Annotated in this window: 52 protein-coding genes (1 of these 52 running past the window's edge); 36 read left to right on the forward strand and 16 right to left on the reverse strand. The window is 57.9% G+C overall.

Going from position 1 to position 57671, the window contains the following annotated elements; all coding sequences use genetic code 11:
- On the reverse strand, positions 1 to 132 hold a 132-nt coding region (locus Q669_RS19175; RefSeq protein WP_200861780.1), incomplete at its 3' end, for a phage integrase N-terminal SAM-like domain-containing protein.
- Between the two features lie 382 nt (positions 133 to 514).
- On the opposite strand from Q669_RS19175, the gene Q669_RS00925 reads away from it, so the two are divergent.
- From Q669_RS00925 to Q669_RS00940, 4 genes are all read left to right on the forward strand, one after another.
- Positions 515 to 700, forward strand: coding sequence for a hypothetical protein (locus tag Q669_RS00925; protein ID WP_022990892.1), 186 nt, complete (start codon positions 515 to 517; stop codon positions 698 to 700).
- 117 nt (positions 701 to 817) lie between these two features.
- Positions 818 to 1138, forward strand: a complete 321-nt coding sequence (locus Q669_RS00930) for a hypothetical protein (RefSeq protein WP_022990893.1) — start codon at positions 818 to 820, stop codon at positions 1136 to 1138.
- 100 nt (positions 1139 to 1238) lie between these two features.
- On the forward strand, positions 1239 to 1553 hold the full coding sequence (locus Q669_RS00935; RefSeq protein WP_022990894.1) for a hypothetical protein: 315 nt from the start codon (positions 1239 to 1241) through the stop codon (positions 1551 to 1553).
- Between the two features lie 137 nt (positions 1554 to 1690).
- Complete coding sequence (locus tag Q669_RS00940) at positions 1691 to 2194, forward strand: hypothetical protein (RefSeq protein ID WP_022990895.1); 504 nt, start codon at positions 1691 to 1693, stop codon at positions 2192 to 2194.
- Between the two features lie 491 nt (positions 2195 to 2685).
- On the opposite strand, the gene Q669_RS00950 is transcribed toward Q669_RS00940, so the two are convergent.
- From Q669_RS00950 to Q669_RS00965, 4 genes are all read right to left on the reverse strand, one after another.
- Complete coding sequence (locus Q669_RS00950) at positions 2686 to 3087, reverse strand: PIN domain nuclease (RefSeq protein WP_011785721.1); 402 nt, start codon at positions 3085 to 3087, stop codon at positions 2686 to 2688.
- Positions 3084 to 3278 (reverse strand): type II toxin-antitoxin system VapB family antitoxin, encoded by a 195-nt coding sequence (locus Q669_RS00955; RefSeq protein ID WP_011785720.1) that lies wholly within the window; start codon positions 3276 to 3278, stop codon positions 3084 to 3086. The genes Q669_RS00950 and Q669_RS00955 overlap by 4 nt, the downstream gene beginning before the upstream one ends.
- A 265-nt stretch (positions 3279 to 3543) precedes the next feature.
- On the reverse strand, positions 3544 to 4395 hold the full coding sequence (gene fghA, locus Q669_RS00960; protein WP_011785719.1) for an S-formylglutathione hydrolase: 852 nt from the start codon (positions 4393 to 4395) through the stop codon (positions 3544 to 3546).
- 51 nt (positions 4396 to 4446) lie between these two features.
- Positions 4447 to 5565, reverse strand: a complete 1119-nt coding sequence (locus tag Q669_RS00965; RefSeq protein WP_227499515.1) for an S-(hydroxymethyl)glutathione dehydrogenase/class III alcohol dehydrogenase — start codon at positions 5563 to 5565, stop codon at positions 4447 to 4449.
- A 159-nt stretch (positions 5566 to 5724) separates the two neighbouring features.
- On the opposite strand from Q669_RS00965, the gene Q669_RS00970 reads away from it, so the two are divergent.
- From Q669_RS00970 to pdxJ, 9 genes are all read left to right on the forward strand, one after another.
- Positions 5725 to 6633: a LysR substrate-binding domain-containing protein gene (locus Q669_RS00970; RefSeq protein WP_022990898.1), complete on the forward strand. Its 909-nt coding sequence runs from the start codon at positions 5725 to 5727 to the stop codon at positions 6631 to 6633.
- A gap of 225 nt (positions 6634 to 6858) precedes the next feature.
- Positions 6859 to 9585 (forward strand): EAL domain-containing protein, encoded by a 2727-nt coding sequence (locus Q669_RS00975; protein ID WP_011785716.1) that lies wholly within the window; start codon positions 6859 to 6861, stop codon positions 9583 to 9585.
- Between the two features lie 104 nt (positions 9586 to 9689).
- Positions 9690 to 11492, forward strand: a complete 1803-nt coding sequence (lepA, locus tag Q669_RS00980; RefSeq protein ID WP_011785715.1) for a translation elongation factor 4 — start codon at positions 9690 to 9692, stop codon at positions 11490 to 11492.
- A 12-nt stretch (positions 11493 to 11504) separates the two neighbouring features.
- On the forward strand, positions 11505 to 12296 hold the full coding sequence (gene lepB, locus Q669_RS00985; protein WP_022990899.1) for a signal peptidase I: 792 nt from the start codon (positions 11505 to 11507) through the stop codon (positions 12294 to 12296).
- A 26-nt stretch (positions 12297 to 12322) separates the two neighbouring features.
- Positions 12323 to 12709: a DUF4845 domain-containing protein gene (locus tag Q669_RS00990; RefSeq protein WP_011785713.1), complete on the forward strand. Its 387-nt coding sequence runs from the start codon at positions 12323 to 12325 to the stop codon at positions 12707 to 12709.
- Positions 12706 to 13395 (forward strand): ribonuclease III, encoded by a 690-nt coding sequence (gene rnc, locus Q669_RS00995; protein ID WP_011785712.1) that lies wholly within the window; start codon positions 12706 to 12708, stop codon positions 13393 to 13395. Before Q669_RS00990 ends, rnc begins: the two co-directional genes overlap by 4 nt.
- The gene (era, locus tag Q669_RS01000) at positions 13395 to 14312 is read left to right on the forward strand and encodes a GTPase Era (protein WP_011785711.1); all 918 of its coding nucleotides are present in this window, start codon (positions 13395 to 13397) and stop codon (positions 14310 to 14312) included. The genes rnc and era overlap by 1 nt, the downstream gene beginning before the upstream one ends.
- A 7-nt stretch (positions 14313 to 14319) precedes the next feature.
- Positions 14320 to 15060, forward strand: coding sequence for a DNA repair protein RecO (recO, locus tag Q669_RS01005; RefSeq protein ID WP_014420774.1), 741 nt, complete (start codon positions 14320 to 14322; stop codon positions 15058 to 15060).
- Positions 15057 to 15791 carry a pyridoxine 5'-phosphate synthase gene (gene pdxJ / locus Q669_RS01010; protein ID WP_014420775.1) on the forward strand — a complete coding sequence of 245 codons (735 nt, stop codon included), beginning with the start codon at positions 15057 to 15059 and terminating at the stop codon, positions 15789 to 15791. Before recO ends, pdxJ begins: the two co-directional genes overlap by 4 nt.
- A 7-nt stretch (positions 15792 to 15798) precedes the next feature.
- On the opposite strand, the gene Q669_RS01015 is transcribed toward pdxJ, so the two are convergent.
- A complete protein-coding gene (locus Q669_RS01015; protein ID WP_022990900.1) occupies positions 15799 to 18669 on the reverse strand; it encodes an ATP-binding protein in 2871 nt (956 codons plus the stop codon).
- Between the two features lie 219 nt (positions 18670 to 18888).
- Here Q669_RS01015 and cysM point away from each other — a divergent pair, with 219 nt between their 5' ends.
- The 5 genes from cysM to Q669_RS01040 all read left to right on the forward strand — a co-directional run bounded on the left by cysM (position 18889) and on the right by Q669_RS01040 (position 24803).
- Positions 18889 to 19782, forward strand: coding sequence for a cysteine synthase CysM (gene cysM, locus Q669_RS01020; protein ID WP_022990901.1), 894 nt, complete (start codon positions 18889 to 18891; stop codon positions 19780 to 19782).
- Between the two features lie 26 nt (positions 19783 to 19808).
- Positions 19809 to 21158 carry a 23S rRNA (uracil(1939)-C(5))-methyltransferase RlmD gene (rlmD, locus tag Q669_RS01025; RefSeq protein ID WP_014420778.1) on the forward strand — a complete coding sequence of 450 codons (1350 nt, stop codon included), beginning with the start codon at positions 19809 to 19811 and terminating at the stop codon, positions 21156 to 21158.
- Positions 21159 to 21236: 78 nt separating this feature from the next.
- Complete coding sequence (relA, locus tag Q669_RS01030; protein ID WP_022990902.1) at positions 21237 to 23474, forward strand: GTP diphosphokinase; 2238 nt, start codon at positions 21237 to 21239, stop codon at positions 23472 to 23474.
- Entirely contained in the window at positions 23471 to 24310 is an 840-nt protein-coding gene (gene mazG / locus Q669_RS01035) for a nucleoside triphosphate pyrophosphohydrolase (protein WP_022990903.1), read from the forward strand. The genes relA and mazG overlap by 4 nt, the downstream gene beginning before the upstream one ends.
- Before the next feature lie 148 nt (positions 24311 to 24458).
- Entirely contained in the window at positions 24459 to 24803 is a 345-nt protein-coding gene (locus tag Q669_RS01040; RefSeq protein ID WP_011785703.1) for a hypothetical protein, read from the forward strand.
- Between the two features lie 69 nt (positions 24804 to 24872).
- Here the strand turns inward: Q669_RS01040 and Q669_RS01045 are convergent, their stop codons facing one another.
- A complete protein-coding gene (locus Q669_RS01045; RefSeq protein WP_011785702.1) occupies positions 24873 to 25109 on the reverse strand; it encodes a hypothetical protein in 237 nt (78 codons plus the stop codon).
- Positions 25110 to 25211: 102 nt separating this feature from the next.
- Between Q669_RS01045 and ppc the strand changes: the two genes are divergently transcribed.
- The 6 genes from ppc to Q669_RS01075 all read left to right on the forward strand — a co-directional run bounded on the left by ppc (position 25212) and on the right by Q669_RS01075 (position 32217).
- The gene (ppc, locus tag Q669_RS01050) at positions 25212 to 27857 is read left to right on the forward strand and encodes a phosphoenolpyruvate carboxylase (RefSeq protein ID WP_022990904.1); all 2646 of its coding nucleotides are present in this window, start codon (positions 25212 to 25214) and stop codon (positions 27855 to 27857) included.
- 61 nt (positions 27858 to 27918) lie between these two features.
- Complete coding sequence (locus Q669_RS01055; RefSeq protein WP_022990905.1) at positions 27919 to 29289, forward strand: HDOD domain-containing protein; 1371 nt, start codon at positions 27919 to 27921, stop codon at positions 29287 to 29289.
- Positions 29290 to 29515: 226 nt separating this feature from the next.
- Positions 29516 to 30169 carry an adenylate kinase gene (gene adk / locus Q669_RS01060; RefSeq protein WP_011785699.1) on the forward strand — a complete coding sequence of 218 codons (654 nt, stop codon included), beginning with the start codon at positions 29516 to 29518 and terminating at the stop codon, positions 30167 to 30169.
- A gap of 33 nt (positions 30170 to 30202) precedes the next feature.
- Complete coding sequence (gene tsaB / locus Q669_RS01065) at positions 30203 to 30904, forward strand: tRNA (adenosine(37)-N6)-threonylcarbamoyltransferase complex dimerization subunit type 1 TsaB (protein ID WP_022990906.1); 702 nt, start codon at positions 30203 to 30205, stop codon at positions 30902 to 30904.
- Between the two features lie 87 nt (positions 30905 to 30991).
- Entirely contained in the window at positions 30992 to 31381 is a 390-nt protein-coding gene (locus Q669_RS01070) for a hypothetical protein (protein WP_022990907.1), read from the forward strand.
- Positions 31381 to 32217, forward strand: coding sequence for a class I SAM-dependent methyltransferase (locus Q669_RS01075; protein WP_022990908.1), 837 nt, complete (start codon positions 31381 to 31383; stop codon positions 32215 to 32217). The genes Q669_RS01070 and Q669_RS01075 overlap by 1 nt, the downstream gene beginning before the upstream one ends.
- An 18-nt stretch (positions 32218 to 32235) precedes the next feature.
- Here Q669_RS01075 and plsB read toward each other — a convergent pair whose 3' ends face one another.
- Positions 32236 to 34707 carry a glycerol-3-phosphate 1-O-acyltransferase PlsB gene (plsB, locus tag Q669_RS01080; RefSeq protein ID WP_022990909.1) on the reverse strand — a complete coding sequence of 824 codons (2472 nt, stop codon included), beginning with the start codon at positions 34705 to 34707 and terminating at the stop codon, positions 32236 to 32238.
- Between the two features lie 140 nt (positions 34708 to 34847).
- On the opposite strand from plsB, the gene nudC reads away from it, so the two are divergent.
- Complete coding sequence (gene nudC, locus Q669_RS01085; RefSeq protein ID WP_022990910.1) at positions 34848 to 35684, forward strand: NAD(+) diphosphatase; 837 nt, start codon at positions 34848 to 34850, stop codon at positions 35682 to 35684.
- Complete coding sequence (gene murI / locus Q669_RS01090) at positions 35677 to 36522, forward strand: glutamate racemase (RefSeq protein WP_036148212.1); 846 nt, start codon at positions 35677 to 35679, stop codon at positions 36520 to 36522. The genes nudC and murI overlap by 8 nt, the downstream gene beginning before the upstream one ends.
- Here murI and Q669_RS01095 read toward each other — a convergent pair.
- From Q669_RS01095 to Q669_RS01110, 4 genes are all read right to left on the reverse strand, one after another.
- A complete protein-coding gene (locus tag Q669_RS01095) occupies positions 36500 to 37507 on the reverse strand; it encodes a DUF2156 domain-containing protein (RefSeq protein ID WP_014420787.1) in 1008 nt (335 codons plus the stop codon). The two genes, murI and Q669_RS01095, sit on opposite strands and share 23 nt — an antisense overlap.
- Before the next feature lie 44 nt (positions 37508 to 37551).
- Complete coding sequence (locus tag Q669_RS01100; protein WP_011785691.1) at positions 37552 to 38205, reverse strand: class I SAM-dependent methyltransferase; 654 nt, start codon at positions 38203 to 38205, stop codon at positions 37552 to 37554.
- A 235-nt stretch (positions 38206 to 38440) separates the two neighbouring features.
- Positions 38441 to 40618, reverse strand: a complete 2178-nt coding sequence (locus tag Q669_RS01105) for a putative bifunctional diguanylate cyclase/phosphodiesterase (RefSeq protein ID WP_014420788.1) — start codon at positions 40616 to 40618, stop codon at positions 38441 to 38443.
- Between the two features lie 24 nt (positions 40619 to 40642).
- Positions 40643 to 42610, reverse strand: coding sequence for an HDOD domain-containing protein (locus tag Q669_RS01110; RefSeq protein WP_022990912.1), 1968 nt, complete (start codon positions 42608 to 42610; stop codon positions 40643 to 40645).
- A 248-nt stretch (positions 42611 to 42858) separates the two neighbouring features.
- Between Q669_RS01110 and Q669_RS01115 the strand changes: the two genes are divergently transcribed.
- The 5 genes from Q669_RS01115 (at position 42859) to Q669_RS01135 (ending at position 50426) form a co-directional block, all read left to right on the forward strand.
- Positions 42859 to 44184 carry a MinD/ParA family protein gene (locus tag Q669_RS01115; RefSeq protein WP_022990913.1) on the forward strand — a complete coding sequence of 442 codons (1326 nt, stop codon included), beginning with the start codon at positions 42859 to 42861 and terminating at the stop codon, positions 44182 to 44184.
- A gap of 269 nt (positions 44185 to 44453) precedes the next feature.
- Positions 44454 to 45995: a fatty acyl-CoA reductase gene (locus Q669_RS01120; RefSeq protein ID WP_022990914.1), complete on the forward strand. Its 1542-nt coding sequence runs from the start codon at positions 44454 to 44456 to the stop codon at positions 45993 to 45995.
- A 298-nt stretch (positions 45996 to 46293) separates the two neighbouring features.
- The gene (acs, locus tag Q669_RS01125; RefSeq protein ID WP_022990915.1) at positions 46294 to 48243 is read left to right on the forward strand and encodes an acetate--CoA ligase; all 1950 of its coding nucleotides are present in this window, start codon (positions 46294 to 46296) and stop codon (positions 48241 to 48243) included.
- A 39-nt stretch (positions 48244 to 48282) separates the two neighbouring features.
- Entirely contained in the window at positions 48283 to 48948 is a 666-nt protein-coding gene (locus Q669_RS01130) for a response regulator (RefSeq protein WP_011785685.1), read from the forward strand.
- A 401-nt stretch (positions 48949 to 49349) separates the two neighbouring features.
- Positions 49350 to 50426: a fatty acid desaturase family protein gene (locus Q669_RS01135; RefSeq protein ID WP_227501035.1), complete on the forward strand. Its 1077-nt coding sequence runs from the start codon at positions 49350 to 49352 to the stop codon at positions 50424 to 50426.
- Here Q669_RS01135 and Q669_RS01140 read toward each other — a convergent pair.
- Positions 50423 to 51403 (reverse strand): D-2-hydroxyacid dehydrogenase, encoded by a 981-nt coding sequence (locus Q669_RS01140; RefSeq protein WP_022990917.1) that lies wholly within the window; start codon positions 51401 to 51403, stop codon positions 50423 to 50425. The genes Q669_RS01135 and Q669_RS01140 overlap by 4 nt on opposite strands.
- Positions 51404 to 51603: 200 nt before the next feature.
- On the opposite strand from Q669_RS01140, the gene Q669_RS01145 reads away from it, so the two are divergent.
- The 3 genes from Q669_RS01145 to Q669_RS01155 all read left to right on the forward strand — a co-directional run bounded on the left by Q669_RS01145 (position 51604) and on the right by Q669_RS01155 (position 53686).
- Positions 51604 to 52830 carry a pyridoxal phosphate-dependent aminotransferase gene (locus tag Q669_RS01145; RefSeq protein ID WP_011785682.1) on the forward strand — a complete coding sequence of 409 codons (1227 nt, stop codon included), beginning with the start codon at positions 51604 to 51606 and terminating at the stop codon, positions 52828 to 52830.
- Between the two features lie 8 nt (positions 52831 to 52838).
- The gene (locus Q669_RS01150) at positions 52839 to 53030 is read left to right on the forward strand and encodes a CPXCG motif-containing cysteine-rich protein (protein WP_022990918.1); all 192 of its coding nucleotides are present in this window, start codon (positions 52839 to 52841) and stop codon (positions 53028 to 53030) included.
- Between the two features lie 89 nt (positions 53031 to 53119).
- A complete protein-coding gene (locus Q669_RS01155) occupies positions 53120 to 53686 on the forward strand; it encodes a DUF1439 domain-containing protein (RefSeq protein ID WP_022990919.1) in 567 nt (188 codons plus the stop codon).
- A 93-nt stretch (positions 53687 to 53779) separates the two neighbouring features.
- On the opposite strand, the gene Q669_RS01160 is transcribed toward Q669_RS01155, so the two are convergent.
- Both Q669_RS01160 and Q669_RS01165 read right to left on the reverse strand, forming a co-directional pair.
- Positions 53780 to 55039 carry an aspartate aminotransferase family protein gene (locus Q669_RS01160; RefSeq protein ID WP_011785679.1) on the reverse strand — a complete coding sequence of 420 codons (1260 nt, stop codon included), beginning with the start codon at positions 55037 to 55039 and terminating at the stop codon, positions 53780 to 53782.
- A 43-nt stretch (positions 55040 to 55082) separates the two neighbouring features.
- Positions 55083 to 56237: an isocitrate/isopropylmalate dehydrogenase family protein gene (locus Q669_RS01165; protein ID WP_014420795.1), complete on the reverse strand. Its 1155-nt coding sequence runs from the start codon at positions 56235 to 56237 to the stop codon at positions 55083 to 55085.
- Positions 56238 to 56441: 204 nt separating this feature from the next.
- On the opposite strand from Q669_RS01165, the gene Q669_RS01170 reads away from it, so the two are divergent.
- Together Q669_RS01170 and Q669_RS01175 are read left to right on the forward strand one after the other, a co-directional pair.
- Entirely contained in the window at positions 56442 to 57206 is a 765-nt protein-coding gene (locus tag Q669_RS01170; protein WP_022990920.1) for an EAL domain-containing protein, read from the forward strand.
- A 23-nt stretch (positions 57207 to 57229) separates the two neighbouring features.
- Positions 57230 to 57586, forward strand: a complete 357-nt coding sequence (locus Q669_RS01175; protein ID WP_022990921.1) for a hypothetical protein — start codon at positions 57230 to 57232, stop codon at positions 57584 to 57586.
- Here Q669_RS01175 and Q669_RS01180 read toward each other — a convergent pair.
- On the reverse strand, positions 57580 to 57671 hold the end of the coding sequence (locus Q669_RS01180; RefSeq protein WP_022990922.1) for a LysR family transcriptional regulator. It continues 811 nt past the right edge of the window; 92 of the gene's 903 nt are visible here — the last part of the coding sequence; its start codon lies off the right edge, out of view; its stop codon occupies positions 57580 to 57582. The two genes, Q669_RS01175 and Q669_RS01180, sit on opposite strands and share 7 nt — an antisense overlap.

Consider the following 57671-nt stretch of genomic DNA (forward strand, 5'->3'; position numbering starts at 1 on the left):
CAGATTCACTATGCCACTACAGAACAGAATGAACTGGCGGACCCAGTAGAGATAGGTTTTCTCTGTTCGATAGCTGTACTGCTTCGTCCTGATTTCTGTGCGAACCGATTGCAGAAACGGTGATTTTGACACAGTCGCCCCTCCGTGGCTGAGTGCTGTATATGTATACAGTTATAATGAAAAAGCCTCGGGAATGCCAAAAATTCTGCGGTTTGATTTGCATAAGACCGCACACTTTTCACAGAGCACCCTAGTAGCCCATTGATTTAGAGACGGAAATTTTTGGCCTTTTGGATTTCACTTGCAGAAACGTGCAACAATAACTTGCTTGCAAACTTTTCACAGAAGCAAGACAGGAAAAGCGCTTGGGAGCCGGATGGTAAGGGTTTGAAAAGTCGAGATTATCCGGGCCGTGACTCAGTTTTGGACGGGGTGGTGGCGTTGCGGTTTAATAAGAATTCAAACCAATAAGCTGTTATACGGCGGTGTAAATGCAAGACACAAAGGATGCATCATGAGGTTGCAAGACGTTCAGGTCGGTATGGAAGTAATTATCGACAAGCCGAGCAGTCCTAACGATGGTATGAGTGCCGTGGTACTTTCGATTTATTCCGAGGTATCCAACACCGTAAATATCCGACTCCGCGTCGAGGAAACAGCTGACGTGATTACTCGCTTTCAGCCAGATGAGCTTCAGTAGCTCAACTCAGAGATACGCATAACGAAGCGCTGCAGCTGACCGCCCAAAGCGCTGCTGCGCTTCGGGTTCCCTACGCGGACTTCATCCGCTCCGGCGGCAACTGAGCTTGGGCGTTAAATGGCAAACATGAATTTCGACACTATCAAACAAACTCTGAAGTTTTGGCTAGATGAGGGCTTCCTCGAAGGTGAACTCTCAGTAGAACCAGAGTGGTATGTCTTGTGGCGTCCAGAAGAACTGGAAGAGTTCAATCGTGATTATCAGCTCGCAGAGTATGCTCCTGGCTTCTTAACCTTCGGTGGCAATGGTGGCGGTGAGCTTCTGGTTGTAAATGAATCATGCGAAGTGTTCTACATGCCGTGTATAGGCATGGCGCCAGATGCAGCAATTAAAATTGCAAACAGCCTTCAAGAATTCAAAGGCTACATGCAGCAATGAACAAGCCATGTAACAAGGCCAAGCAGCATCGCGCACTACATGCGCTGGACCTCGCTACACTCGGCCGCTGTTGGCGGCGTTAAAAGGCAAAGGAGTTCGCATGGCTTATTGGGTTAACCATCTGATGGGAAACGCAGAGCAGAATTTCCCACTTGATTCATTGCCAAATCTGTATGACGAGCTTGCCACAGCGGATGGCGAGCATACCGATGTGTCTCTTACCCATGAATCCGAATGGTGCCTGTCAGCTCTTTCTTCGGGGTTGGTCGTGTGGGAGAACGTGGCAGGAGATGGTGAGCCAAAGCACATGGCTGGAGTCTCAAAAGAGAAAGTCATAGCTCTCTGGAGCCTTTTGGCGCGCGGGAATTTATCTGAAATAGATCAAGAGCGCTGGATTCCAGGCTATGGCGCCTAGAGCTTTTAACCAGGCGGTCAACCGGACCGCTTTTCCGCTGGCGCTCCAAAGCGGCCGGTTACCTTCGCGTTAAATTCACAAACCTCATGCCCGAACCGCATGGGGAGTTGGCTTTAAAACCATAAAAAGGGAGAAAAATGAAAGGATTATTTCGGATCGCGCTGTTCTCATTCGCGCTTTTTCTTTACGGGTGTGATAGTTCCGGTAGTGGTTCTGGCCAACAGGCTATTCCAGATGAGGTGTTTTCGGAACAGTCACCGCTAGCGTTCGCGCAAGCTTACGTGAAGTACGTTCAAGATGGCGCGAGCAAGGACATTTATGGTCAGTTTTTGCATTCGGATGCGCGCGAGAAACTGGATTCCGGCTCTGCAATGATGGACTTCATGTATCAAAGCGCGCCAAGAGAAAATGCGGAAATCGCCGAGCGGGGCGTATTGAACGAGGGGGCCGAAATCTCGGAGCGCGAAGGCGGCGAGGAAGTTTTTATACGGTTTTATTTTGACGAAGAAATTGATTTCGCATCCGTATATCCGCACTCGCCCTTTGCGGACGAGGGGTATGTCATTAAGAGTGGTCAAATCAACATGCGAAGGGATGGTGATCGATGGGGAGTTATTGGCCATTCTCTTGACGGAGAGTAGTGGATTGAGACTAAGCCCATGTTCGGAAAAGAATTTAACCAGTGCAGGCACGGCGACGCCCATTACATTGCGCCTTCGGCTCCATTTCATGGGCGCGCATGCTGCAAGCGTTATGTGTTCAAGGATGATTCTAGATGGTGAAGTTTTGTCCGGACTGTGGAAAAGAACTCAGAGAAGTTAAAGTGCCCAGCTACGCTTGGGTGCGGTGTTTCGAGTGCGCCGCAGAGTGCGGTACGGTCTATATTCAAGTTGTTGATGTTCGGAATACATATCCACTGGTCGCTACTTTTCCAAAAATCCCGCAGCTTTTAAATGAGTTGCCCATGGAAAAGATTGAGAAAGCGGCAAGTCTAATAAATCGGATCGATTACAAAACTGTGTCAGTCGTCGAATTTGAGAATGAGCTGCTCAGCACATAACTAACGCAGGCACGGCGACGCCTACTACATTGCGCCTTCGGCTCCATTCCGTAGGCACGCATGCTGCAAGCGTTATGTTTCTCTCAGAGCAGGCTCAAGTCCAAGGTGATCGACAAAAGGGATAAAGTCGCGATCTAGAAACAGCAGTGGTAGCTCTTTCTCTATGCAGAAGGTCGCGATGATGACGTCGGCAGTTTTTCGGATTGTGATGCCCTTTTTGCGGAGTGCCCGATAATTGTCCGCGCAAACAAGTGCCATGTCTTTGCCAAACATTTCATACTGTTCCAGCGAGAGCAGGCTCTGTTTGGTCTGACGATAGTGTTTGTCGTTGCGGATGCCTTGCAGGATTTCCAGAAATATGAGGTCGCCGATAGCGACGGATCCTTGGACTATTGAGGCATCCAACAGGTCAGTCTGCGGGTTCTTGACTCCGTTGAAATAGTCGATCCAGACGCTGGTATCCACCAGTATCATCCGGCGCTCCGCATTTCATCCAGGTCGCCTTCCCACTTAATTTTGCCACGCAGCTTTCGAATTTCCTGCTGCTTGCTAAGCTGGACCAGAAGTTTCAGGCCTTGCTCAACGGCCTCTTTTTTGGTTTCGTAGCCGGAAGCTTTGAGGGCTTCGGCCATCAGTTGGTCGTCAATGACGATGTTCGTTCTCATATGGCACCTATGTGTATAAATATCTAGCTCTATACACAATCTAGCACTTTGGGGAAAACATAACAATCGGCTGCACAGCGACCGATTTTCCGCCGCTACACGGCTCCAAACCGGCGCGTGAGCCGGGCGTTACCCCTAGTCTGAATATTCGCTTCGCGAACGTCCACATCCCCGGCAAGACTCAACAAAAGCGAACACTCCCCCCGCTGCAATATGAGCCAATTTCCCACTGCTCTGAAAAACCTACGCCCAGTCTGTCTCGATATCAATAATTTGAGCCACACCCCAGATGTCGGCCATGAAATCGCAGATGCTGCTCGATAAAGCTCGAGATAAAGAAGTAGCTGTGGTCGTAGCCCTCCCGGAAATTGAGCTCCAGCGGGTAATTGCTGGTGCTGGCTGCGGCCGCAAGCGCCTCTGGCCGAAGTTGATCAGTCAGAAAGTTATCCGCGTCCCCCTGGTCGACCAGTGCCGGTACGAACTGTGTTGCATCCCGCATCAGCAGGCTGGCGTCGTATTCGGCCCAACGCGAGCTGTCTTTGCCCAGGTAGGCAGTAAAGGCCTTTTTGCCCCATGGGCAGTTTACCGGGTTGCTGATCGGGCTGAAGGCCGACACGGACTGGTACCGCGCCGGGTTGCGCAGAGCCAGAACCAGGGCGCCATGACCACCCATTGAATGGCCCGCAATCGAGCGTTGATTCGTTACCGGGAAAACAGATTCGATCAGTGCAGGCAGCTCATTGAGAGCATAGTCGTACATGCGGTAGTGGGGATGCCATGGGCTTTCGGTCGCGTTTACATAGAAGCCCGCCCCCTGGCCAAGATCGTAGCTTTCATCGTCGGCAACGTGATCGCCCCGGGGGCTGGTATCCGGTGCCACGATGGCCATGCCCAGTTCTGCAGCCGCGCGATGGGCGCCGGCTTTCTGCATGAAGTTTTCGTCTGTGCAGGTGAGGCCGGAAAGCCAGTAAAGCACCGGCACTTTCTGTCCGTTGGCAACCTGCGGTGGCAGGTAGATGGCGAAGCGCATAGCGCAGCCAAGGCTTTCGGACGGATGGCTGTACTGTTTGTGCCAGCCACCAAAACTTTTGTTACTGCTCAGGTTTTCAAGGGTCATTGGACACTCCGTTGCGGGGCGGCCCGCCGAAGTGGCGGGCCGCCCTCACCATCACTTGTCGAAATGGATAACGCTGCGAATGCTCTTGCCTTCGTGCATCAACTCAAAGGCTTCGTTGATGTCATCGAGGCCCATGGTGTGGGTGATGAAATCATTCAGCTTGAACTCCCCTTGCATGTAGCGTTCAACAATGCCGGGTAGCTCGGAACGGCCTTTGACCCCGCCGAAGGCGGATCCTCTCCAGACGCGACCGGTAACGAGCTGGAACGGGCGGGTGGAAATTTCCTGGCCTGCCCCGGCAACGCCAATAATGACCGACTCGCCCCATCCCTTGTGGCAACATTCCAGTGCGGACCGCATGACATCCACGTTGCCGATGCATTCGAAGGAATAATCCACGCCACCGTCAGTCAGTTCAACGATCACTTCCTGAATCGGCTTGTCATAGTCTTTGGGATTGATGCAGTCGGTTGCGCCAAGCTGTTGTGCCAGGTCGAATTTGCTGTCATTGATATCGATGGCAATGATTCGGCTCGCCTTGGCCATGGTCGCGCCAATAATCGCGGAGAGGCCGATGCCGCCGAGCCCGAAGATGGCCACTGTAGCGCCTTCTTCCACTTTGGCGGTGTTCATGACCGCGCCCATGCCGGTGGTTACGCCGCAGCCCAGCAGGCACACTTCTTCCAGCGGGGCTTCCTTGTTGACCTTTGCCAGCGAAATCTCCGGCAGAACGGTGTACTCGGAGAAGGTCGAGCAGCCCATGTAGTGATAGATGGGCTGGCCGTCCTTGTAGAAGCGGCTGGTGCCATCGGGCATCAGCCCCTTGCCCTGGGTTTCGCGGATTTTCCCGCACAGGTTGGTTTTGCCGGACAGGCAGAATTTGCACTCGCCACATTCGGGGGTATACAGGGGAATAACGTGATCGCCGACGGCAACGCTGGTAACGCCTTCACCAATCGCCTCTACAATGCCGCCGCCTTCATGGCCAAGGATGGCTGGAAAGTTGCCCTCGGGATCCTCACCCGAGAGGGTAAACGCATCGGTGTGGCATACACCGGTTGCGATCACTTTTATCCTTACTTCCCCTGCTTTCGGGGGCATCACGTCCACCTCTTCAACCGACAGTGGCTGACCGGGGCCCCAGGCAATTGCTGCTTTTGATTTGATCATCTCAGCCATAATGTTCTCCATTGGTCATTCAGGAAGGGCGGGACGCCCAAACGAAGGCCATATTGTATTTGTGGCCCTCTGATTGATAATCGCTGTTTTTATCAAATCACCTTTACGTGTGTGCAATAATCGGGTGGTGCAAAGCAAAAAGGGAAAACCATGTATCGCTGGGAAGGGGTAAACGAGTTTGTGGCGGTTGCTGAAACCGAGAGTTTCACGCGTGCCGCGAAGCGACTGGACGTGTCGACGGCACAGGTCAGCCGCCAGGTCAGTGCCCTGGAGGCCCGTTTAGCCACCCGGTTGTTCTACCGCACCACACGCCGGGTGTCGGTAACCGAGGCCGGACAGATCTTTTACCAGCACTGCCGGCAGGTACTAGACGCCCTGGAGCAGGCGGAACGCTCTATTACCAACATGCAGCTGGTCCCGCGAGGAAGACTAAGGCTGACTGCCCCGGTGACCTATGGAGAGAAATCCATTGCGCCGCTGGTCAATGACTTCGTTTTGCGATACCCCGAACTCGACGTGGACATGAAGCTTACCAACCAGACACTGGATCTGGTCGCTGAGGGGTACGATCTTGCCGTGCGCATGGGAAAGCTGCAGGATTCGACCTTGATGGCCCGGCGTCTCGCATCCCGAACCCTATACGTGTGTGCCTCGCCGGATTATCTCGCCACGCATGGCACGCCCCACTCGTTGTCCGAACTGGCGAACCACAACTGCCTGCTGGGAAACCTGGATTACTGGCGCTTCCAGGAATTGGGCCAGCCGCGCAACGTGCGGGTAACGGGGAACATCCGTTGCGACAGTGGCAGGGCCCTGCTTGATGCCGCCCTCAAGGGGATTGGCATTGTTCAGCTACCGGATTACTACGTTCAGAGCGCACTGGATTCCAGGCTGTTGATTCCGGTGCTGACTCATTACCAGGAAGACGATGACGGTATCTGGGCGGTGTATCCCCATAACCGTCATCTGTCGCCGAAGATAAGGCTGCTGCTGGATTTTCTTTCGGAATCCCTGAAACCTGGCGGTTCTCCGCTAGACGCAGCAAACGTGGATTATTAGGCAATGAACCGATGGGGTTGTGTATTGAAAGAACGGCGCTTTGCGACCGTAGCTCCCGTCTGAACCTCCGCAAGCCAGCCTGAATTGCCAAGGGTGTCAGTAGCACCGACCAAGCTGTAGGCCACACCTCAGCGCCAACGGTCGGCCAAACTGTGGGTTCAAGAACACTTTTGTTATACTCGCCGGATTCGACAATAAACCGGGTCATGGAATGGGCCGAACACGATGATGACCAAAAAGGATCTTCCCCTCCGTCAGTTGCTGAAGCTGCGCAATTCCTGGATAGCCTGGGTGGTATTCCTGGTGTCTGTGGTTGCGACGGTATTGCTTTGGCAGGTCTCCATCCGGCTGGTTGAAGATCGCACCGAGGCCCGATTCCGCACTCAGTCCCTGCAGCTTAAAACCGCGATTGAAGAACGCTTGCTCAATTACGAACAGGTTCTTGCCGGCAGTGCCGGTCTGTTTGCTGTCACCGGTAAAGTCACACGCGATCAGTGGAAAGAGTACGTCGACAACGTCGATATCAATCGTTATTACCCTGGCATTGAGGGTATCGGCTACGTGGAGCGTATTGGTGTCCGCGAAATGGCCGATCACATTGCCTCGGTTCGGGCGGAGGGGCTTTACAATTATCTGGTCAAGCCGCTGGGTACCGGGCCCTACTACTATCCCATGGTTTATCTGGAGCCGGGCACCGAGCGTAATCGCAAGGCGCTGGGTTATGACGCTTTCAGTGACCCCATCCACCGCACCGCCATGGAGCAGGCCCGGGATGACGCTATCCCGACGGTCACCGGCAAGGTTGTGCTGGTGCAGGAGTCGGTTGCCGAGGACCAGGCCGGTTTTCTGATGTACTACCCGGTGTTCCAGGGCGGCGAGATTCCGGAGATCCGGGCCGAGCGCCGCATGATGCTGGCCGGGTACGTGTTCAGTGCCTTCCGGATGAACAACCTGATCGACGGTATTGTTGGCCTGATATCGCCATTTCTGGATGTGCGCATTTACGACAGCGGGGTGGTGGCACGAGATACCCTGATGTATGGCTCCAATCTCGGTTCGCTGGACAACGAATTCAGCTTTGAAATGAGCCAGACCATCAGACACGGTGGCCGGGAATGGCTGCTGCAGACCCGTTCCACGCCGGCGTTTGATTATCTCGCCGCCGATCCACGGCCTCCTATTGTTCTCGGCTCTGGCCTGGCCATCAGTTTGCTGCTCTGGCTGTTCGTGCTGGCCCTGATTCGTTCCCGGCTGATTGCCCAGGTCAGCGCTGGCCGTTATCGCGCCATCACTGAGGGTGCAGCCAACGTCACCCTGGTCATGGATCGTCGTGGGCGCCCGCTCTATGCCAGCCCTTCCAGTCGTGACATCCTGGGATTCGATCCGGACAAGGTGGAAGCCCTGGAATTCGAGAAGCTGGTGCACATGGATGACTGGTCGCACCTGCAAAGAGGCTTTGAAGAGTCCATGGCCTCCCCGGGCAAACAGATGCCAGTGGTGCGTGCCCGGGTGCGCGATGCCGATGGCCAATGGCGTGATATGGAAGGCACCTTCACCGCGATGCTCTCGGTGCCTGGCGTCAACGGTGTGGTTCTGAGCCTTCGCGATCTTACCCAGCTCAAGGCGGCTCAGTCCGAACTGCACCGGCTGGCGTTCTACGATCCACTGACCGGGCTCGCCAACCGGCAGCTGTTCCGGGATCGGTTGAATCACGTGGTTCGTCGCAGTCGCCGAAGTGGCGAGGCGGCAGCCCTGATGTTCCTTGATCTGGACGGTTTCAAGCGCATCAACGATACCCTGGGGCACGATGCCGGTGACGAACTTCTGCGTCAGGTCGCGCAATGGCTGGAAGGCTGTGTCCGTGAGGAAGATTCTGTGGCCCGGCTCGGTGGCGACGAATTTGTGGTGTTGTTGTCCCGGATCAGCGGCTCTGAAGCCGCCGGCAAAGTGGCGGAAAACATTTTGCGGCGCCTGTGCCAGCGCATTCGACTGAACGACCATGAGGTAGGTGTGACCGTCAGCATCGGTATCACCATGATCCCTCACGATAGCGAAGATGCCGGGGCGTTGATGAAATATGCCGACCTGGCTATGTACCGCGCCAAGGAACTGGGGCGCAACACGTATCAGTTCTTCACGCCGGCCATGAACATCCAGGCCGCCCGTCGCTTGCTGCAGCAGGAAGAGCTGGCCACGGCACTCGATGGCGACCGGTTTGTTCTGCACTACCAGCCAAAAGTGGATCTGGCCACTCAGCGGGTGATCGGTGTGGAGGCTTTCCTGCGCTGGCATCATCCGGAAAAAGGCCTGGTCTCGGCCCAGCAGTTCATCACTCTGGCGGAAGAAACCGGGTTGATTATCCGCCTGGGCGAGCTGGCGCTGCGGCAAGCCTGTATCCAGGTCCAGGCACTTGAACGGGCCGGGTTCGAGTCGCTGAAGATGGCGGTGAACTTCTCGGTGCGGCAGCTGACGGACTCCGGCTTCCTGGACATGATCCGGCGGGTGATTACCGAGACGGGCGTTTCTCCCGAGCGGCTGGAGCTGGAAATGCCGGCGGAGTTGCTCAATGAAGATCCGAGAATGCTGCGGGAACTGCTGGTGTCGCTGAACGACCTGGGCGTGTGCCTGATTCTGGATGATTTCGGTACCGGCTCCTGCTCACTGGTGGCGCTGCAGCAGTTGCCGCTGGATGTGATCAAGATAGATCATCGCTTCATTCGCGACATTCCCTACAACGTCAGTGCCACCGATGTGGCGTCGGCGGTGATCGCCCTGGCTCACAAGCTGCACCTGACGGTGGTGGCGGAAGGGGTGGAAACGCTACAGCAGCTGACGTTCCTGAAATCCGCCGGTTGCGCCCAGTGCCAGGGCAATCTGTTCAGCTATCCGCTGGACGAAGATGCCCTGATCGGATTCCTGATCCGGCAGTACGAGAAGCCGCTTATTTCCTGATCATGGCAATGGCGGCCTGTAACCGGTAAAATCACGCCGTTCCCGGATCCCGGTAGCGGCCCCTCCGGGCTCAATCCTACGTCTTATATGAGTAATCATTGTCTGTGACTGAACTGAGCCGAATCCGTAACTTTTCCATTATTGCCCACATCGACCACGGTAAATCCACGCTGGCGGATCGTTTTATCCAGATCTGCGGTGGCCTGACAGACCGTGAAATGGCCGAACAGGTCCTGGACTCCATGGATCTGGAGCGGGAACGCGGGATCACCATCAAGGCCCAGAGCGTCACGCTCAACTACAAGGCAAAGGATGGGGAAACCTACAAACTGAATTTCATCGATACCCCGGGCCACGTGGATTTCTCCTACGAGGTGTCCCGCTCACTGTACGCCTGTGAAGGGGCGCTGCTGGTAGTGGATGCCGGTCAGGGTGTGGAAGCCCAGTCGGTGGCCAACTGCTACACCGCTATCGAACAAGGCCTTGAAGTGGTGCCGGTCCTGAACAAGATGGATTTGCCCCAGGCCGAGCCCGAGCGGGTTGCGGCGGAGATTGAAGACATTATCGGCATTGACGCTTCCGATGCCGTGCGCTGCAGTGCAAAAAGCGGACTGGGTGTTGAGGATGTACTCGAGGATCTGATCAAAAAGATTCCGCCCCCCAAGGGTGATCGCAGCGCGCCGTTGCAGGCACTGATTATTGATTCCTGGTTTGATAACTACCTGGGCGTGGTGTCACTGGTTCGGGTGACCGAAGGTGTACTGCGTAAAGGCGACAAGATCGTTATCAAGTCCACCAAGAAAGCCTGGAACGCCGACAAGGTCGGTGTCTTCAATCCCAAGCCCACCGACACTGATGTGCTTGAAGCGGGTGACGTCGGTTTCGTCGTTGCGGGAATCAAGGATATCCACGGTGCGCCGGTGGGTGACACCATCGTGCACCAGAAGTTTGCGGAAGAAACCCCGATGCTGCCGGGGTTCAAGAAAGTCAAACCCCAGGTATACGCCGGTCTGTTCCCGGTCAGCGCCGACGATTATGACGATTTCCGGGATGCCCTGGAAAAGCTCACCCTCAACGACGCCTCGCTGTTCTTTGAGCCCGAGAACTCGGATGCTCTGGGCTTCGGTTTCCGCTGTGGTTTCCTGGGCATGCTGCACATGGAGATCATTCAGGAGCGGCTGGAACGAGAGTACGACCTGGATCTGATTACCACGGCGCCGACGGTAATCTATGAAGTGGTCACCAAGCAGGGTGAGACTCTGTCGGTGGACAACCCATCACGGCTTCCGGATATTGGTTCCATCGAAGAAATGCGTGAGCCCATTGTCGAGGCCAACATCCTGGTACCCCAGGAGCACCTCGGTAATGTCATTGCCCTGTGTGAAGAAAAGCGCGGTGTGCAGAAGAACATGCACTTCATGTCCACACAGGTACAGCTCACCTACGAGCTGCCGATGGCGGAAGTGGTGATGGACTTCTTTGACCGGATCAAATCGGCCAGCCGTGGCTTTGCGTCACTGGATTACCACTTTGTCCGTTTCCAGAGTGCCAACCTGGTTCGCCTGGATGTGCTGATCAACGGGGATCGTGTCGATGCCCTGGCGCTGATTGTGCACCGGGATCTGTCCCACCGCAAAGGGCGCCAGTTGATTGAGAAGATGAAAGAGCTGATCCCGCGTCAGATGTTTGATATTGCCATTCAGGCTGCCATTGGTACCCAGGTGGTCTCCCGGGTAACGGTCAAGGCCCTGCGCAAGAACGTAACGGCGAAGTGTTACGGTGGCGACGTCAGCCGTAAAAAGAAACTGCTTCAGAAGCAGAAGGAAGGTAAAAAACGCATGAAGCAGCTGGGTAATGTCGAGGTGCCTCAGGAAGCGTTTCTTGCTGTATTGAAAGTGGATAACTAAAAAGGCACCTGGATGGACATTGATTTTCCACTGGTACTGGTGGTTCTGACTTTCGTGACCGGAGCGGTCTGGCTGGCGGACATCGCGTTCCTGAGAAAGCGTCGGCTTGCCGGCGCAGAGCAGGGTGGCCAGGTAGACGAATCAGCCGATGAGTTCGAGGACCGGGAACCCTGGCTGGTGGATATCAGCCGCTCATTTTTCCCCGTGCTGGTGGTAGTCCTGGTGCTTCGGTCGTTCCTGATCGAGCCGTTCCAGATCCCCTCAGGCTCCATGTTGCCGACCCTCGAAGTGGGGGATTTTATCCTGGTCAACAAGTACGCCTATGGCCTGCGCCTGCCGGTGGCCGGTACCAAGATTGTTGAGATCGGCGATCCGGAGCGGGGTGATGTCATGGTGTTCCGCTATCCTGAGGATGGCACCACCAATTACATCAAGCGGGTTGTCGGCCTGCCGGGCGATCATATTCGTTACCGCAACAAGCAACTGTTCATCAATGATGAGCCGGTTCCCCGGGATTTCGTTGCGCGCTTGCCCCCCATGGAACGCTGGCGGGAACAGTTGGGTGAGGTTGAACATGATCTGTACCTGACCATGGGGCGGGTGAGCGGTTCCGGTGAGGGAGAATGGGTTGTTCCTGAAGGCCATTACTTTGTCATGGGCGATAACCGCGACAACAGTAACGACAGCCGTTTCTGGGGCACGGTGCCGGATGAGATGGTGGTGGGCAAGGCCTTTGCCATCTGGATGCACTGGAAATCACTGACAAGTCTGCCATCTTTTGATCGGGTGGGTGGCATCCAATAATTCTGATGGTTCCGGAGTATAAGACGATGAGAAGACACTATCCCGCAGGCCTGACCACTCAGCAGGGCGGCGCTTTGACGATGATGATCATGGCTCTGTTCTTTGGTGGCCTGCTGACTCTGGCGATCAAGATCGGGCCGGCCTACCTGGATGACTTTACCATCCAGGAGGCTCTGGAAAGCCTGGATGGTACCGACGGCCTGTCACAGATGGGGCCTGCACAGGTGCGCAGCCTGATTAACAAGCGCCTGAGTGTGAATAATGTTGACGGTTTTGATCCAAAGAACATCTCCGTTGAAAAAAATGGTGAACTGGTCGTGATCAAGGTGGATTACGAGGTTCGCAATAACATCTTCCGGAACGTGGACACCGTTGTGCACTTCCAGCACGAGTATGAGTTTCAGGGCCAGTGAGTTCACAACCAGACCTAGACCAACTTCAGCGCCGCATTGGCTACCAGTTCAAGGAACCGGAGCGGCTTCTGCTGGCGCTGACCCATCGCAGTTTTGGCAACCAGAATAACGAACGTCTTGAGTTTCTGGGCGATTCTATCGTGAACATGGTGATCGCCGAATATCTGTATCTTCATTTCGAGAAGGCCCGGGAAGGGCAGTTGAGCCGGCTTCGGGCCCGTATGGTCAAGGGGGTTACCCTCGCCGAGATCGGTCGTGAATTTCAGTTGGGCCAGTATCTGAGGCTCGGTTCGGGAGAGCTGAAAAGTGGTGGTTTCCGCCGTGAGTCCATACTCGCCGATGCCGTGGAATCCATTATCGGGGCCATTTATCTGGACAGCGACTTTCATACCTGTCGGGCTCAGGTGTTACGCTGGTTTGAACAGCGCTTGGCAAACCTGGATATTCAGGACACCCAGAAAGATCCGAAAACCCGGTTGCAGGAGTACCTGCAGTCCAGGCAATTTCCGTTGCCGCGCTATGAAGTAATTTCTGTTGACGGCGAGGCCCACAACCAGACTTTCCATGTGTCCTGCGCCTTGCCCTCGCTGGACCGTAAAACCACCGGCACTGGCAGTAGTCGACGTGTTGCTGAACAGCAGGCCGCCCGAAATGCACTCAAGCAACTGGGTGTGGAGAATTCCTGATGACTGATATTACCCGCCCGGAAAACCCGGAAAGCCGCTGTGGTTTCGTCGCCATTGTCGGCCGGCCGAATGTGGGCAAGTCCACACTGCTCAATCACATCCTTGGCCAGAAGCTGAGCATCACCTCACGGAAGCCTCAGACCACCAGGCATCAGGTTCTGGGCATCAAGACCGAGGGCCCGGTACAGGCCATTTATGTCGATACACCGGGCATGCATGAGGATGAGCCCCGGGCCCTGAACCGCTATATGAACAAGGCGGCGGCGTCCGCCCTGATCGACGTGGATGTGGTGGTCTTCGTGGTGGATCAGCTGGCGTGGACCAGTGCCGATGAGATGGTGCTGGAGAAGCTCAAGCGGGTAAAGTGCCCGGTTATCCTGGCGGTCAACAAAGTCGACAAGCTGGAGAAACGGGAGCTGTTGTTGCCCCATCTGGAGGCTCTGTCTAAAAAGCGGGACTTTGCCGAGATCATTCCTCTTTCGGCACTGAAAGAGACCAATCTGGAGCCGCTGGAATCGGCTGTTGGCCGTTTCCTGCCCGAAAGTGTCCACTTCTACCCCGATGATCAGATCACAGACCGCAGTGAACGCTTTATGGCGGCCGAAATGGTCCGGGAGAAAATCACTCGCCAACTGGGCGCTGAACTGCCGTATTCCGTGGCAGTGGAGATTGAAGAGTTCAAGCACCAGGGAAATACCCTGCATGTTTCGGCACTGATTCTGGTCGAACGGGAAGGCCAGAAGAAAATCATCATTGGCGATAAGGGTGAGCGCCTGCGCAGTATCGGTCAGGAAGCCCGGGTTGATATGGAGCGGATGTTCGGGTCCAAGGTGATGCTCCGGCTCTGGGTCAAGGTCAAGCGAGGCTGGGCTGACAGCGACAGGGCTCTGAAAAGCCTGGGCATGAGCGATTTCTGAGGCCGCCATGAAGGGCGCGGTGCAGCAAGAGCCCGCTTATGTGGTCCATCGGCGACCCTGGCGCGAAACCGCCTTGCTGGTGGATCTGTTTACTCTGAATCACGGCCGCATGAGTGTGGTTGCCCGCGGCGCCAACAGCACCAGAAGCCCGCTCAAGGCCCAATTGCAGCCGTTCCAGCCGTTATTAGTGGACTGGACCGGCAAGAGCGAGCTGAAAACCCTGGTGCAGCTGGAAGTTCGCAGCGCGCCAGCGGTCAGCCAACCCCGTGCACTGTACAGTGGTTTCTACATTAATGAACTGGTTCAGCGGGTGTTACCGGTGGCCGATCCCTCCCCCGCGTTGTTTGCCAGCTATATTGAAACCCTGCAGGCCCTGGCGGATCTGTCTTCACAGGACGATGTCGAGCCTTTACTGAGGCGTTTTGAGCGGGCGTTCGCCGCCTCGCTGGGCTACGATTTTGCCTGGGACGAAACCACGGATACCGGTATGTCTGTACAGGCGGGGGAGCTCTATGGCTACGACCCGGGCCAGGGGATCGTTTCCAATCTCGCGCCCGAGCTGCCATTGCGCCAATTGCCGGGTGAGGCATTGCTGGCACTGGCGGCCGGCGATTTCATAAGTGAAGCGCCCCGTAAAACCGCCAAGCGCGTCATGCGGGTGCTGGTGGATTACCTTTTGCAGGGCAGGCCGCTGCACAGCCGATCCCTGTTCAGTCATTCGAATCCGTCATCTGGGAGAGAATCATGAATACCCGAGTCCTGCTAGGAGTGAATATTGATCATGTGGCCACCTTGCGTCAGGCCCGGGGTACCCGTTACCCGGACCCTGTGCAGGCGGCGTTGGTGGCGGAAGAAGCCGGTGCCGATGGTATCACCATTCACCCCCGTGAGGATCGCCGGCATATCCAGGACCGGGATGTGCTGCTGTTGCGGGAAGTACTGCAGACCAAAATGAATCTGGAAATGGCGGTGACCGACGCCATGCTGGCGTTCGCCGAGCAGGTGCGCCCGGAATGTGTTTGCCTGGTGCCGGAGAAACGCGAGGAACTCACCACCGAAGGTGGACTGGATGTGGATGGCCAGGAAGAGCGGGTGGCCAAGGCCTGTGATCGTCTGGCAAAAATCGGCGCCGAGGTTTCGTTGTTTATCGATCCGGACCCGGTACAGATCGACGCGGCGGTGCGCTGCGGAGCGCCGGTGGTGGAGTTGCATACCGGTGAATACGCCGAGGCAGGGGAGCCCGAAGCGGTGGAAGCCTCATTCAAAGTGCTTGCCGATGCCGTGGCCTATGCCCGCAAGAAGGGGCTGATTGTGAATGCCGGCCATGGTCTGCATTACCACAACACCGAGCGGGTGGCCGCTATCCCGGGTATCAATGAACTGAACATCGGCCATGCGATCATCGCCCGTGCCGTCTTTACCGGCCTGAAAGATGCGGTCCGGGACATGAAGGCGATTCTTGACCGGGCCAGGGCCTGATCAACAGTCAGGTGGTTTCCGGCTGGCGCTGCTGTTCCCGGAACAGTTGCTGCCAGTCGGTCTGCTCACTCCAGATCTGCAGCCGCTCCATGGCCGAAATCAGTTGATCTTTTAACAGCTCTCGATCCGGAGCCTCGCACTTCAGGGCGGTCTCGAACCGGTTGGCGGCTGTGCGCAGTTCGGGAACGCCGCAGTAGCGGGTGGCCCCGTGAAGCTTATGCACGCACTCAAGCAGGGGCTCGTTGCCACCGGTCTGCCAAAGCGCCTGAATCCGGTCGATATCGGTGTGTAACTGCTCCAGCAACATACTGAACAGCTCCTCCGCCAGATCGGCCTTGCCCGCCGCCAGTTGAATGCTCTCCTCTACACTGACGCAGTCCTGCTGCATCCGGCGATTTGACGGCCGCAGTGTCCGGCGGGTATCCCGTACTTCGGAAATCCGGAAGCGGTCGGCGCTATTGGTGCAGTCGTAGCCGGTGTATTCGCGAATCAGTTCCACCAGTTGGCTGCTGCTGATCGGCTTGGGCATATAGCCGTCGAAGCCTTGTTGCGCCAGCCGTTCCTGTTCGTCCGCCAGAGCGTGGGCGGTCAGGGCAATAATGGGGGTGTGGTGTGAGCCGCTGTCCAGATCACGGATGCGGGCCGTGGTTTCCACGCCGTCCATCCCCGGCATCTGCAGGTCCATGAACACCAGGTCAAAAGCCTTCTGACGCACCTTGGTCAATGCCTCGAATCCGCTGGAGGCGCCTTCGGCTTCCAGGCGGCAGTCATTGAGCAAGGTCATCACCAGTTTCAGGTTGGCTTCGTTATCGTCCACCGCCAGAATGCGGGGCGTGCCTGAGCCGCTGTTCTGCCTCAACGGTAGCGCGGCTTCCGGCGCGCTTCGGTTGCCCGACTGAATGCCATGGATCAGCAACAGCAGTTCGTCGTAGAGGGCGTCCCGGCAGACCGGTTTGGTCAGGTGGCCGCTGGCCAGGCCCGACAGCGGCGTGTCATGGGTTTCCAGAGTGGGCGTCAGCAACAGGGTGCGGCAGTCGCGTTCCACTTCCAGGGAACGCACCAGGTTGCAGTACTGGCTGGAGTTGAGCAGGTGGCGGGTAATGCCGATGATGGCGCCGGCGTAGCCTTCCTGCCGCCGTTGCGCCTCTTCTATCTGTTCCTGCAGCGCCCCGGGTGAGGCAACCCGTTCAACGGCCACGCCCCAGTCCCTTAACAGGTGTTCCACCGCCAGCCCGGTGGTCTTCTGGTGTTCGAGATAGATGATCTTCTCGCCCCGGAGCGCCTCTTTGGGGCTGGAGCTGTCGCCGGTTGAGGACAGTTCCGGCGTCAGGGTAAACCAGAACGTGGAACCTTTGCCCAGCTCGCTTTCCAGGCCGATCTTGCCGCCCATTTCTTCCACCAGCCGTTTGGAGATGGCCAGCCCCAGACCGGTACCGCCATACTGCCGGGCAGTGGAGGCATCGGCCTGGCTGAAGGCGTTAAACAGTGACTGCTGCTGGGCACGTGACAGACCAACGCCGGAATCGGTTATGCTCAGGCGCAGTGTGACCCGGTTATGCTCGGTATCTTCGTCTTCCAGACTCGCCCGTAATACCACTTCGCCGGTCTGGGTGAACTTGATGGCATTGTTCACCAGGTTGGTGATCACCTGCTTGACCCGCAGCGGATCCCCCATGATGTTGTCCGGTACATCGTTGTAGACCAGTGGCACCAGGTCCAGGTTTTTAGCGTGGGCCGCCGGTGCCAGCATGACCATCACTTCCTCAACGATATCCCGGAGCTGGAACGGCACGTGGTCCAGGATCAGTTTGCCGGCTTCGATCTTGGAGAAATCCAGAATGTCGTTAATGATGGTCAGCAGGATTTCCGAGGATTTGCGGATGGTGTTCAGGTGGTCGCGCTGCTGGCGGGGCAGTGGGCTTTTCAGCAACAGTTCGGTGAAGCCGATGATGCCGTTCAGCGGCGTCCGGATTTCATGTGACATGTTGGCCAGGAACTCGGATTTGATCCGGCTCGCTTCCAGTGCTTCCTTGCGGGCAAAGTCCAGTTCGATATTCTGGATTTCAATGGTCTCCAGGGTCTCCCGCAGGTCTTCGGTGGCCTGGTCAATGTTCTGTTGCATTTCGGCCTGGGCCTTGCTCAATTCCGAGGCCATATCGTTGAGCCCCGATTCCAGCTGTTCGAACTCCGGGCCGGCACTGGTGTAAACCCGGGTGTCGAGCTTGCCTTCCTTGAGTTTGGCTACGGCTTCGTTGAGCTGGAACACCGGATCGGTAAAGGCACGGCTCAGCCGCAGCGCGATGGCAAGACTGAGCAGGACACCACCGATCACCAGCAGCAGCGAGATCAGCAGCGCCTTGTAGGTTTCCTTTTCCGTGCGGACGTGGGACATCTCTACGGCAACCCAGCCCAGCGGGGCGTGGCGCTTCGCCGCAGACTGGCGGGCGTCCGGGTCCAGCATGGTCTCGATCATCAGATCCTGAAGGTGAACCGGCGTGACAAAACGAGTGCTGCTGTCGTGGGTCACCCGGACCGGCTGGTTGGGTTCCAGCGGTGCCATCGCCACGGTTTCAGCGCTGCCCGGGCCGGTATGAAGCATGCGCTGGCCATCGCTGCCATAGAAGGTGATGGAGCGAACATCCTGTTCTTCAAGAAGTGCGTTGGAGAGGCTGCTCAGCAGGCTGCGATTGGCCGTGAACAGGCCGTATTCAGAGCCTGCGGCAAGCTGTCGGGACAGGGACTCTCCGCGATCCTTCAGCAGGTTCTCAATGTTGTTCACCCAGCTGTAGGTAAAGAATAGTCCTAACAACAGCGTGGTGAGCAGGGTGGGAACCAGAGTTACCACCAGTACTTTCTTGCGAATGCCCCAACGTCGCATACCGTGTTCCTGTAAAATTACCTTGTCCGCCGACAGGACACGCCTGCTGGTGGATACTTCCATGTCAGCATAGCTGAACGGCAATGATATAACCGTGGCCGTTATCCCGGAAACAGACAGTTATAGCCGCAGGTCATGGATATAGCGACAAGCTGTATTGGGACAAGGCGGCCATAACGCGTATGATTCGAATCCGAAAGTGTATCACAGGGTATCAATATGATTTTCCCCACCATTGAAGATTATGTCGGCCATACACCCCTGGTGCGTCTGCAGCGTCTGCCGGGAGACACCAGTAACGTCATCCTGGCAAAACTGGAGGGGAACAACCCGGCAGGTTCGGTGAAAGACCGGCCGGCTTTGAGCATGATCCAGGAGGCTGAACGCCGGGGCGAGATCAATCCCGGGGACACCCTGATTGAAGCCACCTCCGGCAATACCGGTATCGCGCTGGCCATGGCTGCGGCCATCAAGGGCTACCGAATGGTGCTGATCATGCCTGATAACCTGAGTGAGGAGCGCCGGGCCTCCATGCGTGCATACGGCGCCCAGGTGGTGAACGTTTCCCGTGAGCAGGGCATGGAAGGCGCCCGGGATCTGGCCATTCGAATGGAGGCCGAGGGCAAGGGCAAGGTTCTGGACCAGTTCAGCAATGCCGATAACCCTTCGGCCCACTATCACACCACGGGCCCGGAAATCTGGGAGCAGACCGCCGGGCGGGTTACGCACTTTGTCAGCTCCATGGGCACCACCGGCACCATCATGGGCGTGTCCCGTTACCTGAAAGAGCGCAATCCCGATATCCGTATTATCGGCCTGCAGCCAGAGGATGGGGCGTCAATTCCGGGTATTCGCCGCTGGCCGGAGGCTTACCTGCCGAAAATCTACGATGCCAGCCGGGTCGACCAGGTTCTGGATATTGGCCAGCAGGAAGCCGAGGACACCATGCGGGCACTGGCCGAGCGAGAGGGCATTTTCTGTGGTGTGTCCTCCGGCGGTGCCATTGCAGCGGCCCTGAAATTGTCCCGTGAGGTTGAAAACGCCGTGATCGTGGCCATTATCTGTGACCGCGGAGACCGTTACCTCTCCACCGGTGTGTTTCCCGGCGCCTGAGTGGCCCCTAATCAAGAGAATTCTATATGAGTAAGCGTCGCCGCAAGGTTCTGCCCAAGGAGCCTGTGCGTTGTGAAATCGAGACCCTGAGCCACGATGGCCGGGGCATTGCCCGCGCTGATGGCAAAACCCAGTTTGTTGACGGAGCCCTGCCGGGCGAAACCGTGATGGCCAAAATGGTCAGCACCCGCAGCCGGTTTGATGAACTGCGCACAACCGAAGTGCTGGAAGCAGCGCCTGACCGCCAGCAGCCGCCCTGTGAGTTTGCCGATCTTTGCGGTGGTTGCAGTCTTCAGCACATGAGCGCCGATGCCCAGATCCGGTTCAAGGAAAATACCCTGCGCGAGCATTTTGCCCACTTTGGGGGCATTGAACCGGAGCAGTGGGTGGCTCCGATGCGTTCTCCGGATAGCCTCGGCTACCGTCGCAAGGCGCGGCTGGGCGTACGTTATGTGAAGGCCCGGGAGTCGGTGCTGGTTGGTTTCCGGGAGAAACGCAACAGCTTTCTGACCGATATTGACCGCTGCGTGGTGCTGGATCCCCGGATCGGTGAGCGAATCGAGCCCCTTCGGGAGTTGCTGCATGGCATGGCGGCATTTGACCGGATTGCCCAGGTAGAAGTGGCCTGTGGCGATGATACGGCTGCCATGGTGTTCCGTAACATGGATGACCTGGTGCCGGACGACCGGGAAAAGCTGATCGCCTTTGGTCAGGCCCATGACTTGCATATCTATCTGCAGCCCAAGGGCCCGGACACCGTGCACCGGATCTGGCCGGAATCCGGCGGGCGGGACGATGAGCGTCTGACCTATCGTATGGATGAGTTTGACCTCACCATGGCCTTTCATCCTATGGACTTCACCCAGGTGAACGCCGGTATCAACCGCAATATGGTGCACCGTGCGGTCGAGTGGCTGGACGTCCAGCCGGGTGAGCGGGTGCTGGATCTGTTCTGTGGTCTGGGCAATTTTACGCTGCCACTGGCCCGCAAGGGCGGTCAGGTTGTGGGTGTGGAAGGTGACGATGCCATGGTGGTTCGTGGCCGTGAAAATGCCCGCTTGAACGATCTCTCCAATGTGGAATTCCATGGTGCCGATCTGCACGGGGATTTCACCGGGCAATCCTGGGCAAAAGAGGGTTTTGACAAGATTCTGATTGATCCGCCTCGTTCAGGCGCGGAGGAGATCTGTAAGTATCTGACCGCTTTCGGTGCCAACCGCATCGTTTACGTGTCCTGCAACCCCGCTACCCTGGCGCGGGATGCCGGGGTGATGGTGCGCAACGGTTATCGGCTGGTACAGGCCGGTGTGATGGATATGTTCCCCCATACCACCCACGTTGAGTCCATTGCGTTGTTTGAGCGTAGCGCAGACTGACCGGGTTTCGGGGGTATGCAACGGAACGGCCAGGATGGCCGTGAGAATAACCGAAAAACAAACGGGTAAAGCTCTGCCATGGTAAAAGTTCGGGAAGACTATTCGATCAGCGGTGACGGCGAGGTCGATATAGACCGCTGCGTGCACCACATCGCTGAACAGACTCATCTCGAGGATCCGGATCAGCTTCGGCGGGCTTGTGAGAAAGCCGCCCAGATCGCCGTTCAGGCGTTCCGGGAAGACCGCTTGTGGGCGCCCGGTGCCAGCAGTTTTCGGACCGGTCTGGAAATGGCGCAGGTTTTGGCAGAGCTGCATCTTGATCAGGCCAGCCTGGTTGCCGCCGTGCTCTATCGGGCGGTGCGTGAAGAACGGGTGCCGCTTGAAGAGGTTCGCAAGGAATTCGGCGATGAAGTGGCGGGGCTGATTAACGGCGTGCAGCAGATGGCTGCGATTTCGTCCATCCATCATCCGCTCAAGGGCAATGTCCTGGGGCAGAGCGAAGGCCAGTTGGACAATGTCCGCAAGATGCTGGTCACCATGATTGATGACGTTCGGGTGGCGCTCATCAAATTGGCAGAGCGCACCTGCGCTATCCGCGCAGTGAAAGATGCACCGGAAGAAAAACGCATGCGCGTGGCCAGGGAAGTCTTCGACATCTATGCCCCGTTGGCGCACAGGCTCGGTATCGGCCACATCAAATGGGAGCTGGAAGACCTCTCGTTCCGCTACCTGCATGGCTCCGCGTACAAGAAAATCGCCAAGTTGCTGGATGAGAAACGGCTGGACCGTGAAAGCTACATCCGCCGGGTGATTGATACCCTGCAAACCGAGCTCAAGGCTTCCGGTATCAAGGCCGAACTCAGCGGGCGGGCCAAGCACATCTACAGTATCTGGCGGAAGATGCGTCGTAAGGGAATCGATTTTTCCCAGGTATACGATGTCCGTGCCGTACGCATTCTGGTGCCGGAAGTGCGTGATTGCTATGGCGCGCTGGGGATTGTTCACACCCTGTGGCGCCACATTCCCAACGAGTTTGATGACTACATTGCCAACCCCAAGGAGAACGGTTACCAGTCGCTGCACACGGCTGTGATCGGCCCGGAAGGCAAGGTCATGGAGGTGCAGATTCGTACCCATGCCATGCATGAAGAAGCGGAGCTGGGTGTGTGTGCCCACTGGCTGTACAAGGGCACCGATACCAGGAACAAATCCACCGGCTACGACGCCAAGATCAACTGGTTGCGCCAGGTTCTGGAATGGCAGGAGGAACTGGGTGACATTTCCGGACTGGCGGATCACCTGAAATCCGACGTGGCCTCAGACCGGGTGTATGTGTTTACGCCGGAAGGCCATGTGGTAGACCTGCCCCAGGGCGCCACGCCGGTGGATTTTGCCTACCGGGTGCATACCGAAATTGGTCATGCCTGCCGAGGTGCCAGGGTGAACAGCCGCATCGTTCCGCTGACCTACCCGCTCAAGACCGGGGATCAGGTATTTATTCTGACTTCCAATAATCCGGCTCCCAGCAGGGACTGGCTCAACCCGAGCCTGGGCTATATTCAGACGTCCAGGGCCCGAGCGAAGGTTACACACTGGTTCAAACAGCAGAACCGTGACCGCAATGTCATTGACGGCCGCGCTATTCTGGAAGATGAGTTCAAGCGCCTGTCGCTGTTTGATGTGGAGCTGGAACAACTGGCGGCCAAGGTCAACTACCACAGCATTGATGATATGTTTGCCGCCATCGGGGCGGGAGACCTGCGGCCTACTCATGTGGCCAATGTGGCTCAGCAACTGTTGGAGCCCCGGTCCGAACAGCTGGATCTTAAGCTGACCCCGAACCGGAAAAAGCCCTACGACACTGAATCCGATATCCAGATACTTGGTGTTGGCAAGCTGAAAACCCAGGTGGCCAAGTGCTGCAAACCGCTGCCCGGCGACCCGATCGGAGGCTATATCACCGTGGGCCGCGGCGTGACCGTGCATCGCCAGGACTGCCTCACGTTCCTGAACCTGCGGGAATTTGAACCGAACCGCATCATTGAAGTGAACTGGGGCGGGCAGCCTGCGGCGGTCTATCCGGTGGATATCGAAATCGAGGCCTATGATCGATCCGGTCTGCTGCGAGACATCACCCAGGTGCTGTCTTCGTCCCGCAGTGATGTGTTGTCTCTCAATACCGTGACCAACAAAGACGAAAACACGGCCACTATGCGGGTGACGGTGGAAATCTCCAGCCTGGAGCAATTGGCGCGGCTGCTGGCCCAGATTCGGAACCTGCCGAACATCATCGACGTAAGGCGGAAACGCGGATGAGTTACAGCATCGAAGATCTGAAACACCTGATGGCCCGGCTTCGGGACCCGGAAACCGGCTGCCCCTGGGACACCAAACAGACCTTTGCCAGCATCGTGCCCCACACGATTGAAGAAGCTTACGAAGTCGCTGATGCCATCGAGCAGGAGGATTTCCCACATCTGAAAGACGAATTGGGAGATCTTCTTTTCCAGGTCATCTTCTATGCCCGCATGGGAGAAGAAACCGGACACTTTGAGTTTGATGGCATTGTTGACCACTTGGTTCGCAAGCTGGTTCGGCGCCATCCCCACGTGTTTCCGGGGGGCACATTGGAGAGCCGTATCGATCCGGACAATCGACCCGATGAAGCCTGGATCAAGGAAAGCTGGGAGCGCATCAAGGCCGAGGAGCGTGCTGAGAAGCCGGTGGCGGATACTCCGGCCAGCCGTCTGGACGGTATTGCCCGCACTCTGCCGGCCATGGCCCGGGCGGAAAAACTGCAACGGCGTGCGGCCCGGCATGGCTTCGACTGGCCGGATATCGGCCCGGTGTTCGACAAACTTCATGAAGAGATCGACGAGCTCAAGGAAGCCTGGCAAATGGCCGAGGCCGGTACCGGAGATCTGGATGCGGTTGAGGACGAGCTGGGTGACCTGCTGTTTGTTTGCGTGAATCTGGCACGTTTCCTGAAGGTAAATCCCGAGCAGGCCCTGAAGCGAACCAATCACAAGTTTGATGCCCGGTTCCGTGCCATTGAGCGGGTGCTGGAAAAAGAAGGTCGTAATCTGGATGAAGAAACCCTGGAAGCGCTGGATGCCGTGTGGCAGAGCGTGAAAGGAGTGGAAAAGGAGTAGGGAAGCGGAACTGGAAACCGTCACCGATAGGTACAATCCGTTACCAATTTTCCGTCACCGGCCTGTCATTCTTCGTCTACACTTTCGGGAACAGTCGCACTGAAAAAGTGCGTTGTGCCATCAAACAAGATGCAGGAGTGAAGGCACCATGAAGATCAAAGATCTGGTCAAGCACTGGGATAAACACGGCCGTGGAAGACTGACCCGGGACGCCGCCTATCTGTCTTTGGCTGACCAGCATCATGACCGCTTGCAGAAGCTTGCGGCACTGTATCCGATGAAGTCTACTCAGGATCTGATGCGGGATCTGATCTCCGCCGCTCTCGACGAGCTGGAAACCAGTTTCCCCTACGTTCAGGGTGAGAAGGTTGTGGCTTACGACGAGGATGGCTTTGAAATCTATGAGGACAAAGGCCTGACACCGCAATTCGTTGCCCTGAGCCAGAAACACATCAAGCGCCTCAAGGCCCGCCAGTTGGAGTCGGTTGCCTGACGGTTGCCAACACCCATTGCCATATTCTGTAACAACAACGCCGGGCTCAGCCCGGCGTTGTTGTTTGTATTACGACTTCTTCTGTTCTGCCAATCGGTCTTTCAGCGGACCCTGGCTGATCAGGTCGTCCAGAGCGGCGGCAATCATGTCGTTCAGGATCTCACTTTCGCTTCGGTCCGGGTAGAGTTCCGCCAGGGCCGCAATCCGTGCGGCATCTTCCAGAGGCAGGCGCAAGTTGTATTCATGGCTGCGCTCCTGGGCCTGTTTTTCCTTTTCCCAATGCTGGGGCAGTTCGGTCACTTTCATGTCAGCTCCTGAGCGAAGTGGTTGAATCGTCAATAGACTTTCTGCGTTGCTCCCTAGTATCGTAAGTTTAGATTGTTTCCGTCAATTCAGAAGGAACCTGCCGTGACCGAACTGCACCCGGATCTTCGAGAAAACGTACGTTTGCTGGGCGATCTGCTTGGCCAGAGCATACTCCGATTCCCCGGACAGGACTGCTACGACCGCATTGAAGAAATCCGCGCCGCCGCCAAGGCTGACCGGCGCCAGGAAAGCGGTTCCGGACAACGCCTGGTGAAGCTCCTGGGCCAGCTCAGCGATGATGAGCTGTTACCGGTGACCCGAGCCTTTAACCAGTTTCTCAACCTTGCCAACCTCGCTGAGCAGTACCACGGAATTCGTCGCAAGCAGGGGCATCCGTCAGATCTGATGGTGGAATCCCTGGGGGAGGTGTTTGATCGGCTGAAGTCCGGGGGGATAGACCCGCAAGAGTTGCATCGGAAGGTTGCAGATTTACGCATAGAGTTTGTGCTCACCGCGCACCCCACCGAAGTGGCCCGGCGTACATTGATCCTCAAGTACGATGAAATGTCCGATTGCCTGTCGAGGCTGGATCATGACGACCTGATGCCCGGTGAACGGGAGGAAATTGTTGACCGGTTGTCGCTGTTGATTGCCGAGGCCTGGCATACCGACGAGATTCGGCATGAAAGGCCGACCGCCGTGGACGAGGCCAAGTGGGGCTTCGCCGTTATCGAGAACAGTCTCTGGCAGGCGCTGCCGAAATTTCTCCGTAGCCTGGACACCTCGCTGTCGGAGGCGACCGGTCAGGGGCTTCCGTTGCAGGTGTCGCCGATCCGAATTGCCTCGTGGATGGGGGGAGACCGTGATGGCAACCCCAATGTCACCCACGAAGTGACCCGGGAAGTGTTTCTGCTTGGTCGCTGGATGGCCGCAGATCTCTATCTGCGCGATATCCAGGCGCTGAGAGCGGAGCTCTCCATGTGGCAGGCAAGCGATGAATTGCGGGCCGAGGTGGGAGATTCCCGGGAGCCGTATCGCCAGGTGCTGGCCCAGTTGAGGGAACGCCTGATCAAGACCCGGGACTGGGCCGAGGCCAGCGTCAAGGGCGAGCCGGCGGACGATTCGGGCATTCTGTTTGAGAACGAGGATCTGACCGGGCCTTTGGAATTGTGCTATCGCTCCCTGATGGAGTGCGGGCTGGAGACCATTGCCAATGGTCCGCTGCTGGATACCATTCGCCGGGCTCACACCTTCGGCCTGCCACTGATCCGACTGGATATCCGCCAGGAGGCCTCACGCCACGCCGAGGCGGTGGCAGAGATGGTGAACTACCTGGGGTTGGGTGACTATCTGTCCTGGTCGGAACAGGAGCGCCAGGCGTTTCTGGTCAAGGAACTGAAAGGGCGGCGCCCCCTGGTGCCCCGGAATTGGCAACCCTCCGAGCCGGTGCGGGAGGTGCTGGCAACCTGCGAGGTGGTCGCAGGCCAGACACCGGAAGCCCTGGGTTCCTACGTCATTTCCATGGCCAGCAAGCCCTCGGACGTTTTAAACGTGATTTTGCTGCTGCGGGAAGCGGGGATGGCTTTCCCCATGCGCGTTGTGCCGCTGTTCGAAACGTTGGATGATCTCAAGGGGGCTCCCGACAGTATGGCGGCCCTGTACGAGGTGGACTGGTATCGGGAATACTGCAGCGGACGCCAGGAAGTCATGATCGGCTATTCAGACTCCTCCAAAGATGCCGGCCAGTTGATGGCGGCCTGGGCCCAGTACCAGGCCCAGGAGAAGTTGACCGAAGTGGCCAATCGATATGGAGTGCATCTGACTCTGTTTCATGGTCGCGGCGGCACCGTGGGCCGGGGCGGTGGTCCGGCGAATCGGGCGATTCTGTCCCAGCCGCCGGGCTCGGTGAACGGCAGCTTCCGGATTACCGAGCAGGGCGAGATGATCCGCTTTAAATTTGGTCTGCCGAGGCTGGCGGTGCAGAGTCTGACCTTGTACACCACCGCGGTGATTGAGGCGACCCTGGCGCCACCACCTGTGCCAAAGGGTGAGTGGCGCGAGGTGATGGACTGGCTGACCGAGCGTTCGCTGCGGTCCTACCGTGAGGTGGTCCGTGAGAATCCGGATTTTGTGCCTTACTTCCGCCAGGTCACACCGGAAACGGCTCTGGGTAAACTTGCCCTTGGCAGCCGGCCGGCCCGGCGCAAGGCCACAGGGGGCGTTGAAAGCCTGAGAGCCATTCCGTGGATTTTTGCCTGGACCCAGATGCGGTTGATGCTGCCAAGCTGGCTGGGCAGTGATGTTGCCCTCGAAGAGGCGGCCCAGGCGGACCGCCTGCCCGAACTGCGGGAGATGATGCAGGGCTGGCCGTTCTTCCGCACCTACGTGGATATGCTGGAAATGGTCCTCGCCAAGGCAGATTTGCGTATTGCCAGCTATTACGAGCAGACCCTGGTTGAGGACGAGCACTTGCTGGCGCTTGGCCAGAGCCTGAGGCAGCGTTTGCAGGGCTGCATTGAGCGTCTGCTGGAGCTTAAACAGCAACAGACTCTGCTGGAGCAGGAGCCGGTGTTTGCCCATTCAATGAAAGTCCGGAATCCCTACACTGATCCGCTGCACTATCTGCAGGCAGAATTACTCAGGCGTGACCGGGAAAGCGAGGGGGCTGGAAAGGTGCCGGAATTGGTCGAGAGGGCGCTGAAGGTGACCATGGCCGGAATTTCTGCCGGTATGCGAAATACCGGTTAAGGTGCATAATAAGGCCGGGGCCGGACAGCCCCGGCCCATTTGCTTTAAGGAGTTACCCCCGTTGGCATTGTCGGAGAGGCTTTCGCGTTTTCTGGCCCGCAAGGGCATTACCTACCAGCCACTGGAAACGGAGCCCGTTGCCAATCTGGACGCGGCGGTGCTTGCTTCGGGTAAACCCCAGCATGACTTTGTCAAGGCGACCCTGCTGATTGATATCAATGGGGTGGTTATGGTGGTACACCGTTTTGACAGCACGCTTGATATGGATGCCGTGCACCAGTTCACCGGTCGGCGCCTGCAGCCGCTGACGGCGCGCCAGACTTCCCGGTTGTTCGGGGACTGTGACGCCGGATTTGTACCTCCGATCGGAGCCGCCTGGGAGCTGCCGGTTCTGGTGGATGAAGATGTAGTGACAGCCAAAAGTGTGATCTTCTCCGGCGGCACGGACCACAGCCTCGTTGAAATGGACGGCCGGGCCTTCCGCCTGGTTCAGGCTGGCGCCCGGCAGGGGCATCTGGTTATTCGTGGTCAGGGCGTGGAAGATCGCGAAGCCCTGACTCTGGAAGACGTGGCAGACAAACTGCAAAAGCTTTATCGGCTGCCGCCAATGCCGGCCCTGGCATTGCGAATCCTGCGGCTGACCGCCAACACAGAAGCGACGGCCAAAGAGCTGGCCGAGTTGATTGAATTTGACCCCAGTATGACCGCGCAGATCATGCGCTATGCCCGATCAGCGCTGTTCAACTACCCCGGCCAGATAAACTCTGTACAGGAAGCGGTCACCCGGGTCCTCGGCTTTGACCGGGTTGCCCACATTGCCCTGGGTATTGCCTCGGTGCGAGCGTTTGATGTGCCCCGCGGAGGCATGCTCGGCATGGACAATTTCTGGCGCCACTCGCTTTATTGCGCGTTCCTGTGCCAGAACCTCGCAGCCTATTCCGGCCGCGACAAGGGGCTCGCCTATCTGTGCGGATTGCTGCACAACTTCGGCTTGCTACTGGTGGGCCATCTGTTTCCATCGGAGTTTGAAGAGCTTAATGCTCTGCGGGAAATCAACCCGGAGGCAAGCATGCACTCGCTCGAGCAGGAAGTGTTTGGCCACAGTGAGCGCCAGGATATTCTGGCTGTTGGTCATGGTGCCATTGGCGGTATTCTTCACCGGCTGTGGCAGTTGCCGGAAGCCGTAATCAAAGCGGCCGGCATGCACCAGCACATCGGATACCATGGCGAGCACGAGGAATATGTCCAGATGGTGCAGCTGGCCAATGCCATGCTCAAGGAGCGTGGTATCGGTGACGAACTCAATCCTGACGACCTGCCGGCACTGGTTGAGAGCCTTGGGCTCCGGGCGGATGTGCTGGAACGGGTTCAGAGCGACATGGACCAGGTGGCTTCCGATCTGGACGTGCTGGCGTCTTCCCTCGCTTCCTGATTATCCCCAGCCTTGCACCGGCCGTTGAGGCAGCTGACAGCCAGGCTTTCGGACAATGATACGGAGGTCGACTTTCTCTGCCGGGTGTGAGTTCGTATAATGCTGCCTCGTTTTTGTGCGTGTGCGCCGGATACACGGTCCGGAGCCGTCGAGAGGTTGTCGCAAAGGCAGAGGTCTTTGCCATAACTTTTCAAACGATAATATAAAGCAATGGGAGCACAACGTTATGCGAATCATTATGTTAGGCGCGCCAGGCGCAGGTAAGGGCACCCAGGCCCAGTTTATTACCGAGCGTTTCGAGATCCCCCAGATCTCCACGGGTGATATGCTCCGCGCTGCGGTCAAAGCCGAATCCGAGCTGGGCCTGCAGGTTAAAGAGGTTATGGCGTCTGGTGGCCTGGTGTCTGATGACATCATCATTGCCCTGATTGAAGAGCGTATCCAGCAGCCAGATTGCAAGAACGGCTTCCTGCTGGATGGCTTCCCGCGCACCATTCCCCAGGCTGAGGCCCTGAAAGACCAGGGTATCGCCATCGACTACGTGGTCGAAATCTCGGTTGAAGACGAAGAAATCGTCAGCCGCCTGTCTGGCCGTCGTGTACACGAGGGCAGTGGCCGCATCTACCACGTTAAATACGATCCGCCCAAGGTAGAAGGCAAAGACGATGAGACCGGCGAAGCGCTGATCCAGCGTGAAGACGACAAGGAAGAGACCGTTCGCAAACGCCTCAAAATCTATCATGAGCAGACCGCGCCGCTGGTGGGCTTCTACCAGAGCTGGGCAGAGAAAGCCCCGGCCGATGCGCCCAGGTATGTGCGCGTTGAAGGCGTTGGCAGCCTCGACAGCATTCGCGATCAGATTCTGTCCCAACTGAAGTAATCGAAACCGGCTCAGCCCCGGAGGCGTGATTCTGTGAAACTTCTGGCACTGGATACCTCATCCGAGGGCTGTTCCGCGGCACTCTGGCTGGATGGCCGGGTGATCGAGCGATTCGAGGTGGCCCCACGGGGCCACACTCGCCTGTTAATGCCCATGGTTCGCGAATTGTGCGCGGAGCAGGGCCTGTCCCCAATCGATCTCGATGCGCTGGCGTTCGCCCGGGGCCCAGGCTCTTTCACCGGTCTGCGGATTGCAACCGGTGTAGTCCAGGGATTGGCCTGGGGGCTGGATATCCCCGTGGTTCCAGTGTCGTCCCTGGCGGCGGTGGCGCTCGCGGCGATCGAAACGCACGCCCTGCAGGAGGGCGACTGCATTGCTGTGGCCTTTGACGCCCGCATGGGGGAGGTTTACTGGGGCGTGTTCCGCTGTGAGGCGGGGCTTCCAGTGTTGCTGAGCGAGGAGCGGGTCTGCCCGCCTGATGCGGTGACTCTGCCAACGGATGCCGGTGGCAACTGGTACGGCGCCGGTCAGGGCTGGACCCTGAAAGAGCAGATGCCCGGTGAGCTCGTTGAACGCCTCTCAGCCATTGACGATACGTTGTTGCCGGCAGCGGCCCAGGTGGCGAAACTGGCCGAACAGGGAATGTCGAACGGGCAGGCGGTGCCAGCAGAGCAGGCACAACCGGTGTATATCCGGGACGAAGTGGCCTGGAAGAAGTTGCCCGGTCGGGAGTGAACCCCGCTCCAACCGCCGTCTTTGCATTCTGCACCAGATCCTCCATAATGCGATGACGACTCTGAATCCTCACCCCGGTGGTGCGTTATGATTGGCGGCATCAATCCCTCAAATCCTTCGTTGTACCAGGCGGGTAATAACGCCCCGGCCCGGGAGCGCACGGATGTCTCCCGCACCCCGGCGGCGGACCCCCAGGCGCTTGCCACGGGTGATGTTCGCAACCAGCTCAATACCGCCCGGCAGGATCAGGACACCGCCCCAGGCAATCCGGCACAACCCGGTGGTACCGGGCCGGAACTGGACAGCCGGCGTGTCGAAGCCCGGCGCGCGGCAGAAGATGCCCGGCTTGAACGCTTCCGCGCAGACGAAGTACCGCTTCCTGCCGCCCGCGCGCTGTCGGCTTTTGCCGGCGTTGCCGCTGCCGGGCAGGAATTTGAGAGCGGCAGCGTGCTGAGCGGAATTGATATCCTGGTCTGATGGCGTCGCCTTCCTCTAACACCGAGCTTCCGGATTTCTCCTCTCTCCGTCACATCCTGGCCGTTGCCCACAGCCCGTTGGCTGAACCGGGGGCGGCCCGTGCGCTGGCCACCGAGCTGGGTCTTGACTGGCTGGGCGTGGTTACCCCCAAGCAGGTTCGGGACTACGGCCTGCTTTTGTTCATGGATGAGAATGGTCTGGCGTTGCAGCAAACCGGTAAGGGGGCACCCGGGCCAGTCAGAGCGGAATTCGTCAGTGGCAAGATGGGTTACCGGCGGGAGCACGGTGGTGGCGCCGGCCAACTGGTGGCGCGTGCCGTAGGGTTGCAGAAAACCCGGGCTCCGCTGCAGGTACTGGATGCGACTGCCGGTCTTGGTCAGGACGCTTTCGTGCTGGCCTCCCTGGGGTGTCAGATGACACTGTTTGAGCGTAATCCGGTCATCCATGCGCTGCTGGCGGATGGCCTGTATCGGGCCGCCCTGAATGAGACTTGTGCGCCAATCGCGGCGCGAATGACGCTGCACGCAGGCAGTTCTCTGGACTGGATGAACCAGGCAGGACCCGAGGCGGTCGATGTGGTCTATCTGGACCCGATGTTTCCGCATCGGGACAAGTCTGCGCTGGTCAAGAAGGAAATGCAGGTGTTCCGGCAGGTGGTGGGTGATGACGACGATGCCAGCCAGTTGCTGGAAGCCGCGCTCGCCTGTGCCCGTTATCGGGTGGTGGTCAAACGCCCCCGCAAGGCACCAGCGATCGCCGGACCGGAGCCGGCTGCGCGGGTTGAGGGTAAAAGCAGTCGCTACGACATCTACCCGATCCGGGCGTTGCCGGCCTGACCGTGCCGCAGCGATCTGTCAGGCGTCGAGCATGGTGACCTGCTGGATAGCCTGTCGTTTCTCCACGCTCAGAACCAGTCGGGCGTCTTCAGCCACTTCATCCAGACCCTCGCCATAGCACAGCCGACCGTCTTCATCGGTTGTGAGAACGCCGTTTTTCTGCATATTGGCTATGAAGTTCCGGAACAGGGTCTTGTCGAAGAACTCCGGTGCATTCAGGCCGAACAGGATCGACATCCTTTCCGCCAGCAAGGTGCTCTGTTCTTCCAGCTCCGCCGCCGTCAGGTTGCCGGAGCCATATTTTCTGAGTATGCCCAGGGTGATGTGATAGCGTTCCAGGGTCTGGATGATGAAGCGGGACAGAATCCGCGACCGCAGCATCGCTTCGGTACCTTCTTCGGGCCGTCCCAGCCGCTCATCCTCAAGCCTGATCAGCAGGCCCTGGTCCACCAGCACATCAATCCACTGGTTGATCACCGCGTCTACCTGTTCCTGATCATACTGCAGGAACAGCTCTGACTGCAGGTAGGGATAGGCGACGCTGGTAAGGAAAACGATCTTTTCCCGGCTCAGGCTGGCCTTGTTCTCGAACAGGCTGGCAATGAGCGCTGGTAGAGCAAACAGATGCTGGATGTTGTTGCGGTAGTAAGTCATCAGGATGGCGTTCGAGCCTTCCAGGGCAATAATGTCGCCCAGTTTCTGGGGCTGACGGGTAATCAGTCCCATGTTCTCGCAATAGGCAATCCAGTCCCGGCCGGTACCTTCCGGTAGGGTAATGGTTTCGGCATAGGGATAGGCGCGCAGCAGGTCGGCATACTTGTCCAGCAGGCGGATCAGCTGGCCCTCGTCCATCGCCAGCCGCTCGGTACCCAGCAGAACGGTGGCCGTCATGCCAATCGGGTTCACGGCCACTGAGGCGTTGATGTTGCTGGCCACACGCTGGGACAGATTATCAACGGCCTGGTTCAGCCAGGACGGGCGATACTCGGCGTCATAGGCTTCGTGGCGCCAGCTTTCGTGAACATCGTCCAGCACCTTGTCCAGGTGGATCGGATCACCGAAGTTGACGGCAACGCGGCCAAACGAGTTGGTCAGTTTGCGAGCGGTCTTGGCGAGACCGAAAATGCTTTCTTTCTGTTTCTTTTTCCCGCGCAGCTCGCCGAGGTAGGAGCGCCCTTCCATGACCTTCTCGTAGCCGATGTACACCGGTACAAAAACGATGGGCTTGCGGTGATCCCGCAGGAAGCTGCGCACGGTCATCGACAGCATGCCCGGGCGTGGCGGCAGCATGCGGCCGGTCCGGGAGCGGCCGCCCTCGACGAAATACTCCACCGAGTAGCCCCGGGTGAACATCACATGCATGTACTCGTTGAACACGGTGGCGTAAAGCGGGTTGTCCTTGAAGCTGCGGCGCATGAAAAACGCGCCGCCACGGCGCAGGATTGGCCCCACGATGGGCATGTTCAGGTTGATGCCTGCCGCGATGTGGGGCGGCATCAGGCCGTTTTTGTAGAGCACATAGGACAGCAGCAGGTAATCGATGTGGGATCGGTGGCAGGGTACGTAGACCACAGCGTTGTCCTGTGCCGCTTCCTTGGCTACCCCAATGTTGTGGATGGCAATGCCGTTGTAGATCCGGTTCCAGAGCCAGGCCAATACCAGCTCCAGGAAGCGAATAGTCACAATCGACATGCTCGCGGCGATCTCGTCGGCGTATTTGTATGCCTTGGCGCGGACCTTCTCCGGCGGGATGTCGTCCTTCGCTGCAGTCTCACGGATGGCTTCCTTGACCGCCTGGGTGCGTACCAGCCCCTCCACCAGGGTGCGTCGATGCGACAAATCCGGCCCCAGCACCGCCTGGCGTACACGACGGAAGTGGGTTCGCAGAATTCGCGCCAGCTTGCGGTTGGCCTTCTGTTCGTTGTCGCGATACTCGTCCACCACCTGCCTGAGTGACAGCGGCTGGTTGAACTGCACGTAGGTGTTGCGGCCATGCACAAGAATAATCAGAAATTTCTGCAGGCGCCCCGCGACCGACCAGGTGTCTGAGAGCAGCAGCTTGACCAGGGACTTTTCCTTGTCGGGTGAGCGACCCCAGAACAGCGAGACGGGCACAATCTGGACGTCCTGATCCGGATGTTCCAGCCCGAAGTGGACCAGATCAGTAAATTCCCGGGTAGGCACCGGCTTGTGTCGGCCGCCCCGAAACAGGCCGCCAATGCGTTTGTAAAGGAAGAAAAACGAATGCGAGGGCCCGTTTTTGACCGGCAAGGTATCTGTGGCTCCCGGCAACCGGGCCCGGATGACTTCCTGCTCCAGCACCAGACGGCTCGACAGTGAGCTGTATTGGAGCACGTAACAGACGGGCTTGTCCGGGTCCAGCCCGAGGGCTTCCAGGGTATTGCCACTGACATCAGTCCTGACCCATAAAAACAGGATCTTTCGGAAAAGAGACAGGATCAGGCTGCGAATGCCCTGATAAAGTCGCATAAACGGTTACTCCGGTCCTGGAAACAGGCGCCAAGTTTAACGGGTTGGGACGGTAGCGGAAAGTCGTGCACCAATTCTTGGTGATGAATGTGATGTGGTACATTTCGGGACTGGTATTCAGGCAGCAGGAAAGACAGGGCATGGCAGACGACAAGGCACAGTGGGTACCCGGGTGGAATGAGGCCTCGCCGGAGCAGGGTGATCTGCTGCTGGCGTTCACGGGCAACAGTATTCTGAAGCCAGCGGATAGCTGGTTCCTTCGCTGGGGTGGCCCGGAAATGGGTGGAAGCCGGCCGGAGGCGCTGTCACTGGGCGCCTGGGAGGGGCGCCCTCTGTATGTCACCATGCTGCCGGACACCGGTGTGCCGGGCATGCAAACCCTGTCCCTGCGTGAGGCCATGCTGCTCACGCCCGAGGCGCCGGTGGATCTGCTCAGCACCGGTTATCAGGTCTGGCAGTGGTGGCAGGACCATCGTTACTGCGGCCGCTGTGGAGAGAAAACCGGACCCCATCCGCGCGAACGGGCACGCTGGTGCAACCGGTGCGGCATCCCCTGGTACCCGCGCATTGCCCCTTGCATCATTACCGTCATTCGCCGGGGCGACCGCTTCCTGCTGGCAAAATCCGCGCGGGTCACCCGCAACTTCTACAGTCTGATCGCTGGTTTTGTGGAGCCTGGCGAAAATCTGGAGCAGGCGGTGGCCAGGGAGGTGATGGAGGAAACCGGCTTGGCGGTGACCAACATTCGCTATCAGGGGTCGCAGCCCTGGCCATTTCCTCACCAGTTGATGCTGGGCTTCTTTGCCGACTATGAAAGTGGCGAATTGCGGTTGCAGGAAGATGAACTGGCGGATGCTGGTTGGTTTACGGTGGATGAGCATCCTCCGGTTCCGCCGGAGACTACCATAGCAGGGCGATTGATCAACGCGATGAAAGCAGAGATGACTGCCGGAAATGGTGGTAACCACCATGACTGACCGTCGCCCGAGGGTGCTGGTGTTTGATTCCGGGGTCGGTGGCCTGAGTGTCGCCGCCTGTATTCACCAGACGTTACCCGGTGCGGAGCTGGTTTACCTGGCAGATAATGCCGGCTTTCCCTATGGCGACAAGCCCGAACAGGTGGTGATCGAGCGCTGTTGCACGCTTATACGGCAATGCCTGGCCCAGTTTCCGTGCGATGTGGTGGTGGTGGCCTGTAATACCGCCAGTACCGTTGTCTTGCCCGAGCTCAGGGCCAACATTGCTGTGCCGGTGGTCGGGGTGGTGCCGGCGGTCAAACCGGCGGCAGCCTGTTCCGTCAATCGCCGCATTGGCCTGTTGGCGACACCGGCGACGGTCAAGCGCGCCTATCTGGATGATCTGATTCAGAAGTTTGCGCGAGATTGTGAGGTAGTCCGCCTTGGTCATCCCGCCCTGGTGCGCTGGGCTGAGGAGCTGGTTGGCGGCTCTGCGCCGGATCAGGTGGAGGTGGATGGCGCCATGGTGCCGCTGCGCGAAGCCGGTGTCGACACGGTGGTTCTGGGCTGCACTCATTACCCGCTATTGATGCCCTGGTTACGCAAGGCGTTACCGGAGGTGATGCACTGGGTGGAGTCTGGCGAGGCGATTGCCCGCCGCGTGGCCTGGTGGCTCGATCAGGCGGGGCAGTTGGCCGGTGCGCAGACGCCACCGGACCACTCCTGGCCGGTGGTGATCAGTGCCTGCTTTTCCGGTGATGCGCCGGAAGACCTGGGCCCGTTCATGTCGGAAATGGGCATCCCGGTGGGGCTGGTGGCCAGCCACTGGCCCGACGTTACAGTAACCGGGTCAGTTTGAACATGGCGAGGAATTCCAGAGCCGGGATCGCCCGCTTGTGGCAGCAGTAGGTCTTGAAGCCATCGCCGCGGAAACGTGATTTGGTGAACTCCAGCCCCTTGAAGTTGTACAGGAAGTTTCCTTTCTCATAGATGCCGTGGAGCATCTTCTTGAGCAGTCGGCTTTCCTGGTGTTCCGTGGCCTTGTCCAGGGACAGGGGAATCAGGCCCAGGTCCAGAAATGGCACACCCTCGGCCTTGAACACGTCCATGGCGTGGGCCATCAGGGTATAGAAAATGCCCTGCCGGAAATCCGCGTTGGCCCGGGATATGTTGGGCACATAACTGATGATTTCGTTGTTGCGATAGATCGGGTCGAAGTAGATAAAGCCGACGGCTTTGCCATCCTGATAGGCGTAGAAATGGCGTTCGTTTTCCCGATAATCCATTTCCATCGGGCGAATCAGAAAACGGATTTCGTTGCTCTTGCATTTTCGGGTGCGAATCCAGGCTTCCGAGATTTCCCGGGTGTGATCATCACTAAAGCGCTCTTTCACCGTGATCCCGTTCTTTTCGGCCTGGTTCAGGGCGGTTCTCAGAATCTGCTTTTTCTTGCCGCTGAGGGACCATTTGCGCAGGTCGATGCGGGATTCGCTGCCAAACTGGGTGCCGTAGAGCCCGAAGCGTAGATGCAGGAAATCCACCACCGGTTTGGAGACCTGGATGTAGCAGGCATTCGGGAACTTCTGGTGAAAACGTTCCAGAATCACCGGGAAGTTCTCGGGTGCGCAAACCGGGTCTGACAGCACAAAGGTGCCGCCCCATTTGCGCATGTAGGCCACGTAGCCCATCCCCTCAACATCAAAGTACTGCATGCCCGGCTGCAGAGTCGAGAAGGATTGTGAGTGCACGCCGAACTGCTTGAGATAGTTCACCCGCTCTGAAAACGTAAACTGTCCGTCGGTGAGTCCCTGGGTACGGTCCAGTGCAAGAATCTGGTCTGACATGATGACGCTCCCGATAACCTGTTGTTATTTTTGGTGTCAGGGGTTCAGGCCTGTTTTCGGCCGAGGATGGACCAGTAGCAGTCCATGTTCAGAAGCTTGAAGTGCTTCTTCTCGGTTACCTGCAGGCCCAGGCGCTGCATGTGCTCGGGGTAGTTGTAGATCTTGTGGAAGGCGTTGTTGGCAAACAGCCAGAAAATGAACACCGCCATGTACCAGTAGAGTTTCTTGAACATGCGGGACAGGATGTTGCCCGTCGGGTAGCAGAAGTCTCCGACAACCACTCTGGCATCGGCCTTGCCCAGGCGAATCAGGTGCTCCAGCACCTTGACCATCATGTCTTCGTCAAACACGTTGAGGAAGAAGTTGGCGACCACCATGTCGTACTGCTCGAACTCATCCACCTTCATGATGTCGCTGTGGATGCGGCGAATGGTCAGATGAGGCGCTTCCTTATGCTGGGCATCGGCGAATTTGCGCAGCATGGTTTCGGACAGATCGACCACGGTTACCTCGGCGCCCAGCTCTGCGGCCCGGATAGCGTCCCGGCCGTGGCCGACACCGGCAAAGAGAATGCGGTCGCCGGGTTTTACCGTTTCCACATCCAGCATGGCGGTCTTGCAGCGATGGATGTTCTTGCCGCTGTAGAGGTTGCTGAGAAAGTCGTAGACGGGGCCAATATACTTGTACTTGTCGCGCATGATGACTGCTGCCTTCTTCTTGTTCCCTGGTTGTCCGCCACCGTTATTGTGATTGTTGCTCCGACAGCCTGTCGGACATTCCGGTGATCGGTTACTGATAAACCGAGCTTAGAGAAGGGGTAGGTTGAAAGATGTGCAGTACTGCGCATTTCCAGATACACAAAATAACGTAAGGATACACTTTGCAAACCGGGTCAATGTTTTGGCTCTGAGTGTCAGACAATCGATAATCGTTTTAACCGGTATGTGCGAAGGCCAGCCCATCTTTGGCCAGCAACCGTGTAATGTCGGCGGCGGGTCGGGCGGGGCCGTAGAAGAAGCCCTGAACCTGGTGACAGCCGAGGCTTTTCAGGTAGGCAAGTTGGTCGTCGGTTTCCACACCTTCGGCCACAATCTCGAGTTTGAGGCCGTGAGCCATGGCGATAATGGCGTTGACGATGCAGGCTCCGTCTTCGCCACTGCGTATGGCTTTAACAAAGGACTGGTCCACCTTCAGAGTGTGAATCGGTAGACGGTGCAGGTAATTGAGCGAGGAATAGCCGGTACCGAAATCGTCGATGGCGATGCGCACGCCGGTGGCGGCCAGCTCCTTGAGCTTGCGGCTGATCTGTTCAAGATCATTCATGATCACGTTTTCTGTGATCTCGATTTCCAGGTTATCGGCCGGGAAGTTGTGGGCGGCCACACGGTTCATCAGGGTTTCGACGAATCTGGGATGCTCCACCTGGCTGGGGGAGAGGTTCACCGCCAGGCGCAGGTCGGAATGCCCGCTACTGATCCAGCGGCCCACGTCGCGGCAGGCCTGATCGATAACCTGTTCACTGAGTTTGCCAACCAGCCGGGTTTCTTCTGCCAGGGGCAGGAAATCCCCGGGGTAGAGCAGTCCCCGTTCCGGGTGCTGCCAGCGCACCAGGGCCTCCAGGCCCACCACCCGGTTGGAACGGGAGCATACCTGAGGCTGGTAAAACACCCGGAGCTCGTTGCGTTCCAGTGCCAGGCGAAGATCCCGTTCCAGGCTCAGCCGGTTGGCGGTGTTGATGCTCATGCTGTCGGAATAGAAGCGATAGCCATCTTTACCCCGCGCTTTCACGTGGTACATGGCAATATCGGCGTTCTGTATCAGCAGATCCATGGTCTCGCCGGCTTCGGGGAATACTGAAATCCCGATACTGACCCCCACAAAGACCTCGTGGTCTCCCAGCTGGAACGGCGCTTTCAGAGCGTTGATCAGTTTACGGGCAATGTTCCTTGCGTCGTCGTTGCCGTGAATGCTCGGCAATAACAGGGTGAATTCATCGCCCCCGAAGCGGGACAGGGTGTCTCCCCGGCGCAGGCACTTTTCCAGTCGATGCGTGACCGCCTGCAACAGGCGATCTCCCATGGCGTGTCCGAGCGTGTCGTTAACCACCTTGAAGCGGTCCAGATCCAGAAACATCACGGCAAGTTTCTGCTGGCTGCGTCGTGCATGGGTGATGGCCAGTTCCAGCCGGTCTTTGAACAGAGCCCGATTCGGCAGCCGGGTCAGCAGGTCGTGGTAAGCCTGGAAATTGATGAAGGCCTCGGCCTCCTTGCGCTCGGTGACATCGCGGGCGATGCCATAATAACGCGCTGGCTGGCCGGTGCAGCCGCCCTGGGTCTTGCCGGTCTGGGGCCAGGTTTGTGGGTCTACCGGGAAGGCGGTGATCTCGAAATGACGGGTGGCCTTGCGGCTGCCCCGGGTTTTCAGGCGGACCTCCAGCACCCGGGGATTATCCGCAGAGATGTTGGGGCCCTGCAGAGCATAGGTGCCACGGGCCACGTCCCGGTCATCCAGTATGTGGCGGAAATGCTGCCCGCAGAGCTCTGAGGGCTGATAGCCGAGCAGGCTTTCGACCTTGTTGTTGATGAAGCAGATATGCCCGGTTTCATCGAGCATGAACACGATGTCCGGCGAGCTGTTGACGATATAGCGGTGCAGAGCCTCGGATTTCTCCAGCCGGGACTGAACCATCTCATGGGCGCGAATAAGCGACTGCTTGCCCAGAACCCCTTCCACAGTTGCCAGCAATTCTTCCGGGTCAAAGGGTTTACGGATGTAATCCAGTGCGCCCCGGCGCAGGGCCCGACTGACGGTGCTGAAAGACGACTCTCCGCTGACCACAATGACGCCGCAATCCGGCTGCAGCCGGCCGGTTTCCGCCATTACCTGGAAACCGTCCAGCTCTGGCATGTTCAGATCCAGCAGGGCCAGATCAAAGGCTTGCCGGTGAAGCTGTTCACAGGCCTGTCGCCCACCGTGGGCTTCTGACACCTCAAAACCCCGGCTCCGGAGGAGGTCGGCCAGGGTTTTGAGCAGGCGTGGCTCGTCGTCTGCCACCAGGATACTGGGGCGTCGTGAAAGGCTGGAGGACTCTGTGGTCTGTTCGCTTGCCATGGCTGTGTGTCCGTGGTTTCGTCGTCAGTCGGCGTCGTTATCGTTATGACTTGCCGCCGGCAGCAGTATCCGGAAGGCCGTGCCCTCCTGTCCGGTGTGGCAAGCAATGATGCCCTCCATGTCATCAATCAGTTGTTTAACAATGCTCAGCCCCAGGCCGCTATGGCCATCTCCCTTGGTGCTGTTGACCGGTTCAAACAGTCGGCGTTGCAATGGCTCCGGAATGCCGGGACCGTTATCGGTGACCTGCAACTCAACCCAGCGTCGCCGGTTCTGAAACAGGGGTGCCGTGGTTTTCAGAGTGACGGTTCCGGGCCGCTCTCCAAAACCCTCAACTGCGTTTCTGACCAGATTAAGGACGATCTGGCGGACCGCAGAGGGGGCTGCCTGTACTTGAGTGTCCGCTTTGCAGAGGTGCAGGTGAAGCTCCCGGTGATCGTCATGGAACAGGCTATCCCGAAGGATTCTGCCCAGACCGGTCAGTTCTTCGTTCAGATCGGTGTCGGAGCCTGTTGCTTCGGCTGCGTGCTGGCTGATCTGCAACAACAGGTTGCCGGCACGCTCGAGTTCTTCCTGAATGATGTTCAGCTCATCCTGAACATCTGGATCCTGGAGCCGGCTGCGCAGCTGGAACAGGTACTGGCGGATAATGGTGAGCGGGTTACTGACCTCGTGTACCTGTCGGCGCAGACGATCGTTCACCATTTGCTGGTCCGAGCCAAGGCGATCGGCAGATGACAGCTCAAGAACCGCTGAGAGTTCCCGGGTGAACAACTCTCCGAGGTTGCGCGCACCCGCCACTGTCTGGTCGTCGATGCCAATCACGAACACACTGTCCCCGGTTGCAACCGGGAGCGCCAGTAGTGAGGGTGCGGCCAGCAAGGAGCACAGCTGTTGATCAAGCACGGTGGGTTCGGTCTGATCCATGGTTGTGGTGGTGCCGGTTCTCAGAGCAGTGGTTAGCGCGCTGTCGCCGTAGGCTGGATTAACGGACATCTCCGGCAGTTGCCGGCAGGTGCCTGAACGTAGCGTAAGATCCTCACCCTCCCGGCTGAAGCAGAGCACGGGCAGACCGGTGATCAGTGCCAGGCTGCTGGCGGCTTCCGACACCAGTGTGGAGAGGTTTTCCGGGCCAGAGGCTGGCAACGCCAGCGCGGTTCGCACCATGGTGTGTTCCAGCAGCCGCTGGTTCAGCTGACGTCTGGCCTCGCGGGCATCGTAATCAGTATCCAGAGGGATACCGAGGGAGGCAGCCACGCTGGCAACCTCTTCGCCGATCTTCTTGTTGATCTCACGGGTAAGATCTTCCTGCAACCCGAAGATGGTGGCCGCTGCCCCTACGCCTACGGCATCAGACAGAGCTAGCCGGGTAGAGAGACTGACCACCTTGACCAGGTGCCCGGCATCCCTCAGTTGTCCTGGCAGGGCCTGTTGATAGCGCATGGCATCGACAGCCATTGTGCCCAGCCCCCAGGAGGACACCAGCCCGGCGGCGATGTCGTTCTGCTGGTTCAGTATCTGTTGCTTGCGTTCGGGGCAGGGTGTTTTGATCGCAATGAGCTCGCCAATGTTATGCATCATCCCCAGAAGAAAGGCCTCTTCCGGTTCCGGGTAGCGGGTCAGCGTAGCCAGCGTCTTGGCCGTCAGTGCGGTGGTCAGGGAGTGCCGCCAGAAGTCCCTCAGTTGTTGCCACTCATCGCCTCCAAGTTCAAACATCAGCTGTCGCAGGGCGGACGTCAGTAGCAACGTCTGGAATTTTCGGGTCCCCAGTCTCAACAGGGCCTGTTCAACAGAATGGCTGGGAGCTCCCCGATGGTATAGCGCGGAACTGGTGAGGGCGAGTAACCGGGTAACGAGGGCGGTGTCGGCAGAAACGATACGACTGATTTCACGATAGCTTTGACCGGAATGGCAGGCGTCCAGAGCGCGCAGGATAACCTCCGGAAGGCTCGGCAGCTGTAGATCTGACGCAATATCCGTCGCTGTAGTCATGGCACGCCCCTTTGGTCCTGCGCGGTCCGCTAATGGCCGTGCGCAAGCTTCCCTGTTCTGTATTGAAATAATATGACAGGGTGTTCATTCTTCTTGTTGGTCCCTGAGCTTAGACAATAATCCGTCACTATTAAATACTTATTGGTGCTTTTTTAAGCAATCTATCATCCGGTCTGTGATATGTGTACCCTTTTTACAGGTTAAAATGTCGCTTATAGTGACAAGTTTAAGCGTCCAGGCTGTTTTTCATGGAAGTCCCCAAGCAGACACAAAGCCAGAACCCAGCGCAAAAATCGCGCCAGACCCGAACCATTGCCATTACGGGCGGAAAGGGCGGTGTTGGCAAGACCACGGTGGCGCTGAACCTGGCCATTGCTCTGTCCGAGCAGGGCCAGAAGGTGCTTCTGCTGGATGGTGATACCGACCTTGCCAACGTCAGCATTATGGTAGGTGCCTACCCTCAGCGCACGCTTGCCGATGTGGTGGCGGGGCGATGCGCCATGCAGGATATTATCATGACCACCTACGCCGGGCTGGATCTGATCCCAGGTGCATCCGGTGTGCAGAGCTGTATGGAGATGTCGGAGCAGGGCGGTCTGGCTGTTCTGCGGGCACTGCATGAGCTTGAGAACCGCTACGACACCGTTATTATCGATACGGCGTCGGGTTTACAGTCGGTGGGCTTGCATATGATTGCTGCTGCCGAGCTGGCCTGTCTGGTTGTCACGCCTGATCCGGCCTCACTAACCGACGCTTTTTCTCTGATGAAGGTACTCAAACGCCGCGGCTACCGCCGGACTCCGGCAGTGATCGTTAATATGGCGCAGGGGGCCAGTCAGGCGCGCTCTGTGTTTCAGCGTTTTAATGGTGCCTGTCAGCGCCATCTGCAATGGTCGCTGCATTATCTGGGCGGGCTCTGGCGTGATGAAACTCTGCGTCAGTCAGTGCTGGACCAGATGCCGGTGACGGTGCTGCCGGCTTCGGACCCCTCCTGTCGGCAGTTTCACTCCCTGGCGGAGATGCTGAACGTTCATGTTGGCCGACTGCCCCCAAGAAAGGCGGGGATTGCCGCTTATTGGTACCGGGCCGCCAAACGCGCCACTGAGGCGGACGCAGGTAATGGTCAGAACAGCGGGGCGGATAAAAGCCGCCGGCAGCATTGTCTGGATCTGATCGCGCAATTAGAAAAGGCCATGATATCGGTACCCGACGATGTCATGCTCAGATATGAAGCATTTACCCGGCTGTTTGCACTGTTGGGGCGCAGTCCCGATGCCGACACGGTGGAGATCATTCAGACCAGTCTCGCCGCCATGAACTGGGATAAGCTGCCGACTCGCGATCGCGCCAGTCTTGCCCGTCATTTGCGGCATTTGTCAGATGAGTTGGCACCACTGCCGAGTGACCAGGCCCCCTCTCAGGCGGTTCATCACAGCCTGGAGGGCCCTCTGTATGACCGGGTCAGTTTCGGTGAGCAGGAGCAACTGGTACGCGCCCTGCGGGAAAAACCGGCCAATGTCTCACTGGACGACCTGCTGCGGGCGCTGGCGGGCAAAGACCGAACGGGCTCCTGAGGCAGCCGTTTCAGGGTCGATCCATGTGCCTTTTTAATTGTCATTTTATTAGCGTTTTTTGTGTCGTAATTTTGCAGTCTGTCACCGTGCTGTCACGTTCGTTGTGTGAGAATTGACCGATATCGTGGCTCGTGGCCCGCAATATGCAGGCACTCTGACAGGCGGTTGCAACAGGGAATCAGTGACGACGGGGAAAGGGATGTGCCCCGCCCGCACAGTACTGGCCGGTGTCAGATCGGCATTAGTGATCTCAGAGAAGGAGTTCTATCATGGCAATACAGCAGGTACATCACGCTGACACTTCATCATCAAAGGTGCTCGGGCAGCTCCGTGGCAAGCGGGTTCTGATCACCGGTACCACCGGCTTTCTGGGCAAGGTGGTCCTCGAAAAGCTGATTCGGGCGGTGCCTGATATCGGCGCAATTTACCTGCTGATCCGGGGCAATAAACGGCATCCGGATGCTCGTTCCCGTTTCCTGGAAGAAATTGCCACCTCCTCGGTGTTTGACCGTCTTCGCGAGGCCGATTCAGAGGCATTTGACGCCTTTCTGGAAGAGCGCATTCACTGCGTGACCGGTGAGGTGACCGAAGCGGGTTTCGGGATAGGGCAGGAAGACTATCGCAAACTCGCCACCGAACTGGATGCGGTGATCAACTCCGCTGCAAGCGTGAATTTCCGTGAAGAGCTCGACAAGGCGCTGGCCATCAACACCCTGTGCCTTCGGAATATTGCCGGCATGGTGGATTTGAATCCGAAGCTTGCGGTCCTGCAGGTCTCCACCTGCTATGTCAATGGCATGAACTCGGGGCAGGTCACCGAATCGGTGATCAAGCCGGCAGGCGAGGCCGTGCCGCGTTCCCCGGACGGCTTCTATGAGATAGAAGAGCTTGTTCGCCTGCTTCAGGATAAAATTGAAGACGTTCAGGCCCGTTATTCCGGCAAAGTGCTGGAGAAGAAGCTGGTGGACCTGGGGATTCGGGAAGCCAACCGCTATGGCTGGAGCGATACCTACACCTTTACCAAGTGGCTGGGCGAACAGTTGCTGATGAAGGCGTTAAACGGGCGCACGCTGACCATTCTGCGTCCTTCGATTATCGAAAGTGCCCTGGAGGAACCAGCGCCCGGCTGGATTGAGGGGGTGAAGGTGGCAGATGCCATCATCCTGGCTTACGCACGGGAAAAAGTCACCCTCTTCCCGGGCAAACGCTCCGGTATCATCGATGTGATTCCAGTGGACCTGGTGGCCAACTCTATCATCCTTTCCCTGGCGGAAGCTCTTGGAGAACCCGGTCGACGTCGCATCTATCAATGTTGCAGCGGGGGCGGCAATCCAATCTCCCTGGGTGAGTTCATCGATCATCTCATGGCGGAATCAAAAGCCAATTACGCTGCCTACGATCACCTGTTCTACCGGCAGCCCAGCAAGCCGTTTCTGGCGGTTAACCGGGCGCTGTTTGATTTGGTGATCAGTGGTGTTCGCTTACCGCTCTCCCTGACGGACCGTGTGCTCAAATTACTGGGAAATTCCCGGGACCTGAAAATGCTCAGGAACCTGGATACCACCCAGTCGCTGGCAACCATTTTTGGTTTCTACACCGCGCCGGATTATATCTTCCGCAACGATGAGCTGATGGCGCTGGCGAACCGGATGGGTGAGGTTGATAAAGGGCTGTTCCCGGTGGATGCCCGCCTCATTGACTGGGAACTCTACCTGCGCAAGATTCACCTGGCCGGGCTCAATCGCTATGCCCTGAAAGAACGAAAGGTGTACAGCCTGAAAACCGCGCGCCAGCGCAAAAAAGCTGCCTGAAAATCTTCTCCGGGGCAGGAAAGCGTTTCTGCTCCGGATTCCTCCTTCTGTTTTGGCCATTTCCTGCGGGCCAACTATCCTTGAGAGAGTCACCTGGTAGTGGCCCGTCCCTGCCCTTATCGCTGCATTTCTGAGCAGGTTGCCCCTAATTGCCGGGCATCTTAGGACGTTAGTCTAATTCATTGTGCGGTGGCACACATGTTGAACTACAGGCATCTGTCTTGCGGGCGAAAAACGCCCAACCACCCTGAATTTAAAAACCGACAATGACAACAGACTCAGATCAAGGGGGAGCACAATGACTGACAAGCAGGTATATCCGGTAAGTCCGGAGGTCGCCGAGCGCGCACTGGTCAGCAAATCGCAATATGAGGAAATGTATCGCCAGTCCGTAGAGGACCCGAATACCTTCTGGGGCGAGCATGGCAAGCGTATTGACTGGATCAAGCCGTTCACCAAGGTCAAGAACAGTACCTACGATTACAATAACTTGTCCATCAAATGGTTCGAGGACGGTGTCCTGAACGCTTCGGCCAACTGCCTGGACCGTCACCTGGAACAGCGGGGCGATCAGACCGCGATCATCTTTGAGGGGGACGATCCCTCGGTATCCCGGAATGTCACCTACCGGGAGCTCTACGAAGAGACCTGCAAGTTCGCCAACGTGCTCAAGGACCAGGGCGTCAAGAAGGGTGATGTGGTTACCATCTACATGCCCATGATCGTTGAAACCGCCGTTGCCATGCTGGCCTGCGCACGTATTGGTGCGATCCACTCTGTTGTGTTTGGCGGCTTTTCTCCGGAAGCTCTGGCCGCGCGGATTGTGAACGGCAAATCCCGTTTCGTGATCACTGCGGATGAAGGTCTGCGTGGCGGCCGTGCCATCCCGCTGAAGAAGAATGTGGATTCCGCCCTCAAGCATGAGAACGACGCCAAGGTCGACAAGGTGATCGTGGTGTCCCGCACCGGCAACGATCAGGTGCCCTGGACCGAAGGCCGCGACCTGCGTTACGAAGACCTGATGAAGAACGCCTCGGCTGAATGCCAGCCAGAGCCGATGAATGCGGAAGACCCGTTGTTCATGCTGTACACCTCTGGCTCTACCGGTGCGCCGAAAGGCGTTCTGCACACTACCGGTGGTTACATGGTCTATGCCTCCATGACCCACCAGTACGTGTTCGACTATCACGATGGTGATGTTTACTGGTGTACTGCTGATTTTGGTTGGGTGACCGGCCATAGCTACATTCTCTATGGGCCGCTGGCCAACGGCGCCATCACCCTGCTGTTCGAGGGCGTGCCCAACTACCCGGACAGTTCCCGTATCGGGCAGGTGGTCGACAAGCACAAGGTCAACATCCTGTATACTGCGCCGACCGCTATCCGCGCATTGATGGCGCAGGGTGAGTCCTGCATGGACGGCACCACCCGTGACAGCCTGAAACTGCTGGGCTCTGTGGGTGAGCCGATCAACCCGGAAGCCTGGGAGTGGTATCACCGCGTTATCGGTAACAGCAAGTGTCCGATCGTAGACACCTGGTGGCAGACCGAGACCGGCGGCATTCTGATTTCTCCGCTGCCTGGCGCGGTGGACCTGAAGCCGGGTTCCGCGACGCTTCCGTTCTTCGGCGTTCAGCCGGCGCTTGTGGATAACGAAGGCAACATCCTGGAAGGCAAGACCGAAGGCAACCTGGTGATCCTCGACAGCTGGCCGGGCCAGATGCGCACCATCTACGGTGATCACGAGCGTTTCGTTCAGACTTACTTCAGCACCTACAAGGGTATGTACTTCACCGGTGACGGTGCCCGTCGGGATGAGGACGGTTACTACTGGATTACCGGTCGGGTGGATGACGTTCTGAACGTCTCTGGCCATCGACTGGGCACTGCGGAAGTTGAGAGTGCGCTGGTTGCTCACGACAAGGTGGCAGAAGCTGCCGTGGTGGGTTACCCGCATGACATCAAGGGGCAGGGCATCTACGTGTACGTAACGCTGGTGCAGGGCGAGGAGCCCAGCGACGAGCTCAAGAAAGAGCTGGTACAGTGGGTGCGTAAGGAAATCGGCCCGATTGCCTCGCCGGATGTGATTCAGTGGGCACCTGGACTGCCCAAGACCCGGTCTGGCAAGATTATGCGCAGGATTTTGCGTAAAATTGCCGCTAACGAGCACGATCAGCTTGGAGATACGTCCACTCTGGCTGATCCGGGCGTAGTGGATGAGCTGATCAGCAGCCGGGCGTTCAAGTAACGCCCCGCTGCTGGCACTAACCTGTGAGGAATCTGTTGAATGACACAAACAATTATCGTCGCTGATGATCACCCGCTGTTTCGGGCAGCATTGAAACAGGCGGTCAATCAGGCGGTGCCGGATGCCGAGACGGTGGAGGTCGACAGCATCAAGGCGCTGCAGGCGGCGGTAGAGTCGCACCCGGATGCGGACCTGATCCTGCTGGATCTGAACATGCCGGGTGCCCATGGCTTTTCCGGTCTGGTGTTCATGCGAGGCCAGTATCCGGGTTTGCCTGTGGTGGTTGTGTCCGGTTCAGAGGATCTGCAGGTGATGCGCCGTTCGATTGATTACGGTGCTTCCGGCTTTATTCCCAAATCGGCACCTTTGCCGACCATTACCGAGGCGATACAGGCGGTGCTGGAGGGGGATGTCTGGCTGCCGGAGGGTGTCGCCGACAAGATTGAGCGGATGCAGGCTGAGACCACGGATTTCTCTGAGCGTCTGGCGTCGCTGACACCGCAGCAGTTCCGGGTGTTGGGGATGCTGGCCGAGGGGCTTCTGAACAAGCAGATCGCTTACGATCTGGATGTTTCGGAGGCGACGATCAAAGCTCACATCACGGCGGTGTTCCGCAAGCTTGGGGTTCGTAACCGGACTCAGGCGGTGATTGCCATTCAGCAGATGGAGCTGGATCCTTCGGAGCAGTCGCTTTCGGGGAGTTGAGGCTTTAGCTTTTCAGTTTGTTTCAAAACGGGAGCCTTTGGGCTCCCGTTTTTGTTTTCGGCTTGCTTGTGTTCTGTAGCTCTCGGGGCTGGTGCTGTGCCGCAGGTGGGGAGGCTTTCCCTGGGACCGCTACAAGCACTTCCCTGTGCGCTTCTCTTTGGCCATCCATGGCCAAAGACATCCCAGGGAAAGCCTCCCCACCTGCGTCATCATGCTTTGGTGATTGCTTATCGGGATACGCTTGTTACCCATTTTATGGGCGGGTTCCCTTTCTCGTTCTTTGGCCATTGTTTTATTGGGTTTTCTGTTGTAGTTTTCGGCTAACAAGTGTGCGCTGAAAGTTTCGTGCATGGTAAGTGTGTTCAACAGCAAATGGTGACAGGTAAAAGATGAACGCAGCAGTGAAACCCGAAACAAGTGTGAGTGCTGTCTTCGGAAAGCCGGACGAACGGGAACTCCGGGATCGCATGAAAAAGGAACTTCCCGCTGACACGTTCAAGCCGCAGACCTGGCGGGTGACCTGGTTTCTGCCTCTGCAGGCCATTATCTGGGGTGGGCTGGCCGTTATCCTGATGGCGGGTTTGCCGTGGTACGCCAACCTGGGGCTGGCATTGCTGGTGGGGCATACCATAGGTTGCCAGGCACTGCTAGCCCATGAGGTGCTGCATGGTGCTCTGGGCATGAGCCGGCGCTGGCAGAATGTGTTTGGTTGGCTGGGGTTTGGGCCGTTGTTGGTGCCGCCGGAGTTCTGGCGCAAGTGGCACAATGTCGTGCATCACGGTAACACCAATACCGGCGATACGGACCCGGACAGCTTCGGCACGCTGCGTCGTTACAAGACCAATCCAGGCCAGAAGAAGTTTCACAAGTTGGCTCCGGGTTCGGGTACCTGGTACAGCTATCTGTTCCTGACCTATTCCTTCACCTTCCACGCCCAGCTGGTGCTGTGGATTCAGGCGAAACGCCGCAAGCAGTTCAAGGGGTTTGATCGCCGGAAGGCCATCGCCCAGGTGTTTCTGTGCCTGGGGGGCTGGCTGGCGCTGGCTGTGGTTTCTGGCTCTCTCGCGCTGTTTACGGTGCTGATTCCGTTCATGGTGGCCAATGCGCTGGGGCAGGGCTATATCCTCACCAATCACTTCCTGCGCCCGCAGACGGCCACCAATAACCCGCTGGATAACTCCATGAGCCTGCGTAGCCATCCGGTGCTGGACCGACTGCATTTCCGCTTTAGTCACCACGTCGAACACCACTTCTTTCCGAAAATGGCCCACAACATGGCGCCGAGGGTTCGCAAGTGGCTGGAGGAAAACGAGCCGGAGCGTTATATGGCCATGCCTCATGGCACGGCGCTCAGGATGCTCTACACCACTCCGCGGGTGTACAAATCCCCGACGGAGTTGGTGGATCCTAATGATGAAAGCCGGGTGTTTGATTTGCTGCCGTTACAATCAGAGTACTCAGCAGCTAATCTGAATTAACTCCCGGCGTAGCCAAGTTCTTTGTTCACCAGGTTAAACAGCTCACCCCGCTTGTGCCACCGATCAAAGTTCTCCAGGAACTGATCGGTGAGCGCCCGTTTCCAGCCGATAAAATCACCGGCCATATGGGCGGTCATGATCACGTTTTCCCGCTGCCAGAGCGGGTGATCCGAGGGCAGGGGCTCCTCCTCAAAAACATCCAGTCCGGCGCCGGCAATCTCGCCATCGTCGAGTGCCTTGAGCAGGGCTTCGGTATTGACGATCGGGCCGCGGCCGATGTTGATCAGGCGTGCGGTCTTTTTCATGGCGGCAAAGGCTTTGGCATCAAACAGGCCTTCGGTTTGTGGCGTCAACGGCGCCGCAATCACCACGAAGTCTGCATGTGAGAGCTGCTCATAGAGCTCATCGTTGCCATGCACCGCCACGAAATCCGGGTCATCATGTCTCGGGGTACGGGCGATACCGTGGGCGTGCAGGCCGATGGCCTTTACCAGCCGGCCAATCTGCCGGCCGATGGAGCCAGCGCCAACCACCAGTACCTGTTTGCCCTCGGCCCGTTCGGTATCCCGGTGTTTCCACTCCTGATTCATCTGCAGCCGGATGGAGCGGGGGAAATCCTTGGCGAACATCAGGATGGTACAGAGCACGTATTCGGCGATGGTGCGGTCGAAAATGCCACGGGCGTTGGTGACCACCACATCGCTCTTGATCAGGGCGGGAAACATCAGCGCATCCACCCCCGCGCTGGTGGCGTGAATCCATTGCAGCTTGTCAGCACAGGGCCAGGCCGCTTCAAGGGCTTCGGTACGGAAGTCCGTGACCATCATGACATCGGTGCCTGGCAGGCTTTCACGCAGGGTGGGTTCGTCGCAGGCGAAGCGCACTTCAGCCCGGGCCCTGACCGCCTCTATACCCGGCGGTGCCGGCTCTCCCGGTGCTGTCAGAACGGTAACGACCGGTTTGCGTGAATCTGTCATGTAACCTCCGGTAATGGTGCACTCAATAACGACTGTCTTACTAGTCTGGTAGGCGGTTGTGGCCTGGTCAACCTGAGGCGGCCGGAACCGGTTTTTCAGGGGTTCGGTTATCCTTTAGTCCCGCTTGCTTGTACCCCCCCTCTTTCCTGACTAACCTGCAAAGGTACGCTTTTATTTACCCTGTCCCCCAGGAGGTGCTTATGGCGGAATCCGCGAACAAGGACACCGGCCAGACCAAGCCGCGTAAAGTGAAGTACCGGAAGACCAAGGCCAGTTGGAACCCTGCCATGCAGGCCATTCCTGTTTCGGGGATTCGTCGCCTGGTGAATATGGCATCTACCATGAAGGATGTGATTCATCTGTCGATCGGCCAGCCAGATCTGCCCACGCCCAAACATGTTATCGACGCCTACATTGATGCGCTCAATGCCGGCCAGACCGGTTACACCATGGATGCCGGCCTGCCGGAGTTGCTGGTTGCACTGCGGGATTACTATGGCAAGCGCTACAACCGCAAGCTCACCCGTGACAACATCCTGGTAACGAGCGGCGCGACTGAAGCCATGTATCTGGCCATTTCGGCCACCTCGGCGCCCGGGCGGCAGTTCATCGTGACCGACCCATCGTTTCTGTTGTATGCACCTTTGATCCGGATGACCGGGGGTGAGGTGAAGTTTGTTCCCACGCGGGCCGAGAACAACCACCAGCTGGATCCGGACGATGTGATTCGGGCCATGGGCTCCCGCACCTTTGCGCTGATCCTGAACAACCCGAACAACCCCACCGGGGCGGTGTATCCCCGCAGTACCGTGGAGACCATTCTGGAAGAGTGCGCCTATCGTGGTATCCAGGTATACGCCGATGAAGTGTATGACCACCTGATTTTTGATGACGATGATTTTGCCAGTGTCCTCAATTGTTCCATGGACCTGGATAACATCATGTGCATCAGCAGTTTCTCCAAAACCTACAGTATGGCCGGCCTGCGCGTAGGCTGGGTCATTTCCAGCCAGGCGGCGATCAAGTCCCTGCGCCGGTACCATATGTTCACCACCTCAGTGGCCAATACCCCATCCCAGTTTGCCGGAGTGGCGGCGCTGACGGCCGACCAGCAATGCGTTCAGGACATGGTGGATATCTACCGGGAGCGTCGGGACAAGGTTGTCGAGTTGATTGATCAAACCCCTTACCTGACCGGCTACAAGCCCGGCGGTGCCTTTTTCGCTTTCCCGGACTTGCCGCCCCACGTGGATGGTTCGGATCTGGCCTTGCGCATGCTGAAGGAAACCGGTGTCTGCGTGGTGCCGGGGGACGCCTTTGGTGAGCACTGCACCAACGCCTTGCGGTTCAGTTTCTCCACTACCTGCGAGCGTATGGAAGAGGCCTTTGACCGGATCATCCCCTGGATGGCCAAACAGCAGTTCTGAGGCCTGGCATGTCGGCTCTGGAATCCGTCCTGATTCAATGTCCCTACTGTTGGGAGACGCTGGATATCAGCGTCGACCCGACCGTGCCTGAGCAGGAATATGTCGAGGACTGCCAGGTGTGCTGTCAGCCCATTGTTCTGACTGTCCAGTTGGAAGAGGGGCGAGTCGTCAGCGTGGATGCCCGCCCAGAGAATGAGTAAGCGCATGACCAATCGTTAATGCCAGTCAGTTGCGGTGCAGGGCGCTCTGGCGCAGGATAAAAGCCGACCAATTTGCAGGGAATCCAATCATGTTGAATCACGCCAAAGCCTGGCTGCTGTCTCTGTTCGTTGTGCTGACGGCTAGCGGCTGCGCAAGCCTTTCGCCCTACGCCATCTCCGAGGGTGAGATTGAGGGTCACCTGAAGGATGTGGTGGCGGAGTTTGATCGAAAACAGCTGCAGAGTGGGTCGCCTCTCAGTCTCAGCCTGGATGACGCGGATATTACCCTTGGACCTGATGGTCGGGACGTAGCGGTGATCGACCTGCGTGGACAGGTAGCCCTGAATGCGTTGATGGCCAAGTTACCCGTGGACCTCGCTTTGAAAGTGGAGGGCGCGCCGGTATACGACCGCCAGGAGAAAGCGGTGTATATCCGCCGCTTGCAGTTGCTGGAGAGCTCGATTGACTCGCCCTTCTTCAAAGGGGATCTGGCACCCATCACCGACAATGTCATGCGGGCGGTGGCCCAGATGCTGGAAACCATGCCGGTGTATCGTCTGGATGAAACCGATTTCGCCCAGCGCATGTTCGGGATGGTACCGATGGATGTGCGGGTAGCCCCGGGACGACTGGAGTTTGTGATGGCGGATCAGTAAGACCGGATCCTGCCTTCCGGTGAGTGGAAGCAAAAAGTCCGGGTGGATGACGTTCCTCCCGGCCTTTCTGTTTGCTGGTGCCGGCCTATGGGCTCAGGCCGTGGCTTTCAGCGCCTCTTCGAAGATGCCGGTGGCTTCGTCAATCTGTTGCTGGTTGACGATCAGCGGCGGCAGCCAGCGCACTATCTCCTGGTATGGGCCACACCGCAGCATCAGCAGCCCCCGCTTTTCACATTCTTTCAGGATCTTGCCGGCGCGTTCTCCGTCCGGGCAGTCTCCGCGGCGCATCTCCACGCCAACCATCAGGCCTTTGCCCCGGACATCTGCCATTTCCGGGTAGTCCTTTTTCAAACTGTGCAGGTTGTCCCACAGGCGTTTGCCCATCGCATCGGCGTTCTGCACAAGGCCCTCTTCCTGAATCACGTCGATGGTTGCTATGGCGGCAGCCGCCGCTACAGCGTTGCCGCCATAGGTGCCGCCCTGAGAACCCGGCCAGCCCTTGGCCATGGTTTCTTCTGAAGCCGCCAGAGCAGAAATGGGGAAGCCGCTGGCCAGGCCTTTGGCGATCATGATGGCGTCGGGTGTTACCCCGAAGTGTTCGTGGGCCCAGAACTTGCCGCTGCGGCCGAACCCGGCCTGTACTTCGTCAAACACCAGCATGATGCCGTGCTTGTCGCAGCGCTCCCGCAACCCCTGCATAAAACGAGCGTTGGCCGGCACGTAGCCACCCTCGCCCTGAACCGGCTCAATCAGCATGGCCGCGGTTTCCTTGGGGGCGGAATAGGTCACGAAGATGCGATCCAGCTCTCTCAGGCAGAAGTCCGTGGCCTCATCCAGGCTCCAGCCGTAATGGAAGGCGTGGGGGAATGGCGCGACGACCACACCCCCCATCATCGGGCTGACGCCGGCTCGCAGGCCCACGCTGGAGGTGGTCATGGACAGTGAGCCCATGGTGCGACCATGAAAGCCGCCATGGAATACGATCACATTGGGGCGACCGGTGGCCTGGCGCACCAGGCGGATGGCACCTTCGGCAACTTCGGTGCCGGCATTGGAAAAGAAAAAGGCATTCAGCGGGTCCGGGGTCACGGCGCCGAGTTTTTCTGCCAGTTCAGGTAGTCTCGGGTTCATGACTGTGGTGGCCTGGGCATGGATCATGGTGGCTACCTGTTTCTGGGCGGCTTCCACCACTTTCGGGTGACAGTGCCCGGTACTGGTGACACCAATGCCGGATGTAAAGTCCAGGTAACGGCGGCCTTCAGGGTCAATGATATAGGCACCTTCGCCTTTGGCAGCGGTGATGCCGGTAGCCTGCTTGAGCAGGGGGGACAGTTTGCCTTTGTGGTCGGTCATGGACACCTCCCGAAGTGAATGGAATACCTCTTTTGCAGCCTAGTCAGGCCCCAAGGCGTTTACAAATAGCATCCCCGATTTCCCGGGTGCTGCGTTGTTCAGAGCCTTTCTCTGCGAGATCCGCGGCCACCGCATCGAACAGTTCCTGCCCGGCCTGGGCCAGCAACGGATCTTTTCGGCCTAGCCAGTCCAGCATGCGGGCGGTGGTAAACAGCATGGCGGTTGGATCAGCGATGCCCTGGCCGGCGATATCCGGCGCGCTACCGTGGGTGGGTTCAAACATGGAGGGCATGTCCGGGTCGGTCGGGTTCAGGTTGCAGGACGGAGCTACCCCCATGCCCCCCGAGATCACGGCGGCCAGATCGGTCAGAATATCGCCCTGGAGGTTGCTGGCTACGACTACGTCAAAGGCCCAGGGGCTGGAGACAAATTTCATGCAGGCGGCATCCACCAGTTCGTGATGGGTGGCTACATCCGGGAATTCCCGGCTGATTTCCTCAAACACTTCGGTATACATGTCACCCCAGTAGCGCAGGGCATTGCGCTTGGTGATCAGGCATACCTGGCTTTCGCAGGTCTTGCCATCCAGTGTCCGGAAGCTGCGGGTGCGGCCTTGCTGAATTCGTTCTCCGGCCCGTTTACGAGCCTGTTCAAAGCCGTACCGGATAATCCGCTCAGTGGCCCTGCGGGTGAACACCTCCATCTGGGTGGCCACTTCGTCGGGCGATCCCGGGCGCAGCCGGCCACCCTGACTGACGTACTCACCCTCGCTGTTCTCGCGAATCACCAGCATATCGATGTCCTTGGCGCGGTCATCTTTCAGGTACTGGCGAGCGCCGGGGAGCAGTCGTGCCGGGCGTTCACACACCCACTGGTCAAAGCCTTTTCGCATGTCCAGCAGGGGCGCGAGCGAAATGCTGTCCGGTAACAGATAGCGCTCCGGGTCGTGCATGGGGCCCGGATCTCCCAGCGCGCCCAGCAGTATGGCGTCGTAGGCCTTGAGCTGCTCAAGGGCATCTGCGGGCCAGGATTCGCCGTGTTCTTCATGCCAGGCGTGAGAGGGCCATGGAAAACGGGTCCATTCCAGTGGCAGGCTGTGCCTGGATCGCAGTGTCTCCAGGCATCGCACGGCTTCTGCGACCACTTCCGGGCCGATACCATCTCCGGGTGTTACTGCAATGCGGGTGGTCTGGGCCATCCATGAACCTCCTTTTAAGAGCGGCTTGACTGATTAAATACACCAAAACCAGTGTAGACCCGCAGCCGGCAGATGCCACCCGACTATGGGTGGTATAGCGAGTTTTCGTTTTACCCGACTGCGGATGGTGTCTATAGTTGAATGTGATTGATTCTTTTACAGTTCCACCCGAATTCATTTCGAGCGAGCCGCTCTGGAGCTTCTGTGGATAGACCCTCTGTTCTTTTTGATGAGTCCCATTGCGACGAGTGCGCCTGTGGTAATGGCCTGGATTTTTCGTTCAGCTTTGCTTTCCAGCCTATTGTTGATGCCACCAATAAAACGGTGTTTGCATACGAGGCGCTGGTGCGCGGAACCGAAGGGCAAGGGGCCATGACTGTGCTGGATAAGGTGAATAACCAAAACCAGTACGCGTTCGACCAGATATGCCGGGTCAAGGCGGTGAAGCTGGCGTCGCGGCTTGATATGAAGGCCATGTTGAGCATCAACTTCATGCCCAACGCGGTCTATCAGGCGGAGTATTGCATTCGTACCACGCTGGCGGCCGCCAAGACCTATAACTTCGACACCCGCAAGATCATCTTCGAGGTAGTAGAGGGTGAGGAGATGACCTCGGTTGATCACCTCACCTCCATTATCGAGGCCTACCAGAGCATGGGGTTCAGCACCGCCATTGATGATTTCGGTGCCGGGTACTCCCGCTACAACCTGATGATTTCCAGCCCGCCCGATTTGCTGAAGCTGGATATGGGGCTGGTTCGCAACATTCATGCGGAACCCAACAAGCAGGCAGTGGTCTCAGGTATCATCACCATGATGCGCCAGCTTGGCGGCCGAATCGTGGCGGAGGGCGTGGAAACGCCGGAAGAATACTTCTGGCTCCGTTCTCAAGGGATCGCCCTTTACCAGGGCTACCTGTTCGCCAAACCGGGATTCGAATGTCTGCCGGAGCCGGTGTTTCCCGACTGACTGACCCTTAACAGGATGTTTCTGTGCTCTATCGCCTGATTACACTGATCGGCGGCCTGGTGTTTGTGGCTGCCCTGTTTGCCCTGGTCTGGTTCTTCTGCAAGAAGTTTCTGCAACATCACGGCGTGACCGACCAGACCTCGGACCGCGCGACTGTGCTGGCTACCTGGACCTTCGCCGGAATCGCCATTGGCCTGGTGTTTGCCGTGGTCGGCGCCTTCGTGCTTGGCCCCTGGGCGTTCTATCGCACCCTTCGTGGTCACGGTGTCAAGATCTCGGATGGCGCGGCCATCTGGTGGGGCTTCGGTATCGTGGCGGTGTCTCTGGCGATTACCGCAGCTGGCTTCTTCGGCTTTCTGATGCTGGTCGGCGCCTATTGAGCTTGCTGCAGATTACGCAGCAAGTCCCGAAACCATACCAGCGCAGGTTCCTGTTCATAGGCCCTGTGCCAATACAGGTGTACAT

Origin of the sequence: Marinobacter sp. C1S70, from assembly GCF_000475355.1 — a bacterium.
GTDB classification, from domain to species: domain Bacteria; phylum Pseudomonadota; class Gammaproteobacteria; order Pseudomonadales; family Oleiphilaceae; genus Marinobacter; species Marinobacter nauticus.

Bases quoted from the DNA above. Each gene is read 5' to 3' on its own strand.
- Q669_RS00925 (WP_022990892.1), top strand. From the start codon at position 515: ATGAGGTTGCAAGACGTTCAGGTCGGTATGGAAGTAATTATCGACAAG.
- Q669_RS00930 (WP_022990893.1), top strand. From the start codon at position 818: ATGGCAAACATGAATTTCGACACTATCAAACAAACTCTGAAGTTTTGG.
- Q669_RS00935 (WP_022990894.1), top strand. From the start codon at position 1,239: ATGGCTTATTGGGTTAACCATCTGATGGGAAACGCAGAGCAGAATTTC.
- Q669_RS00940 (WP_022990895.1), top strand. From the start codon at position 1,691: ATGAAAGGATTATTTCGGATCGCGCTGTTCTCATTCGCGCTTTTTCTT.
- Q669_RS00950 (WP_011785721.1), bottom strand. From the start codon at position 3,087: ATGATACTGGTGGATACCAGCGTCTGGATCGACTATTTCAACGGAGTC.
- Q669_RS00955 (WP_011785720.1), bottom strand. From the start codon at position 3,278: ATGAGAACGAACATCGTCATTGACGACCAACTGATGGCCGAAGCCCTC.
- fghA (WP_011785719.1), bottom strand. From the start codon at position 4,395: ATGACCCTTGAAAACCTGAGCAGTAACAAAAGTTTTGGTGGCTGGCAC.
- Q669_RS00965 (WP_227499515.1), bottom strand. From the start codon at position 5,565: ATGATCAAATCAAAAGCAGCAATTGCCTGGGGCCCCGGTCAGCCACTG.
- Q669_RS00970 (WP_022990898.1), top strand. From the start codon at position 5,725: ATGTATCGCTGGGAAGGGGTAAACGAGTTTGTGGCGGTTGCTGAAACC.
- Q669_RS00975 (WP_011785716.1), top strand. From the start codon at position 6,859: ATGATGACCAAAAAGGATCTTCCCCTCCGTCAGTTGCTGAAGCTGCGC.
- lepB (WP_022990899.1), top strand. From the start codon at position 11,505: ATGGACATTGATTTTCCACTGGTACTGGTGGTTCTGACTTTCGTGACC.
- Q669_RS00990 (WP_011785713.1), top strand. From the start codon at position 12,323: ATGAGAAGACACTATCCCGCAGGCCTGACCACTCAGCAGGGCGGCGCT.
- era (WP_011785711.1), top strand. From the start codon at position 13,395: ATGACTGATATTACCCGCCCGGAAAACCCGGAAAGCCGCTGTGGTTTC.
- recO (WP_014420774.1), top strand. From the start codon at position 14,320: ATGAAGGGCGCGGTGCAGCAAGAGCCCGCTTATGTGGTCCATCGGCGA.
- pdxJ (WP_014420775.1), top strand. From the start codon at position 15,057: ATGAATACCCGAGTCCTGCTAGGAGTGAATATTGATCATGTGGCCACC.
- Q669_RS01015 (WP_022990900.1), bottom strand. From the start codon at position 18,669: ATGCGACGTTGGGGCATTCGCAAGAAAGTACTGGTGGTAACTCTGGTT.
- cysM (WP_022990901.1), top strand. From the start codon at position 18,889: ATGATTTTCCCCACCATTGAAGATTATGTCGGCCATACACCCCTGGTG.
- rlmD (WP_014420778.1), top strand. From the start codon at position 19,809: ATGAGTAAGCGTCGCCGCAAGGTTCTGCCCAAGGAGCCTGTGCGTTGT.
- relA (WP_022990902.1), top strand. From the start codon at position 21,237: ATGGTAAAAGTTCGGGAAGACTATTCGATCAGCGGTGACGGCGAGGTC.
- mazG (WP_022990903.1), top strand. From the start codon at position 23,471: ATGAGTTACAGCATCGAAGATCTGAAACACCTGATGGCCCGGCTTCGG.
- Q669_RS01040 (WP_011785703.1), top strand. From the start codon at position 24,459: ATGAAGATCAAAGATCTGGTCAAGCACTGGGATAAACACGGCCGTGGA.
- Q669_RS01045 (WP_011785702.1), bottom strand. From the start codon at position 25,109: ATGAAAGTGACCGAACTGCCCCAGCATTGGGAAAAGGAAAAACAGGCC.
- adk (WP_011785699.1), top strand. From the start codon at position 29,516: ATGCGAATCATTATGTTAGGCGCGCCAGGCGCAGGTAAGGGCACCCAG.
- Q669_RS01070 (WP_022990907.1), top strand. From the start codon at position 30,992: ATGATTGGCGGCATCAATCCCTCAAATCCTTCGTTGTACCAGGCGGGT.
- Q669_RS01075 (WP_022990908.1), top strand. From the start codon at position 31,381: ATGGCGTCGCCTTCCTCTAACACCGAGCTTCCGGATTTCTCCTCTCTC.
- plsB (WP_022990909.1), bottom strand. From the start codon at position 34,707: ATGCGACTTTATCAGGGCATTCGCAGCCTGATCCTGTCTCTTTTCCGA.
- nudC (WP_022990910.1), top strand. From the start codon at position 34,848: ATGGCAGACGACAAGGCACAGTGGGTACCCGGGTGGAATGAGGCCTCG.
- murI (WP_036148212.1), top strand. From the start codon at position 35,677: ATGACTGACCGTCGCCCGAGGGTGCTGGTGTTTGATTCCGGGGTCGGT.
- Q669_RS01095 (WP_014420787.1), bottom strand. From the start codon at position 37,507: ATGTCAGACCAGATTCTTGCACTGGACCGTACCCAGGGACTCACCGAC.
- Q669_RS01100 (WP_011785691.1), bottom strand. From the start codon at position 38,205: ATGCGCGACAAGTACAAGTATATTGGCCCCGTCTACGACTTTCTCAGC.
- Q669_RS01105 (WP_014420788.1), bottom strand. From the start codon at position 40,618: ATGGCAAGCGAACAGACCACAGAGTCCTCCAGCCTTTCACGACGCCCC.
- Q669_RS01110 (WP_022990912.1), bottom strand. From the start codon at position 42,610: ATGACTACAGCGACGGATATTGCGTCAGATCTACAGCTGCCGAGCCTT.
- Q669_RS01115 (WP_022990913.1), top strand. From the start codon at position 42,859: ATGGAAGTCCCCAAGCAGACACAAAGCCAGAACCCAGCGCAAAAATCG.
- Q669_RS01120 (WP_022990914.1), top strand. From the start codon at position 44,454: ATGGCAATACAGCAGGTACATCACGCTGACACTTCATCATCAAAGGTG.
- acs (WP_022990915.1), top strand. From the start codon at position 46,294: ATGACTGACAAGCAGGTATATCCGGTAAGTCCGGAGGTCGCCGAGCGC.
- Q669_RS01130 (WP_011785685.1), top strand. From the start codon at position 48,283: ATGACACAAACAATTATCGTCGCTGATGATCACCCGCTGTTTCGGGCA.
- Q669_RS01140 (WP_022990917.1), bottom strand. From the start codon at position 51,403: ATGACAGATTCACGCAAACCGGTCGTTACCGTTCTGACAGCACCGGGA.
- Q669_RS01145 (WP_011785682.1), top strand. From the start codon at position 51,604: ATGGCGGAATCCGCGAACAAGGACACCGGCCAGACCAAGCCGCGTAAA.
- Q669_RS01150 (WP_022990918.1), top strand. From the start codon at position 52,839: ATGTCGGCTCTGGAATCCGTCCTGATTCAATGTCCCTACTGTTGGGAG.
- Q669_RS01155 (WP_022990919.1), top strand. From the start codon at position 53,120: ATGTTGAATCACGCCAAAGCCTGGCTGCTGTCTCTGTTCGTTGTGCTG.
- Q669_RS01160 (WP_011785679.1), bottom strand. From the start codon at position 55,039: ATGACCGACCACAAAGGCAAACTGTCCCCCCTGCTCAAGCAGGCTACC.
- Q669_RS01165 (WP_014420795.1), bottom strand. From the start codon at position 56,237: ATGGCCCAGACCACCCGCATTGCAGTAACACCCGGAGATGGTATCGGC.